The following is a 56,608-nucleotide window of genomic DNA, read 5'->3' on the forward strand; positions in this document are numbered from 1 at the left end:
GGTCCCATTCCGAACCCGGAAGCTAAGCCCTCCAGCGCCGATGGTACTGCACTCGCTAGGGTGTGGGAGAGTAGGACACCGCCGGACTTTACTTCGCAAGAGGCCCCCCGGACCCCCGGGGGGCCTCTTGGCGTGCCCGAGTGTTCAAATAGATGCATAGTGACGTGCCCCAGCCCAGGAGGAACAGTGTCGGACCGCAACCGCGACGAGTCTGAGAGCGGTGGCGCGCGCAACCGAGACCGCGACTCCAACCGCCGCGACCAGGGTGGCGCTCACCGCGACCGGGGCGGCTACCGCCCCACCCGCGACCGCGACAGCCGTGGTGGCTACCAGGGGCAGGACCAGTCCCGCCAGTCCTACCGCAAACGCGACGACGACCGGGCTGGCGGCGGGTACCGACAGGACCGCGGCTCCTACGGCGGCCGTCCCCGCAGCGACGACAAGGACTCCCGCGGCCAACGAGGCGACCGCACTGGTGACCGCGGCAACGACCGGGGCAGCTACCGCGGCGGCGACCGCGACCGCCCGGCCCGCTTCGAGGGTTCGAACCGCAGCTCGGACCGCGATCGAGGCGGTTCCCGCCCAAACCGCGACGACCGAGGCGGCTTCCGCACCTCTCGCGACGACCGCCCCTACCGGTCAGGCTCGCGTGACGACCGCCGGGACTCCGGAAGCCGCGACTCAGGCGGCGGCTACCCCCGCCGCGACCGCGACGACCGTCCTCGCACCGGCTACCAGGGCAGCGGCGGCTACCAGGGCAACCGCGGCCAAAGCTCCGGCGGCCAGAGCTCCGACCGCTCCGACCGCTCCAGCCGACCCAACCGCTTCTCGACCGACCGACCCAGCCGCAACTTCCGCGACCGCGACGACCGCCCTAGCCGCGACGACCGCCCCACCGGCGACCGCGGCTTCCGTAACGACCGCTCCCGAGACGACCGCGGCCAGCGCGGCGACCGTGACTTCCGCAGCGACCGCCCCTCCCGCGACGACCGTCCACGCTCAGACCGTCCCCGCGACGACCGAAGCTCCCGGACCGATCGCGGCACCCGCGACGACCGCAACTACCGCGGGGCCCGCGATGCCGACTCCCGCGGCTCTCGCGACTTCGGTGACGACCGTGGCTCCCGAGACGACCGTGGCTCCGGACCTGACCGTGGCTCCCGTGATGTACGTGGCTTGCGCGATGACCGTGGCTCCCGCGACGACAGGAACTCCCGCGACGACCGGGGCCAGGAGCGCACTGGCTTCCGCCCGAACCGCTTCCGCGACGGCGACAGTGGCACCGCCCGAGAAGACCGCTCCAGCGGCGGTTACCAGGGCGACCGTGAGAGCCGTTCAGGCGGTGGCTACCGAGGCGACCGGGAGAACCGTACGAGTGGCGGTTACCAGGGCAGCAGGGACAACCGCTCCAGCAGTGGCTACCAGGGCAATCGAGACAGCCGCTCCACCGGTGGCTACCAGGGCAACCGCGAGAACCGTTCAACTGGTGGTTACCAAGGCGACCGGGAGAACCGCACGAGCGGTGGTTACCAGGGCAACCGGGACAGCCGGTCCGGCGGTGGCTACCAGGGCAATCGCGACGACCGTCCGCGTGGCAGCTTCGGCAACCGCGAGGACACTCGAGGCGGCAGCGGCTTCCGTCCCAACCGCGACGACACTCGCTCCGGTGGGAACCGTCGGGACCGGGACGACCGTCCCGCTCGGGACCGCGACGAGCGTGCCGGTGGTTATCGGGGCAACGACCGTCAGGGGCGTTTCCAGGACCGTGACCGGTCGGCCCGATCGGGCAACGTTTCGCCTTCCCAGGACCGGGAGGCACCCGAGACCGAGGAAACGACCCAGGAGCCGACCAGCGGCTTCGCCCGTCGCAACCACTACCGCAACACCACCGGCGGCGAAGGCCGCTCGAACGGCTACCGCTCGCGTGAGACCTCCGACAACGCCCCCGTCTACGACGTCGAGCCACCTGAATACGAGGACGTGACCGCAGTCGGGGACCCGAACGGCGGTAGCACCCTCGAGGAACCCGAGAACCATTCAATCGAGCCAACCGGCGACGTCCCGGTCTCCACGCCGCACCACACCGTCACCGACGAGCCGGCGGCGTCGGAAGCACCGACCGAAGCCGACTCCGCCGAGGAACCTGCCGGCGACGCCACCGCGCACGCCGAGCCGGCGACTTCGACAACTGCGGGTTCAGCACCGTCGGCGACCTCGACAACGCAGGGGACTTCGGCAGCATCGGCAACGCCGGGGACTTCGGCAACGTCAGCAGCGTCGGCGACCTCGGGGACTTCAGCTGAATCCGACACGACCGACGTTGGTGTGGAGTCAGCCGAGGCCAAGGACACTGCCGAGCGGGCCTCAGGCGACCAGCTCGAAGCCGGCGAGCCGGCAGACGGTTCTGACCCAGTCAGCCCGGCGGCCGGCCTGACTGGGTCCGGTCCGGGCGACGTGCCTGGGACAGCCGTCCACGAGACCTCCGCCACCGCGACTGCCCCGAACGAGACGGGCCCGGCCGACACGCCGGACGCCGCCCTCAACGGAAGCGGCCCGGTCGCGGACGCCGAGGTGCTCCAGGTGGTTCGCCAGACCACCTCCGGTGCGTTTACGGAGCCTGCCTCGGTCGAGGACTCCCAGGCGACTGAGCGGGTCGGCGACGCGACCACCGCCGCCCCGCCCCAGCCTGTTCGGAACGACACCGGTTCGAGTGACTCGGCCGACAGGCCTTCCATCGACCAGAACGTGAGCGGTCCGGTCGACGAGCCCCAGACGCGCGAGCCGAGTCGCGAGGCCGCGGCCGGCGACTCGACCGAGCCGGCCTTGGCCGACGGCGTTCGGCCGAGTGGTGCGGCCGTCGAAGCCGTCGCGGCGGCCGACGCCGGCGACGAGCCAGTCACCGGCACAGCTGCCGCCGACGCCGGTTCCGCCGACGCCGGTTCCGCCGACGCCGACGTCGACTCCACCGCCGATGCGGATGCCGAGGCCCGTGCGGATGACGCCGATGCGGCACAGGGCCACGTCGCCGACGCCCCCACTCACGTCGAGTTCCGTCGTGACGGTGAGCCTGAGATTCCCGAGGACATCTCCTTCTCCGACCTCGACCCCGACGCCCGGCGTGAGCTGAAGAGCCTCTCCAAGTCCGTCGCCGAGCTTGTCGGGCGGCACCTGGTCGCGGCGGGTGTGCTCATCGACGAGGATCCGGAGCTCGCCCTCGCCCACGCGCGGTTCGCTCGTACCCGTGCCTCACGGGTGGCCGTCGTGCGGGAGGCGGCCGGGATCGCCGCCTACCACGCCGGTGAGTGGGCCGAGGCGCTCGGCGAGTTCCGTGCCGTCCGGCGGATGACCGGCTCGCAGACCCTCCTCCCCGTGATGGTCGACTGCGAGCGGGCTCTCGGCCGCCCGGAACGCGCACTCGAGCTGGCCGCCGAGGCCAGGGACCTCACGCCGGACGTCCAGGTCGAGCTGCGGATCGTCGCGGCGGGTGCGCGTCGTGACCTCGGTCAGCTCGACGCGGCCGTCGTCGCTCTCCAGGGGCCCGATCTCGACGCCAAGCGTCGTGACCCGTGGAGTGCGCGGCTCTTCTACGCCTACGCCGACAACCTCGCGGCCGCCGGCCGTACGGACGACGCCATTCGCTGGTTCCTCAACGCCGCCGAGGCCGATTTCGACGAGGAGACCGACGCCGCCGAACGTGCTACCGCCCTGAGCACGTCATGACCCTCCTCGACGACTACGACGCGCTCCTTTTCGACCTCGACGGGACCATCTATCGAGGCGAGGAGGTCGTGCCGGGGGCCGACCGGGCGGTCGAGGCGGCCCGCGCCCAGCAGGTGAAGGTCCGCTTCGTCACCAACAACGCCTCCCGGGGGCCGGACGAGGTCGCCGAGCACCTGACGCGCATCGGGATCCGGTCGACGCCCGAGGAGGTCAGTACCAGCTCCCAGGCCGCCGCAGCGGTCCTCGCCGAGAAGCTTCAGCCCGGTGCGACCGTCCTGGTGGTCGGTTCGGACGCGCTCGTGCACGAGGTGGAGCTGAAGAACCTCGCCACCACCCGCCTCCACGACGACTCCGTCCAGGCGGTCGTCCAGGGCCTCAGCAAGGACGTCGGCTGGCGCGACCTCGCCGAGGCGACGGTCGCGATCCGGGGTGGGGCGTTGTGGGTCGCCTGCAACGTCGACCCGACCCTGCCGACCGAGCGTGGTCCGCTGCCCGGCAACGGTTCGCTCGTCGCCGCGCTCCGGACGGCCACCGGCAGCGAGCCGGTCGTCGCGGGCAAGCCGGCGACGCCGCTGATGGACGAGGCGCAGCGGTCTGCCGACGCCGAGCGGCCGCTTGTCGTCGGTGACCGGATGGACACCGACATCGCGGGTGCGGTCAACGCCGGGCTCGACTCGCTGTTGGTGTTCTCGGGGGTTTCCACTCCGCAGGAGCTGCTCGACGCGACCGAGGACCTGCGGCCCACCTACGTCGGTCTCGACGTGGCGGCTGTCACCCGGGAGGGTGTGCGGATCGACACCAACAGGGCATGGGCGGACGCGGTGCGTGAGGCGCTTGGCCGCCTCGGTCTCGAGCATGAAGTAGCGTGACGGTGTGCAGTTCGACACCGACCAGGCCGCTGAGGTCGACACCAGCGACATCGACGAGGCGATCGCAGGCACCCGCAACCTCGACGCCGTCCCGCTGACCGAGCACGTCGGCCGGTTCGACGCGGTGCACGTGGCGCTGAACGAGGCGCTCACCAGCATCGACACGGACTGACCCGGTGACGAGGAGGGCCAGGCTCGACGCCGAGCTGGTGCGGCGTGGTCTCGCTCGTTCCCGTGAGCACGCGTCGCAGCTCATCGCGGACGGCCGGGTGACCGTGCGGGGCACGGTGGCCGGCAAGCCGGCCACGGCTGTCGAGACCGACGCGCCCGTGGTGGTGCGTGACCTCGACGACGACCAGGACTGGGCGTCGCGTGGCGCGCACAAGCTCATTGGCGCGCTCGACCGGTTCCCGGTGAAGACCGACGGACGTCGCTGCCTCGACGCGGGTGCGTCGACCGGCGGTTTCACCGACGTGCTGCTGCGTCGCGGGGCGGAGCGCGTGGTCGCGGCGGACGTGGGTCGCGGTCTGCTGGTGTGGCGGCTGCGGACCGACGAACGGGTCACGGTGCTCGACAGGACGAACGTGCGCGCGCTCACGCCGGAGCAGGTCGGGGGACCGGTCGACCTCGTGGTCGCAGACCTCTCGTTCATCTCGCTGCGGCTCGTTCTCCCGACGCTTCTGGCGTGCACGACCGACGACGCCGACCTGTTGCCGATGGTCAAACCGCAGTTCGAGGTCGGTAAGGAGCGGCTCGGTTCCGGCGGGGTGGTGCGTGACCCGGCGTTGCGTGTCGACGCCGTGCGGTCCGTGCTGGCCTCGGCGGCCGAGCTGGGGCTGCGGGCGCACGGTGTCGTCGCGAGCCCGCTTCCCGGTCCGTCGGGGAATGTCGAATACTTCGTGTGGCTGCGTCGTGGGAACCCTCTCGATGACACAGCCGTGTTAGACCTCGTGGAGATCGCCGTTCGAGAGGGGCCGCAATGACCGCGCGTGAGGTGCTCCTCGTCGTGCACACCGGCCGCACCGACACCCGTCATGCCGCTGAGAAGGTCGCCGGCTGGTTCGCCGACGCCGGTATCGCGTTGCGGGTGCTGGAACGTGAGGCACCCGACCTTGGCCAGTCCTGCTACCAGCGGGTCGTGCCGTTCGGGTCCCAGGCCGCCGAGGGCACGGAGCTGGTGTTCGTGCTCGGCGGGGACGGGACGTTACTGCGGGCCGCGGAGCTGGCGCGGCCTGCCGGGGTGCCTGTGCTGGCCGTCAACATGGGTCGTGTCGGTTTCCTGGCGGAGGCCGATGCCAACGTGTTGGACGAGGCCGTCGCGCAGGTCATCGACGGGCACTACGAGGTCGTCGACCGGATGACCGTGGACGTGCGGGCGACGCTGGGGAACCGGCAGCTCGCGCGGACGTGGGCGCTCAACGAGGCCAGTGTCGAGAAGAGCAGCCGCGAGCGGATCCTGGACGTGCGGATCGAGGTCGACGACCGGCCTGTGTCGTCGTTCGGCTGCGACGGTGTGTTGTGTGCGACGCCGACGGGGTCGACCGCGTACGCGTTCTCCGCGGGTGGGCCGGTGGTGTGGCCGGACGTGCAGGCGCTGCTGGTGGTGCCGAGCAACGCGCACGCGATGTTCGCGAGGCCGCTGGTGGTGTCGCCGGACTCGAGGATCGCGGTGGAGGTGGATCCGTCCGGGCATCCCGCGGTGTTGTGTTGCGACGGTCGCCGCACGTTCGTGCTGCCGCCCGGGGCGCGGGTCGAGGTGGCGGGCGGGGAGATCCCGGCGCGGCTCGTGAAGTTGCGTCAGGGGCCGTTCACCGACCGGCTCGTGGAGAAGTTCGAGCTGCCCGTGCAGGGTTGGCGCAGCCCACGGCCCTGAATCGAACACACTAGCGGGTCGTGCGAGCTTTTGTCGGTGGGAACCGATAAAGTGCGCGCTGTGTTGGCCGAGATGCGCATCGAGGGCCTCGGCGTGATCGACGAGGCCACTCTCGAGCTCGACCCGGGACTCACCGTCGTGACTGGTGAGACGGGTGCGGGCAAGACCATGGTGGTCACCGGGCTGCATCTGCTGTCCGGTGGCCGTGCCGAGGTGTCCAAGATCCGCAGCGGTGCGGGGAAGGCGTCGGTGGAGGGCCGTTTCTCGGCGCCACCGGGTAGCGCCGCGGCCAAGGTCGCGAGCGACGCGGGCGCCGAGCCGGACGACGAGGGTACCCTGATCGCCCTACGCAGCCTCAACGCCGACGGGCGGTCCAGGGCGCACCTGGGTGGCCGGTCGGTGCCGGTCGGGGTGTTGTCGGACCTGTCCGAACAGCTGATCGCGGTGCACGGGCAGAACGACCAGCTGAAGCTCATGCGGCCCGCGGAGCAGCGGTCCGTGCTCGACCGGTTCGCCGGTGAGGGGCTGGCAGGTGCGCTCGCCGAGTACCGCAAGGTGCGTGACGAGTGGGTGCGGGTCAGCACGGAGCTGACGGAGCGGGCCGCGCGTTCGCGTGAGATGGCGCGTGAGGCGGACCTGCTCAAGCACGGTCTCGCGGAGATCGAGGCGGTGGCCCCGACCCCGGGCGAGGACGACGAGCTGCAGGAGAAGGCGAAGCGTCTCGCGGATGCCGACCAGCTGCGTGAGGCGTCGACGGGTGCGGTGTACGCGGTGTCGGGTGCACCGGACGGTGACCCGGACGTGCCCGGCGCGTTGGGGTTGATCGCCGACGCGCGGCACCGGCTGTCGTCGTCGGACGACCCGCGTCTGCGTGAGCTGGAGCCGAGGCTGGCGGAGGCGGAGGCGCTGCTGGTCGATGTCGGCACCGAGCTGAGCAGCTATGTGGAGTCGCTCGACGCGGACCCGGCGGTGCTGGAGAAGGTGCTGGCGCGGCAGGCGGAGCTGAAGGCGTTGACCCGCAAGTACGCCGCGGACGTGGACGGGGTGCTGGCGTGGGCGGCGGACGCGTCGGAGCGTCTCGCCGGTCTGGACACGTCGGAGGGTGCGCTGGCGGAGCTGGCGAAGCGGCGTGACGAGCTGGCCGTGTCGTTGGCGGAGCTGGCCAAGCAGGTGACCGTGCTGCGGGTGGAGGCGGCGGACAAGCTCGCGCAGGCGGTGACGGTCGAGCTGGCGGGCCTGGCGATGGGTCAGGCGGCGATCGAGGTGATCGTCAGCACGCGGTGGGCGGAGCCGAACGAGCCGTACTCGTTGCGGGTCGCGGGTGGTGAGGGCCGGGAGGCGCTCGCGCACGCGGGACCGGAGGGTGTGGACGAGGTCGAGATCCGGCTGCGTGCGCATGACGGTGCGGTGGCGTTGCCGGTCCACAAGGCGGCGTCGGGTGGTGAGCTGTCCCGGGTGATGCTGGCGATCGAGGTGGTGTTGGCGCACACGGATCCCGTGCCGACGTTGGTGTTCGACGAGGTCGACGCCGGTGTGGGGGGGCGTGCGGCGGTCGAGATCGGGCGCAGGTTGGCCCGGTTGGCGTCGAGCCATCAGGTGATCGTGGTCACGCACCTGCCGCAGGTAGCGGCCTTCGCCGACCGGCACCTGGTGGTCGACAAGCAGGCCGCGGGCGGGATCACCCGCAGTGACGTGCGGCGGGTGGACGAGCAGGACCGGGTGATCGAGCTGGCCCGGATGCTCGCCGGTATGGACTCGACCGAGACGGGTCGGGCGCACGCCGAGGAGCTGCTCGCGGTCGCCGACGCGGACAAGAAGGCGACGCGCGGCAAGGGACGGAAGCGGAAGTAGGGCTGAGGAACCCGGGGACGTGGCCCCGGGTTCGCCTAGCTCGTCGTCAGCAGGCCCAGTCCGAGGGTCACCACGCCCACGCCGAGTGACAGGGCGCCGAGCCAGAGCAGCCAGATCAGCTTGTTGGGCCGGTTCACCTCGCCCCTGCCCATGGACGAGAAGAAGAAGCCGGCCGACATGAGGGCCGCCGCTGCCGGGGTACCGATCCTGGCCAGCCAGCCCAGGGCGCCGTCCATGGCTGTCGCGTCCGCCAGTAGCAGCGTGACCAGGCTCAACGTCACCAGCACGCCCGCGTGGGCGTGGCCTGCTCTGGCGAACGACTTCTGGAACGCCGTCATCGCCACCTTGCCCCGGACTATCCGGGTCATGAACCAGCCGCCGAACTCGATGCCCACGATCGTGAGGAGTACCGCGCCGGCGATGTGGCGGGACGCGTCGCTCATTGTCAGGGTCTGCACCTTGCCTCCTTTGGTAACGTCGTTACGAAACACCGTTACGGTAGAGTTGTCAAGATGGGTAGGCCAAAGCTGCACGACGACGCGCTCCGGGACCGGCTCATCGGCAAGGCCGCCGCCTTCGTCTTCGAGGACGGGGTCGACGCCCTGAGCCTTCGGCGGCTCGCGACCGCCGCCGGGACCTCGACCACCGCCGTCTATTCGCTGTTCGGGAACAAGGCGGGACTGCTCGAGAGCCTTTACCGTGAGGCCGCTCGGCGGTTCGGGGCGCGGCTCGCCCTGGTCGGAGTCACGGATGATCCTGTGGGTGACATCGTCCGGCTCGGGCTCGCCTACCGTGAATACGCGCGGGACGAACCGCACCTTTACGGAATTCTCTTCGCCAGGACCGAGGAGCCGGATCCGGAAGCCGGGGCCGAGGCCGCCAGGACGATCCGGCCGCTTCTCGACGCCGTGCGGCGCGGCCAGGAGGCCGGACGGCTCGTGGACGCGCCCGCCGACCGGATTGCCTTGTCCTGTTGGGGAATCGCGCACGGGCTCGTCTCGCTCGAGCTCGCGGGGACCGTGCCGGAGGGCCTCGACATCGCCGCCGGTTACGAGGACGCGCTGAACGCCATGGTCGCGGGATGGTCGACAAACCGTCCGTCGTGAACTGTCCGCGATGATCGTCCCAATGGGACAGACAACCCGATCGAGTGAATTTCTCGGCGTGGCGACCGGAATCACATCTGTGTGTTTGTCACCATCAGTCTCATGAAGCTCACCGGTCTTCTCGCACGATCGAACCAGGCAAAACCTGGGATCACCGGTATCGCGCGGGTCGACCGGCGCACGGGTGACCTTCTGCGGCGGATCGGGCCGGGCGACATCGTCATCCTCGACCAGGTCGACCTCGACCGCGCCACCGCCGACGCCCTCGTCGACGCCGACGTCAGCGGCGTGGTCAACGCCTCCCCGTCCATCTCCGGGCGGTTTCCCAACCTCGGGCCGGAGATCGTCGTCGGCGCCGGGATCGCGCTCGTCGACGGCACCGGGCCCCAGCTGCTCCGCAACGTCAGGGAAGGCAGCAGGGTCCGCATCGCCGACGGCGTGGTCCTCGTCGGCGACAGGGTGGCCGGCCGAGGCACGATGCAGACCGTCGAGTCCATCGCCGACCTCATGATCGCGGCCAAGGCGGGGCTCTCCGCGCAGCTCGAGGCGTTCTCCGCGAACACGATCGAGTTCCTCCGCCGCGAGAGAACCCTGATCCTCGACGGTGTCGGCGTGCCGGAGCTGTGTGCGCCGATCTACCGCAACCAGGTGCTCGTGGTCGCGCCGGGGCGTGACCACGAGGAGGACCTCAGGCACCTCAAGCGGTACATCAGGGAGCACCGGCCCGTACTGATCGGTGTGGACGGTGGCGCGGACACCCTGCACCACCTCGGATATCGCCCGAACGTGATCGTCGGCGACCCGGACCGGTTGTCCACCGACACACTGCGTAGCGGCGCCGAAGTCGTGGTGCCCGCCCACATGGACGGCCACGCGCCGGGGCTGGAGCGTGTGCAGGACCTCGGCGTCGGCGCGGTCACCTTCCCCGCCTCCGGCAATCCCGAGGACCTCGCGTTGCTGCTCGCCGACACCCACGGCGCCGACCTCGTCGTCACGGTGGGGTTCCAGGCCACGCTGCACGAGTTCCTCGACCGAGGCCGTTCCGGCTCCAACCCGTCGACGTTCCTGACCAGGCTCAAGCTCGGCAGCAGGGTCGTGGACGGCAAGGCGGTCGCGACACTGCACCGCAGCCGCGTGTCCATCGGCGCGGTCGTGCTGCTCGTGCTCGCCGCGTTCGTCGCCGTCGCGGCGGGCATCGCGGTCTCGGGCGTCGGCGGCGCCTACGCCGAATGGTTCGTCAACACCTGGCACGCCTTCACGAACTGGACCGGGGAACTCCTCTCATGATCTCGTTGCGGTACCACATCATCTCCATCGCGGCCCTCTTCCTCGCGCTCGCCGTCGGCGTCGTGCTCGGCTCGACGACGCTGTCCCGGTCCATGCTGTCCGGCCTCAGCAGCGACAACGACGACCTCGTGCGGCAGGTCCACGAGCTGCAGAGCGAGAAGAACGGCCAGGCGGCGCGGCTCGCCGACGCCGACCGCTTCGCCACGTCCGTCGGCCCGCTCGCCGTACAGGGCCAGCTCTCGCAGCGCACGGTCGTCCTCGTCACCACCTCCGACACCCGGCCCGCCGACCGCGACGCGCTCAGGACGCTGGTCGAGGGCGCGGGCGGCACCGTCACCGGCGAGCTGCAGCTGACCGAGCAGTTCGCCGACCCCCGCAAAGCCGACCAGCTCCGCGACATCGTCGTGCGGCTGCTGCCCGCCGGGGTCCAGCTGCCCACCGCGTCCGACCCCGGCACGCTCGCAGGCGGGCTCGTCGGACCGCTCCTGCTGATCAACAAGGCGAACAACGCGCCGCAGGCGTCGCCGGAGGAGACCGCGGCCGCGCTCGCCGGGCTCACCGAGGGCGGATTCGTCAAGGCCAGCCAGGGAATCCGGCCCGCGCAGCTCGCCATCGTGCTCACCGGCGGCGCCGAGGCAGGCGACGGCGCGGGCGACCGGGCCGCGACCATCGCACGGTTCGCCACCCAGGTCGACCGGTCCGGCGCGGGCACCGTCCTCGCGGGAACCTCGGGCTCGGCGGACGGCACCGGCGCGGTCGGCGTCGTGCGTGCGGACACGGCCGCGACCAGCATCCTGTCCACGGTGGACAACGCGCAGACCGCCGCGGGTCGCGTGGTGACCGTGCTCGCGCTGCGTGAGCAGCTCGAGGGCCGCACGGGCCGCTACGGCGACGCGGGCAACGCCGAACGGCCCTCGCCTGGCGCTCAGCAAGAGTAGTGTCACCCTCGGTGACGTTATGCCACGTCGGAGTGTCGGGTTCCGATCCCGAGAGCAGGTGATACGGTGAAACCCCGTGGAGAGTCAGGCGGGAAGCCCCGCTGCGAACGGTATCGCCAGTAACGGTTTTGGACCCAAGGCTCGGCCACGGGGGGCGTCCCTGGTGCAACACTCGCGTACGACCAAGTATGTGTTCGTGACCGGTGGAGTCGCTTCCTCGTTGGGCAAGGGCCTCACGGCGTCGAGCCTCGGTCAGCTGCTCACGGCACGCGGCCTGTGGGTCACCATGCAGAAGCTCGATCCCTACCTCAACGTCGACCCCGGCACGATGAACCCGTTCCAGCACGGCGAGGTGTTCGTGACCGAGGACGGCGCCGAGACGGACCTCGACGTCGGGCACTACGAGCGCTTCCTCGACCGGGACCTCGCCGGTGCCGCGAACGTGACCACCGGACAGGTGTACTCGCAGGTCATCGCCAAGGAGCGGCGCGGGGAGTACCTCGGTGACACCGTGCAGGTCATCCCGCACATCACCGACGAGATCAAGGCCCGCATCCGCAACATGGCCGAGCCGGACGAGGACGGTCACGCCCCCGACGTGATCATCACCGAGGTCGGCGGCACGGTCGGCGACATCGAGTCGCTGCCGTTCCTGGAGGCCGCACGGCAGGTCCGTCACGACGTGGGCCGCGACAACTGCTTCTTCCTGCACGTCTCGCTCGTGCCCTACCTCGCGCCGTCCGGTGAGCTGAAGACCAAACCGACGCAGCACTCGGTCGCCGCGCTGCGCAACATCGGCATCCAGCCCGACGCGGTCGTGTGCCGGGCGGACCGCGAGATCCCCAGCGGCCTCAAACGCAAGATCGCGCTCATGTGCGACGTGGACATCGACGCGGTCGTCGCCGCGCCCGACGCCCCGTCCATCTACGACATCCCGAAGGTCCTGCACACCGAGGGCCTCGACGCCTACGTCGTGCGCAGGCTGGGACTGCCGTTCCGTGACGTGGACTGGACGGTGTGGGGTGACCTGCTGACCCGCGTGCACGATCCGAAGGAGACCGTGCGGATCGCGATCGTCGGCAAGTACGTCGACCTGCCCGACGCGTACCTGTCGGTCACCGAGGCCCTGCGTGCCGGCGGGTTCGCCCACCGCGCGAAGGTCGACATCACGTGGGTCGCCTCCGACACCTGCGAGACCCCGGCCGGTGCCGCCGCCGCACTGTCCAACCTGGACGGTGTGCTCATCCCCGGCGGCTTCGGCGTCCGCGGCATCGAGGGGAAGATCGGCGCGATCCACTACGCGCGGGTGAACAAGATCCCGGTGCTCGGTCTGTGCCTCGGCCTGCAGTGCATGGTGATCGAGACCGCCAGGAACCTCGCGGGGATCTCCGACGCCAACTCGTCGGAGTTCGACGAGACCACGACGCACCCGGTGATCTCCACGATGGCCGACCAGGAGGACGTCGTGGCGGGGGAGCGCGACATGGGCGGCACCATGCGCCTCGGCGCGTACCCGGCGAAGCTGACCGCCGGCTCGGTGGTCGCACACGCCTACGGCACCAAGGACGTGTCCGAGCGGCACCGGCACCGCTACGAGGTCAACAATGCCTACCGCGACAAGCTGTCGAAGGCAGGCCTGAAGTTCTCGGGGCTGTCGCCGGACGGTCACCTGGTCGAGTACGTCGAGCTGGCGACCGACACGCACCCGTTCTTCGTCGGCACGCAGGCACACCCCGAGCTGAAGAGCCGCCCCACACGGCCGCACCCGCTGTTCGCGGGCTTCGTACGGGCCGCGCTGGCCCGCAAGGCGGCGGAGCGGTTGCCGGTGGAGCTGCCGGAGCCGTCCGGGGCGGGGGCTCGTTCGTGAGCGGGCCCGGCAGCCACGACTTCAGGGTCGTGTCGTCCAAGGACGTCTACGTGGGACGGATCCTCGCGCTGCGGGCCGACGAGGTCGCGATGCCCGGTGGCGGCACCGCCACCCGTGAGGTGGTGGAACACCTCGGCGCCGTCGCGGTCGTCGCGTTGGACGACGACGACCGCGTGACCCTCATCCACCAGTACCGCCACCCGGTGGGCAGGCGGCTGTGGGAGCTGCCCGCCGGTCTGATCGACCACCTCGGCGAGGACCCGGTCGAGACGGCCGGGCGCGAGCTGGTCGAGGAGGTCGGGCTCGCGGCAGAGCACTGGTCGGTGCTGCTGGACGTGGCCGCGTCGCCGGGCTTCACCGACGAGGCAGTCCGGGTGTACCTGGCGACGGGCATCTCGGCCGTGGACCGGGACCTGCTCGGTGACGAGGAGGCGGACCTGGTGGCCCGCACGTTCCCCCTGGCCGACGCGGTCCGGATGGTCCTCGCGGGTGAGATCGTCAACGCCGCCTCGGTGGGTGGCATCCTCGCCACGCACGTGATCCGGTCGTCCGGCGCGAGCCCACGGCCGACCGACGCGCCGTGGGTGGACCTGCCGACCCGCTTCGCGGCCCGCGAACAGGGCTGAGGCCCGTACCCCGCTCGCCGGTCTCCCCGGCGGGCGGGTTTGGCCTCCGGCCCCCGGTTCGACGCTACCGGGAGGCACCGACAGTTCCTGGTCGCCGACGGTTTCGCGGCTATCCGGGCGGCACCGACCTTCGCGGTCAGGCCAGGAGCGGGGCCAGGCGGTCGGCGATCTTGCGGTGGCCCTGGTCGTTCGGGTGCACGTTGTCCACGGTGTCGGTGGACTCGGTGATCCAGCCCTCGGTGTTGACGAAGCGGGTCCGCGAGTCGCCGAAGGCGGTGACCGCCGCCTGCGTCTCGGTGACGAACCGCTTGCGGAAGGTCTCCAGCGCGAGGATGTTCGCGTTCGGGTACTTCGCGCGGACGTTGCGCAGCAGTGTCAGGTAGGCGCTCTGGAACTGCGCGCCGGTGACGCTGTGGCCGACGTCGTTGGTGCCGAGGTTGATCACGACCGCGCTCGCCTGGTACCGCGAGAAGTTCCAGTCGGGCGCGTCCGCGGCGAGGCCGGTCTTGAGGAACCGCACGCTCATCCCGATGCACCCGTCGGCCGCCGGGTACAGGCACGCGCCACCCACCGCGATCTGCGTGTGCCCGGCGCCGAGCCGTTCCCCGACCAGCCAGCCGTACGCGGTCAACGCCTGCTTCGACGACAGCTGCCCGACCGTGATCGAGTCGCCCACGAACTCGATGATCCGCGACGGCGTCGGCGGCACCACCGTGCGGGCACCCGAGTCCAGGATGACGCCCTGGAACACCGCGTCCCCGTGGTAGGAGCCCGCCACCGGCCGGTACGACACCCGCAGCCGGTGCGTGCCGTTCGCCAGCGGTGTCGGCGTCAGGTTGACCGTGCCGCTCACGTTCTTGTACGACACGTCGGCGCCGCCGTCGATGCTCGCGAACAGGTCGATCGCGCCTCGCTGCCGGAGCTTCACCGTGGTGCCGGTGAAGCCGACCAGCACGTAGGCGCCTGCCCACTCCGACACGTACGCGGTCGACGAGCTGGTGTTCCAGCGGCCGTAGTACCTGATGTTCGAGTCCGTCGGGGTGCCGTCGCCGGTGGCGGCGACCGCGGGGGTGGCCACCACCAGAGAGGCGAGGCAGGCCACCGCGACAAAGAACGCACGCATCTCTACAGTCCAATCGCCGGGCGGATGATCGGCGCCAGCCGGTCGGCTACCTTGACGTGTCCCGCCTCGTTCGGGTGACCGTCGGTGTCCTCGTAGTCGGTCCCGACCGTCAACCAGCCCTCGGTGCTGATGTAGCGAACGTTTGCGTCGTTCACCGCACGGACCGCGGCCTGCGTCTCGGGCACGTAGCGTTTCTTGAAGGTCTCCATCGCGAAGATCACCGCGTTCGGGTACTTCGCCCGGATGGCCCGCAGGAAGTCGGTGTACTGGGCCTGGAACGTCGCGGCCGTGACGCTGTGGCCGATGTCGTTGGTGCCCAGGTTGATCACGACCGCGCTCGCCTGGTAGCGCGAGAAGTCCCAGGCCGTCGTGCCGGTGCTGGCCGTCTGGAAGAACTGCGTGCGCTGCCCGACGCAACCCGACTGGGCGACCAGGCAGTAGCCGGACCGGGCGATCTGCGTGTGCTGCACGCCGAGCCGCTCGCCGAGCACCCAGCCGTAGGCGTTCACCGCGAGGTTGTCCGTCAACGCGCCCGCGGTGATCGAGTCGCCGACGAACTCGACGACCTTTGTGGACAGTGACGGGCGGGCGGTGGTCGCGCCGGAGTCCAGTACCAGGCCGAGGAAGACGGTGTCGCCGGACCGGTAGGACACCCGCAGCGAGTGCGTGCCGGCGGCCAGTGGTGTCGGCGTCAGGTTCACCGTGCCGCGCACGCCCGCGTAGAACACGTCCGCGCGGCCGTCGATGCTGGCGTAGAAGTTCACCGCATCCCTGGCCTTCACCCTGACCGTGGTCCCGGTGAACCGGGTGGAGAAGTAGGCGCCCGTCCAGTTCGGCACGGCCGTCGTGGTGGTGTTGGACCAGCGGCCGACGTAGACGATGTTGGGATCGGAGACGTCGCCTGCCGCGGCGGACGCCGGGGGAGCGACGGTCAGGCCCGTCAACGCGACCACGAAGGCCGCCACAATGGACACGGCACGGAACATCGTCAGCACCCACCTCTCTGGGAGCGCTCCCAAATGTTCACTGATTGTGACCCATTGGTCACGAAGATGTCAACAGGTCAGGGAGCCTGCAGAACCGAGGCCATGAGCTGGGTGTCGGAGTACTCGGTCAGCTCACGCACCAGGCCGTCGGCCAGGCGGAAGACCCAGCAGTACTCGTTGTGGTAGCGCACCCCGTCGACGGTCGAGTTCCGTCCGCGCCCCTCGACGACCACGAGGTCGCCCTCGGCGACGAACCGGTGCGCGGAGATGATCGTGCGGCCACGCAGCTGCCGCGACATCGGCCGCAACAGGTCGTCGAGCACCGCCTGCTTGCCCGCGTAGGTCCCCGACCAGGCCGTCGTCCCGATGATCGTCCACCGGACGTCCTCGGCGAGCAGGTCCACGAACGGCCGCGAGTCACCCTTCGCGACCTGGTCGAACGCGTACCGCAGCGACTCCTTGTCCTCGGCGGCACCCATGGTCCGATCTAACTCCCTGGAGTGCGCTCCAGGTCAAGAGCCGTCGCGACCGGTTCCGCATTTTTTCTGGATTCTGCTGACCTGTGGCGGTATTCCGACCCCGTCACATCTGCGCGAACGAGATCAGCCGCCTGACGCCGCCGGGGGTGACGTACAGGACCCGCATCGGCGCCTTGGAATCCCGGACGGCTGTGGCGCCGGCGCACCGTGTGACCTCGACGCAGCTGATGTTGCCGCTGAAACTGCTCTTTCGCCAGATCGGCTCGGCGGTCATGGTGGATCCTCCCCAGATATACCGGAACGTCAATTCCGAACGGCAATTATCGCCAATATCCGGGCGGCTCAGAATCCGCTGCTCGGGTGTACGCGCGTCGGCGCTCCACCGAGCCACTCACGGTGTCGTGCCACCCGTGTGAGCTACCCCCCGAACTGGTGGCTCTCGACGAGGGCGGGCGAGTGCCTACATCGGACTCAAGCATGCTACCTTGGCGAATGCCTGGTGGATGTGGATCAGGCAGGCAAACTGCCAGGTGGCTATCAGCCATATGGTGGTCACTGGATAGAGTGATCTCACTCGGTGGACCACGAGTCTGAAAAGGAGAGACCTCGACATGCCTCGTCAGCGGGACCCTCGGTTCGCGAAACGGCTGGTCGGACGGCGTCTACGCGCGCTTCGAGACGGCCTCGGCCGCACGCAGCAGGACGTGGCGGACAGCATGGACTGGTCGGTCTCGAAGCTGATCAGGATCGAGAACAGCTCCGTCGGCGTCTCCACGTCCGACCTCAAGGCACTCATGCTCGAGTACGGGGTCGCCGAGGACGAGGCCGCCACGCTGATCGCCGTCGCGAAGGACAGCCGTCGCGACCCCTGGTACGCCCGATACGGCGACGCGGTGGACGGGGCCCTCAGGAAGCTGCTCGCTTACGAGGGTTCGGCCGTCGCGGCACACCAGTTCCAGCTCGAAGTCGTGCCAGGGCTCCTGCAGACCGAGGAGTACGCGAGGGCACTGCTGACGCTGTTCCTGCCGGCGGACCTCGTCGAGTCCGCGGTCGCGGCCCGGATGGAAAGGCAACGGCACTTCTTCGACGACGACGCGCCCGACCTGACCGTGGTCCTCTGGGAGGCGGTGCTTGCACCTGCCGTCGGTGGCGCACCGGTCATGGCGGGGCAGCTCGAACACCTGCTCACGATGATGAACGGCCCGAAGGTGTCGATCGAGGTGGTCCCCTTCTCGGTCGGCGCACATGTGGGCCTCGAGGGTTCCTTCACGCTGCTGGACCTGGACGTCGACGCCGATGCCGACACGGTCCTGTACGTGGAAGGGCGCGAGGACTACCTGACGAACCGGGACGACGAGCTGGTGGCGCCGTACTGGACCCGGTTCGACGCCCTGCGGAAGGTCGCCGAGACCAGTGCGGCCGCGACGGCGATGCTGGAACGGCATCTTTCTGCTCACCAACAACACCGATGAACCGGCACGGCCGGATGACGACAAGCAGGAGCATCAATGTGCGGCGGAGAGACTCCGCGGAGCGACAAGCTCGGGCAGTGTTTCGAGTTCTTCAAGGACACGACGGGCCCAAACGCAACAGGGCTGCAGAAGGTGCTGGTTTCGGTGGTTATCGGGTTCTCGCTGGTAGCGGCGATGGCCGTGATTGGGTCAGTTGTCTGGGGGATGAACTTGCTCAGGACCTTGCCTTACGCGGCCGGCGTGGTGACAGTGCTGGGCGGTGCCGGTTGGACGGTCGTCAAGAGGCGACGTGCTCCGGCCGCCGCGACGGGAGGAGAGACGGGCGCCGGTGAGATCGGAGAAGGTGAGCCGAAATAGTTCGCCCGTGGGGGACGCCGGCCAGGTCGACGTCCCCCACGACCGGCGTCAGATCACGTCGAGGTCCCGCTCGATCGCGGCCAGCTCCTCGGCGCTGCCCTGCACCTTCGGACCCGTGAACCACTTCCGTGCCGACACCAGCCACCAGATCCCGGCGAACCCGAGCACCACCAGCACGGCGATCGGGGTGTAGTTGAACGTCTTCACCGTGACCGGGTAGGCCTGCGGCAGCATGAACAGGATCGTGATCACCACGACCCAGCCGACCGCGACGATGCCGATCGGGCGGCTCCACCGACCCAGGTGCCACGGCCCCCGCTCGAACGCCTCACCCCGGCGCAACCGCAGGAACGTCGGCAACACATACGCGATGTACAGCCCGATCACCGCGATCGACGTGACCGCCGCGTACGCCGTGTTGTTCCACAGGTACGGCAGCCCCAACACGAACGCGCCACCCGCCGCCAGCCAGATGGCGTTCGTGGGCGTCCTGGTGCGCTTGTTCACCCGGTGCCAGAACGACGACCCCGGCAGCGCGCCGTCCCGGGAGAAGGCGTAGATCATCCGCGAGTTCGCCGTCACCGACGACATGCCGCAGAAGAACTGCGCCCCGATGACGATCAACAGCAGCAGCTTGCCGCCCGTCAGCCCGATCGCGTCGATGAAGATCTGCGCAGGCGGCGTCGCCGACGCCACCTCCTTGTCGTAGTCCTGGATCGCGAACGTCAACCCGATCAGCAGCACCCAGCCCGCCGCCAGCGACACCACGATCGACATCACGATGCCGCGCGGGCCGCTGCGGGCCGCGTCGTGCGTCTCCTCGGTCATGTGCGCGCTCGCGTCGTAGCCGGTCAGCGTGTACTGGGCCAGCAGCAGCCCCAGCAGCGCCACGTAGAACCCCGACGCCCAGCCCGTGTTGTTCACGAACTCGCCGAACACGAACCCCGCCGACTGGTGGTTGTCCGGCAGGAACACCAGCGCGCCCACGATCACCAGCACGCCGATCACGTGCCACCACACGCTGATGTCGTTGAGCAGCGACACGAGCTTCACGCCGAACGTGTTCAGCAGCCCGTGCAGCAGCAGGATGATCCCGAACAGCAGGATCGTGTGCCCCGGCGTCGCGGCGAACCCGAACTGCAGGTCGAGGAACGCGTTGAGGAAGAACGCCGCGCCGAAGTCGATGCCCGCGGTGACCGCGACCTGGCCCAGGAAGTTGAACCAGCCCGTGAACCACGACCACGCCGCCGCGTTGCGGGGCGCGAGCTTGGCCGACCAGTAGTAGAGGCCGCCAGCCGTCGGGAAGCTCGAACAGACCTCCGCCATCGCCAGCCCGACCATGAGCGTGAAGGCGCCGACGATCGGCCAACCCCAGACGATCATCACCGGGCCGCCGGTGTTCATGCCGAACTGGTACAGGGTGAGACAGCCGGACAGGATCGAGATGATCGTGAACGAGACCGCGAAGTTCGAGAACCCGGACATCCGCCGGGACAGCTCCTGTGCGTAGCCGAGCTCGTGGAGCCGCTTCTCGTCCTCGGTGGCTGACGCCGGCTTCCTGGATGTACGTTTTGGGCTGTCGGTGGTCACGAGGTGCCTCCCTAATGGGTCAGCATCAGTCCTTTGGGTGTTGAGATCGAGTCGGACGCGACTACAGTGGCCGTTGACAGGTCAGAGTGCACCGGTGTCAAGAAGGCGTCAATGGGTCAGCCCTGATCCTTTGGAGAGTGTTATGGGCCAGCGCGGCGGCATGCTCACCCTCGACCGGTTGCGGGCGCTGGTCGACGACGGGACGATCGACACCGTGCTCGTCGCGATCACCGACATGCAGGGCCGCCTGCAGGGCAAGCGCTGCGCGGCCGAGTACTTCCTCAACGAGGTCGTGCCCCACGCCACCGAGGCGTGCAACTACCTGCTCGCCGTCGACGTCGAGATGAACACCGTCGACGGCTACGCGATGTCCTCATGGGAGCGCGGCTACGGCGACTTCGTGCTGCGCCCCGACTTCGACACCCTGCGCCTCATCCCCTGGCAGGACGGCACCGCACTCGTCCTCGCCGACATCGAGTGGGTCGAGGGCGGCCCCGTGCCCGCCTCCCCACGGCAGGTGCTGCGCCGCCAGCTCGACCGGCTCGCCGAACGCGACCTCGCCGCCCACGTCGGCACCGAGCTCGAGTTCATCGTCTTCGGCGACACCTACGAGCAGGCCTGGCAGCGCGGCTACCGCGACCTGACGCCGGGCAACCAGTACAACGTGGACTACTCGATGCTCGGCACCGGCCGCGTCGAACCCCTGCTCCGCGCGATCCGCAACGGCATGACCGGCGCGGGCATGTACGTCGAGTCCGCCAAGGGGGAGTGCAACCCCGGCCAGCACGAGATCGCGTTCCGGTACGACACCGCGCTGTCCACCTGCGACAACCACAGCATCTACAAGACCGGCGCCAAGGAGATCGCGGCACAGCAGGGCAAGAGCCTCACGTTCATGGCCAAGTACAACGAGCGCGAGGGCAACTCCTGCCACATCCACATCAGCCTGCGCGGCACCGACGGCAGCGCGGTCCTCGCCGGTGACGGCGAGCACGGGTTCTCCACGCTGATGGAGCACTTCCTCGCCGGCCAGCAGGCCGCCCTGCGGGAGCTGACCTACTTCTTCGCCCCGAACATCAACTCCTACAAGCGTTACGCCGACGGCAGCTTCGCACCGACCACCGTGGCGTGGGGGATCGACAACCGCACGTGCGCGCTGCGCGTCGTCGGCCACGGCGAGTCGCTCCGCGTGGAGAACCGCGTGCCCGGCGGCGACGTCAACCCCTACCTCGCCGTCGCCGCGCTCATCGCCGCGGGCCTGCACGGCATCGAGAACGAGCTGCCGCTCGAACCCGAGCTGGTCGGCAACGCCTACGGCACCGACCGGCCCCGCGTCCCGGCCACCATGCGGGACGCGGCGCAACTGCTCGGCGAGAGCACGCTCGCCCGCGAGGCGTTCGGCGACGACGTCGTCGAGCACTACCTCAACAACGCGCGGGTCGAGCTGGCCGCCTACGACGCCGCCGTCACCGACTGGGAGAGGATCCGTGGCTTCGAACGCCTCTAGCCCACCGGTCATCGGCATCACGACCTACCTGGAGCAGACCAGGTTCGGGGTGTGGGACGTGCCGGCGGCGGTACTGCAGCGCGGCTACCTCGACGGCGTCGTCGCCGCGGGCGGAGTACCCGTGCTGCTGCCACCGGTCGACGGCATGAACGCCAACGTACTGTCGCGTGTGGACGGTCTGCTCGTCGCGGGCGGCGCCGACATCGACCCCGTGCACTACGGCGCGGCACGCAACCCGGCGACCGGCCCCGCCAGACCCGACCGCGACATCGCCGAACACACCCTCATCGAGGCGGCACTCGCCAACGGCGTACCCGTGCTCGGCGTGTGCCGGGGGATGCAGCTGCTCAACGTCGTACTCGGCGGCACACTGCACCAGCACATCCCCGACACCTTCGGCGGCACCGAACACCTGCCCAAGCCGGGCACGTTCGGACGCGTACCGGTGAAAACCGCGCCAGGCAGCCGGTTGGCGGCGATCGTCGGATCCGAAGTGGACGTGCACTGCCACCACCACCAGTCGATCGACCTGCTCGCCGCCGGACTGGTGCCCGTCGCGTGGGCCGGTGACGGCGTGGTCGAGGCCATCGAACTGGCCGGACCGGACTTCGTGCTGGCCGTCCAATGGCACCCGGAGGGAGACGGGATGAGCGCCGGGAACAGGCCCGCGAACGCCGAGCGGGAGCGAGGCCATGTCATGGACCACAGGCTGTTCCAGGCGTTGGTGGAGGCGTCGACCAGATGAGCGTCACCCAGGTGATCAACCCGGCCACCGAGGCCGTCGTCGCCGAGGTTCCCCGGCACACGGCCGAGGAGACCGACACGGCCATCACGCGAGCACACCGTGCCCAGCCGGCATGGAAAGCGCTTGCGCCCGCCGACCGGGCACGGCTGCTGCGCCGGTTCGCCGAAGCCGTCGACTCCGACGTGGACACTCTCGCCGACCTCGAGGTCCGCAACTCCGGCCACACCATCGGCAACGCGCGGTGGGAGGCAGGCAACGTCCGCGACGTCCTGCAGTACTACTCCGCCGCGCCGGAACGCCTGTTCGGCAGGCAGATCCCGGTGGCGGGCGGCGTCGACATCACCTTCGCCGAACCACTCGGCGTCGTCGGCGTGATCGTGCCGTGGAACTTCCCGATGCCCATCGCCGGCTGGGGCTTCGCGCCCGCGCTCGCCGCGGGAAACACCGTCGTGCTCAAACCCGCCGAGCTCACCCCACTGACCGCCATCCGGCTCGGCGAACTCGCCCGAGAGGCAGGCATCCCCGAGGACGTGTTCCAGGTGCTGCCCGGCGCCGGGTCCGTCGTCGGGCAGCGGTTCGTGGACCACCCGCTGGTGCGCAAGGTCGTCTTCACCGGCTCCACCGAGGTCGGCAGGCAGATCATGGCCGGCTGCGCCGCGCAGGTGAAGCGGGTGACCCTCGAGCTGGGCGGCAAGAACGCCAACCTGGTGTTCGCCGACGCGGACCTGGAGAAGGCCGCGGCCACCGCGCCCTACGGCGTCTTCGACAACGCGGGCCAGGACTGCTGCGCCCGCTCCCGCATCCTCGTGCAGCGCAGCGTGTTCGACCGGTTCATGGAACTGCTCGAACCGGCCGTGCAGGGCGTGGTCGTCGGCGACCCCGGCGACACGAAGACCGAGATGGGACCACTGATCTCGAAAGCACACCTCGCGAACGTGTCGTCCTACGTGGACGACAAGACCCCGGTGGCCTTCCGCGGCAGCGCACCACAGGGACCGGGGTTCTGGTTCCCGCCGACGGTCGTCACCCCGCACGCGGCCACCGACCGGGTGGTCACGGACGAGGTGTTCGGCCCCGTCGTCACGGTGCAGACCTTCGAGGACGAGGCAGACGCGATCAGGATGGCCAACGACACCGAGTACGGCCTGTCCGGCTCGATCTGGACCGAGAACCTCGGCCGCGCCATGCGGGTCGCCCGAGGTGTCGAGGCAGGCAACCTGTCGGTCAACTCGCACTCGTCGGTGCGGTACTCGACGCCCTTCGGCGGCGTCAAGCAGTCCGGACTCGGGCGAGAGCTGGGGCCCGACGCCCTGGCCGCGTTCACCGAGACCAAGAACGTCTTCATCGCGACAGAGGGGGAGTAAATGAGCGGAGCTGACGAACCAGGAACACCCAGGATGACAGCCCACCTGCGACTGGACGCACGAGTGGGACTTTCGCACGGGTTCGGTACGCGCCGAGGGAGCAAGATGCACAGCTCGCTCGTTGCCATGTGGACAGCGTCGGGCAAGGGGGCATCATGAAGCGATTGCAGGACCGGGTAGCTGTGATCTCCGGCGCGGCCAGTGGGATCGGCCTCGCCTCGGCCAGGCGATTCGCCGACGAGGGCGCCGTGGTCGTCGGCGTAGACCTCGACACCGACGCCATCGAGGCCCTCGCCAAGGACACCGGCGGCGCCGCGATCACCTGCGACGTCTCCGACGAACACGCGGTCGAAACCATGTTCGCGCAGGTCGTCGCCGACCACGGCCGCCTCGACATCGCCTTCAACAACGCGGGCATCTCCCCGCCGGAGGACGACTCCATCCTGACGACCGGCATCGAGGCGTGGGAACGGGTGCAGAGGATCAACCTCACCTCGGTGTACTACTGCTGCAAGTACGCGATCCCGCACATGCGCGAACAGGGCAAGGGATCGATCATCAACACCGCCTCGTTCGTCGCCGTCATGGGCGCCGCGACCTCGCAGATCTCCTACACCGCCTCGAAGGGCGGCGTACTGGCGATGACCCGCGAGCTGGGAGTGCAGTTCGCCCGCGAAGGCATCCGGGTCAACGCCCTGTGCCCCGGCCCGGTCAACACCCCACTGCTGCAGGAGCTGTTCGCCAAGGACGAGGAGAGGGCGCAGCGGCGGCTCGTGCACCTGCCCATGGGCCGCTTCGCCGAGGCGTCGGAGATCGCGGCCGCCGCGGCGTTCCTCGCGAGCGACGACTCGTCCTACATGACCGCGTCGACGTTCCTGGTGGACGGCGGGCTCTCGGGTGCGTACGTCACCCCGCTGTGATCGTGTCCATGCACGAAGGAGTGACCGCCGCGTTGTTCCGCCCCGTGCGGACACGCAACGCCTTCGAGGAGACGGTGGAACGGCTGCTCCAGGCCGTCCGGCTCGGCGTCGCCGCCCCGGGTGAGCGGCTGCCCGCCGAACGCGACCTCGCCGCGCGATTAGGGGTCAGCCGGGTGACGCTGCGCGAGGCCATCCGCGCGCTCGCCGACGCCGGCTACGTCAAGTCCCGGCGCGGCCGCTACGGCGGCACGTTCGTCGCCGAGTCCTTACCGGCCGCCGCGCCCCGCGAGGCACCGGCCGCCGACCTCGAGGACGTCCTGACCCTGCGCCACGTCCTGGAGAGCGGCGCCGCCGAGGCGGCCGCGGCCCGTGCGCTCACCCCGGCCGACCGACAGACCCTCACCGCCGCACTGCTCGAAGCGTCCTGTGTGGACACCGACGAGCTCGAGTACCGCCGCCGCGACTCCCGCCTGCACCTCGCCATCGCCGAGGCGGCGGGCGCGCCGTCGCTGACCACCGCGGTCGCCGACGTCCGGACCCGCGTCAACGAGCTGCTCGACGCGATCCCGCTGCTGTCCGCCAACATCGAGCACTCCAACGCCCAGCACCGGGCCGTCGTCGACGCGATACTGGCCGGGGACGCGCCCGCCGCCCGTCGCGCGATGGCCGAGCACCTCGACGGCACGGCCGCGCTCCTGCGGGGGTTCCTCTCACATGCGTAGCGGGCGGCCCTCGGCGTCCGTGCCGCCGCTCGCCAGCATGATGATCCCGTCGATGATGCTCCAGATGATCCCGACGCCGACGAGGCTCGTCACCAGCTGGGCGATCGCGATGCCGTTGTGGCCCGTGTAGAACCGGCCGATGCCGAACGGCAGCATGATCTGCAGGACTCCGGCCGCGACCCGGTACCGGTCCGACTGACCGGGCAGCGCGGGCGGCTGCGCGTGAGGCGTGTACATCGGCGGCCCGGACGGCGGCGGCAGCGCGGGCACGTTCATGAACGGCGGATACGGCGGCGGCAGGTCCGTGAACAGCGGTTTCAGGTCGGCGCGGGTCCTGGCCTCCAGCACGACGGCCATCCGCTCCTCGTACTCCTCGAGCGACAGCCGCCCTTCGGACATGTGCTCGGAGAGGAGCTTGACCGCGGACTCGCGCTCCGCGGTCCCGATGCGGAGCTGATCGGCGTCGGACACATCCCCAACTCTACGGCAGGCGCGTCACACCGTCCGGTAACCCCACCGGCACTAGGCTCCTGCCCTGCACAGGGAGGGAGGTGTCGACCGATGCTCGCCGACGCGATCGCCACCTACCTCGACCACCTCGCGGTCGAGCGTGGCACCGCGCGCAACACCCTCGACGGCTACACCCGTGACCTGCGCAGATACGAGCGGCACCTCGCCGGCCTCGGCGTGCCGACCCTGGAGGCGGTGACCGAGGCACACGTGTCGGCCTTCCTCGCGGTGTTGCGCACCGGATCCGACGACCACCCGCCGCTCGCCGCGTCGTCGGCCGCGCGGGCGCTCGTCGCGGTGCGCGGCCTGCACAGGTTCGCGGTGCGCGAGGGGCTCGTGGCGGTCGACCCCGCGCGTGAGGTGAAACCGCCCGCCGCGCCGCGCCGGTTGCCGAAGGCCCTGCCGGTCGACGACGTGCTGCGGCTGCTGGAGACGCCGTCCGCGCTGCGTGACCGGGCGCTGCTCGAGGTGTTGTACTCGACCGGCGCGCGGATCTCCGAGGCGGTCGGGCTCGACCTCGACGATGTCGACGCCGTGGAGCGGACCGTGCTGCTCGACGGCAAGGGCGGCAAACAGCGGCTCGTGCCGATCGGCCGACCCGCGCTCGACGCGCTGGACGCCTACCTGGTGCGGGCGCGGCCGGGGCTCGCGGCCGGCGGGCGGGGCAGTCCCGCCGTGTTCCTGAACGTGCGGGGCGGACGGCTGTCGCGGCAGACCGCGTGGCAGACGCTCAAGGTGGCGGCCGAGCGAGCGGGCATCACCGCGACCGTGTCACCGCACACCCTGCGCCACTCGTTCGCGACCCACCTCATCGACGGCGGTGCGGACGTCCGGGTCGTGCAGGAGCTGCTCGGCCACGCTTCCGTGACCACCACCCAGATCTACACGCTCGTCACGGTCAACACGCTGCGCGAGGTGTATGCGACGGCGCATCCGAGAGCACATGGGTAAGCCCTTGCCCCATTGACGTCACCCCGGTACGGCTCTAACGTCGTTTAGGCAAGCGCTTTCCCCACTGATATCTCTGGAGGCAACGATGCCCCCATCGCTTCGCCCTGCCTTTCTCGCGGCGATATTGATCGCGCTCCCATTAGTGGTCGTGGCCCGCTCGCAGGCCGAGCCCGCCGACGGGCCGATCGGGTTCGCGAGCGTCAACGCCCTCGGCCAGAACGGCACCACCGGCGGCGCCGCCGGTCCGACGGTCACCGTGACCACCGCGAGCGACCTCGAACGCTACGCGGGCATGAACACGCCGTACACCATCCAGGTGGCGGGCCGGCTCACCGTCGACGACATGATCACGGTGGTGGCCAACAAGACCATCGCCGGCGTCGGCACGAACGCGGAGATCTCCGGCGGCGGACTGCAGCTGGGCTCCACGACCCGCCCCGGCAACAACGTGATCGTGCGGAACCTGACGTTCACCGGCGCCTCCGACGACTCGGTCAGCGTCACGAACTCCGCGCACCACGTGTGGATCGACCACAACGACTTCTCCGGCGGTTTCGACGGCCTGCTCGACATCAAGCGGGCATCGGACTTCGTGACGGTGTCGTGGAACCGTTTCCACGACCACAGCAAGACCTCACTCGTCGGCCATTCCGACACGTTCACCCAGGACGTCGGCCACCTGCGGGTGACCTACCACCACAACTTCTTCGACGGCACCGACCAGCGGCATCCGCGTGTCCGCTTCGGCGACCCGGTGCACGTGTTCAACAACTACTACCGGAACAACGCACTGTACGGGATCGCGTCCACGATGAACGCCGGCGTGCTCGTCGAGGGCAACTACTTCGAGAACGTCGCGCACCCCAGCCACGTCGGCTACGACAAGAGCGACCCGGCCGGCTGGTGGCCCGCAACAACGTCTTCGTGAACTCGGGTGCCCCGGAAACCGCCGGCACGGTCACCGAACCGCGCACCTACTACCAGTACACAGTGGACAACCCGGCGGACGTGCCTGCGATCGTGCGTGCCGGTGCCGGTGTCGGCAGGGTCGCGACCACGATGGTCGCCAACACGGTCGACGGCTTCGCCGGCGTGAACGCGTTGGGGCAGAACGGCACCACCGGCGGAGTCGGCGGCCGGACGGTCACCGCGACCACCACCGACCAACTCCTGGACTACATCGACACCGTCGGCCCGCTGGTCATCCAGGTGTCCGGCCGCATCGCGATCACCAGCAAACAGGGCGTACGGCCCAACAAGACCATCATCGGGCTCGGCACGACTGCCGAGATCACCGGCGGCGGCCTGGACTTCTACCGCTCCTACAACGTGATCGTCCGCAACATCAGGTTCACCAACGCCGAGGACGACGCGGTGAACGTCGGCCAGAACTCCCACCACATCTGGATCGACCACAACGAGTTCTCCGGTGCGGTCGACGGCTCGGTCGACATCGTCCGAGGCGCCGAGTACGTGACGGTGTCGTGGAACTGGTTCCGCGGCACGGACAAGACCATGCTGATCGGCCACTCCGACGCCAACGCGTCGGAGGACACCGGCCACCTCAAGGTCACCATCCACCACAACTACTTCGACGGCTCGACGCAACGTCACCCACGCGTGCGCTTCGGTGACCCGGTCCACGTCTACAACAACTACTTCCGCGCGACCAGCGCGTACGGTGTCGCGTCGACCATGAACGCGGGTGTGCTGGTCGAGGGCAACTACTTCGAGAACGTCCCGTTCCCGTGCTACTCCGCGAGCGGCTACGCGGAGTCCGGACCAGGCAGGCTGGTGGCCCGCGACAACGTGTTCACCGGCTCCGGGCCGTGCGAGGTCGCGGGCACCGTGACCGAACCGCGCACGTACTATTCGTACACAGTGGACAGTCCGGCCGGTGTGCCCGCGACCGTGCGGGCAGGCGTGGGCCTCGGGAAGGTCTAGCGCCCGAAGCCGTGCAGCAGCCCGCTGTACGGCTTCGGCGGCGGGGCGGCGTACTCACCGCGGTCGCCGGTGCGCAACCCCATCGTCAGCAGCGACTGGACGGCGAGCGTCGCGGCCTGCACGCCGTCCACTACCGGGGCGCCGACCTCCACCGCGAGGTCGGCGACCAGGTGTGTCATCCCGGCACAGCCGAGCACGATCGCGTCGGACTCGTCGCGTTCCAGGGCGTGCCTGCACGCGGCCGTGATCGTCTTGCGTGCGTCCGGGTCCTGGTCGAGGTCCAGCACCCGGATGCCGCAGGCGTGCACACCCCGGCAGAACCGGCCCACGCCGTACCGTTCGGCGAGGTCCCACGTCCTGCCGCGGCTCCGGTCGAGCGTGGTCACGACGCTGAAGCCGCGCCCGAGGTAGCTCGCCGCACGCATGGCCGCCTCGGCCATCCCGACCACGGGCCCCCGCGCGACCTCGCGGGCCGCGTCGAGGCCGGGGTCGCCGAAGCACGCGATCACGTACCCGTCGGCGTCCCTGGTCTCCGCGAGCACGCCGGGCACCGCGAGTGCCTCGTCGTAGTGGCTTTCGATCGACGCCGGTCCCATCGGCGCGGTCACCGCCAGGATCTCGGTGCCTGCGGCGGCGACCGCGTGTGCGGACCGCCCGATCATCTCGGTCATCGGCCTGCTGGTGTTCGGGTTGACGACCTTGATCAGCACGACGTCAGGCCCTCCGCCGCGACAGCAGCGTGTGCAGTACGAACCCGACCGCCATGCCGATGAACCACGTGTACTGGGCCGTGGTCACCATCCCGGGCCCACCCGACCACAGCACGGGCACCAGCGCGAGCACGGCGCCGACCGCGGTCGCGATGATCGCCTTCGGGTTGTACCCGCCTCGGTAGAAGTACTTGCCGTTCTCCGACATGGTGAACATCGCGTGCACGTCGACCTGCTGCCTGCTCACCACGTAGTAGTGGGCGATCAGGACCCCGAACAGCGGGCCGATGAACGCGCCGAGCACCTCGAGGGTGTAGTGGATGACCTCGGGGTTGTTGTAGAGGTTCCACGGCGTGATCAGCACCGAGCCGACCGCCGCGATCATGCCGCCCGCGCGCCAGCTGATCCGCTGCGGACTCACGTTGGAGAAGTCGAAGGCGGGGGAGATGAAGTTGGCCACGATGTTGATGCCGATCGTGGCGACCGTGAACGTCAACGCCCCCAACACGATCGCGAACGTGCTGTCGATCCTGGCGACCGTCGTCACGGGGTCGGTGATCAGCTCGCCGAACACCGGCACCGTCAGCGACGCCGTCACCACGACGAGGATCGAGAACATCAGGAAGTTCAGCGGCAGCCCGAGCAGGTTCCCGCGCCGGACCGCGGCGAAGCTCCTGCCGTAGCGGGAGAAGTCGCCGAAGTTCAGCATCGGTCCGGAGAAGTACGACACCACGAGCGCGATCGCGCCCAGCATCACGGGCAGCGCGTCGAACCCGCTGTACCGGACCTCACCGAGGTCCAGGTCGATCGCGCCCCAACCCGCCTGGTAGATCAGGTAACCGCACAGCAGGAACATGACCACGTACACGGCCGGGCCGCAGAAGTCGATGAACCGCCGGATCGACTCCATGCCGGTCCAGAACACGGCCGCCTGCGCCACCCACAGCACCGCGTAGGACACCCAGCCGAGCAGCGGCAGGCCGAGGAACCCGTACTGGTTCACGTCCGCGTACGGGGCGAGGCCGGAGAACAGCTTGATCAGCACCACGTTCAGCGCGACCGACGCGAGGTAGGTCTGGATCCCGTACCAGGCCACGGCGATCAGCCCTCGGATGATCGCCGGGATGTTGGCGCCGAGCACGCCGAAGACCGTGCGGCAGATGACCGGGTAGGGCACCCCGGTGGCCTGGCTCGGCTTCGCGACGAGGTTGCAGAAGACGTAGACGATCGAGATCCCGACCACCAGCGAGATCAGCACCTGCCAGCTCGACAGTCCGAGCACGAACAGGCTGCCCGCGGTGACGTACCCGCCGACACTGTGCACATCGGACATCCAGAACGCGAAGATGTTGTAGGAGCCCCAGGTCTGCGCGGGCAGTGGGGCCAGGTCCTCGTTCGTCAGCCGCGGGTCGTGGTCCGGCGCCGCTGGTTCTCGCGACATGGTGTCGGTCATGCCTACCGACGCTAGGAGCGCGTTGTTACGTGGCCATGTCGCGAATCGTATATTTCACCGGAAGTCGGGAACCGTGGCGATCGCGGACTCCAGCCTGCGGTGGTGCTCGCCCGCGACCCGCAGCAGCGTGGCCGCGTCGCGTGTCTCGAACGCGGTGAGCATCTCGCCGTGGTCGCGGTGCAGCGTGGCCCGGCCCGCCGCGGGCAGGTGGGCCATCGGCTGCACGGGTTCGGTGACGTTCCACGCCGACTCGAACATCGCGAGCAGCCGGTGCATCCCGCACGGCCGCACGAGCGCGAAGTGGAAGCGCCTGCTCTCCCGGTGGTAGCCCCGCGTGTCGGCCGCCGCGATCGCCGCCTCCAGCGCCTGGTGCGCGTCGCGGGCGTACGCGTGGTCGCGCGGGGTCGCCGCCCCGACGGCCGTCTTGAGCGCCGCGGTCTCCAGCACCTCGCGGACCAGGTACATCTCCGACAGCTCCGCCGCGGTGAGCGTCGCGACCGTGTAGCCGGCGTTGGGCCGGTGCTCGACCAGACCCTCGCCGATCAGCGTCTTGAGCGCCTCGCGCACCGGGATGCGGCTCACCCCGAACACCGCCGCGACCTCGTCCGGCGGGATCGGCGTGCCCGGCGGCACCCCGCCGTCGAGCAGACACCGCCGCAGCTCGGCGAGGATGGCCGCCTGCGACGTGGCCGCAGGCTCACACATGAGCTGCGCGATCAGCGCCGACCGGCGTCGTGGCCCTGGCATCCCCCGAGGCTATGCCGGGTTTCGCCCTCGTTGGTTGACCGCGTGTGAACCAATCGATCCGGCACACCGCCACACTGGGCCTCGGAAGGTCGTTTTGGCATGCCGAACACGCAGGTCAGCGACTTCATGGCAAGCAATGTAAGGTGCCACGGCGAGCCTCTTTGCCGGGCTGCGTCACCCATCTCTAAGCTTCCCCGCACAGCGCGGACGACAAGGAGCTAGGTCGTTATGTCGACAATGCACCCCTCGGACAAGGAGCTCAGTCTCGCACCGAGGGCGGCCTCCGACGAGGAGGAGGTACTCGACGAGAGCACGAACGGCACCGGGCCCCTGAACCGCGTCAAGCGGAACATCCCGGAACCGCCGCTGCTCAGCTCCCACGGCCCCGCCAAGGTCATCGCGCTCTGCAACCAGAAGGGCGGGGTTGGTAAGACCACCTCGACCATCAACCTCGGTGCCGCGCTGACCGAGTACGGCAGGCGGGTCCTGATCGTCGACTTCGACCCGCAGGGCGCGCTCTCCGTCGGGCTCGGCATGCCCGCTCACCTGCTCGAGAAGACGATCTACAACGTCATCATCGAGCGGTCCATCACCATCAACGACGCGATCATGCGCACGAGCGTCGAGAACATGGACCTGCTGCCGAGCAACATCGACCTGTCCGCGGCGGAGGTGCAGCTGGTCGCGGAGGTCGGCCGCGAACACACGCTGGTCAGGGCGTTACGGCCGGTCATCGACGTGTACGACTACATCCTGATCGACTGCCAGCCCTCGCTCGGCCTGCTGACCGTGAACGCGCTCGCGGCCGCGGACGGCGTGCTGATCCCGCTGGAGTGCGAGTACTTCTCGATGCGGGGTGTCGCGCTGCTGACCGACACCATCGAGAAGGTGCGTGAGCGCCTCAACCCGAAGCTGGAGATCACCGGCATCGTCCCGACCATGTACGACCCGCGCACCGTGCACTCGCGTGAGGTCATGGCCCGTGTGGTCGAACGCTTCGGTGACGTCGTGTTCGACGCCGTGATCAACCGGACCGTGCGGTTCCCGGAAACCACCGTCGCGGGTGCCCCGATCACGGTGTGGGCGCCGAGGTCCGCCGGTGCGAAGGCCTACCGTCTCCTGGCCCGCGAAGTGATCGCCAGGGAAGTGGTGGCAGCCAGGTGACGCGCCGGCCTTCGTTGCCGGGAGCGGATGAGCTGTTCAGACCGACGGGCCCCGCCGACGGTGTGACCCCCGGATGGCTGACGGGTGCGCCCGAGCCCGCCCGGCGGGGCTCGCCCCGGCAGAAACACACGTCGAAGATCACCGTGTACGTGTCGGACGAGGAGCTGCTCGCCATCGAGCACGCCCGGCTCGCACTGCGCGGCACGCACGGCCTGGCCGTCGACCGAGGCAGGATAGTCCGCGAGGCGATCGCGGTCGTACTGGCCGACTTCGACGAACACGGCGAGGAGTCGGTGCTCGTGCGGCGCCTGCGTCATGACGAGTGACGAGCCCGTACGCTTCACGGTGAAGCTGTCGAACTTCGAGGGCCCGTTCGACCTGCTGCTGCAGCTCATCTCGCAGCACGAGCTGGACGTCACCGAGGTCGCGTTGCACACGGTGACGGATGACTTCATCGCGTACCTGCGCCAGGCGGGCGACGACTGGAACCTGGACGAGACCACGGAGTTCCTGGTGGTCGCGGCAACCTTGCTGGACCTGAAGGCGGCCAGGCTGGTCCCGACGGGCGACGTCGAGGACGAGGAGGACCTGGCGCTGCTGGAGGCGCGGGACCTGTTGTTCGCCCGGCTGCTGCAGTACCGGGCCTACAAGCAGGTGGCGGCCCTGTTCGCGGAGCTGGAGGCGGGTGCGCTGCGGCGCTACCCCAGGTCGGTGTCGCTGGAGGACCGATTCCAGTCGTTGCTGCCGGAGGTCATGCTGGGGCTGAGCCCGACCCGGTTCGCGGTGCTCGCGGCGACGGTGTTCCGTCCGAAACCGGCGCCGACGGTGTCCATCGAGCACCTCCACATGGGCAAGGTGTCGGTCCGTGAGCACGTGGCGCTACTGAGGGTGAGGTTGGCGGAGGCGGGGCGGGCGAGCTTTGCCGAGCTGGTCGCTGACTGTGAGCACAGCATCGAGGTGGTGGCCCGGTTCCTCGGGCTGCTGGACCTCTACAAGGAGAACGTCATCCTGTTCCATCAGGAGGAGGCGCTGGCGGAACTACACGTCGAGTGGACCGGCGGAACCGTGGCGGACGTGACCGCCGCCGCACAGACCCCACCGGCCGCCGATGAGGAGGAGTACGGGTGAGCGACCAGCACCCCACCGACACACCGGACGCCGACGGTGCCACCCAGGTGCCGGCCGCGGGCGAAGCCGGCCACTCGGCCGCCGAGCCCGCCCCGGGGACCACTGCGGGGGCGTCGCCCGAACGCGGGATCACGCCCGAGGCCGCGCCCACCCCTGAGGCGGACTCCGCGACCGGAGTCGAGTCCGGGGTTGAACCCTCGGCCGGGGTCGAGTCCGGGACCGGGGTTGAGCCTGCGCCTGACGCCGAGCTTGCGGCCGGAGCCGAGGTCGAGCCTGCGCCTGGGGGCGCGTCTGCGCCGGAGGCAGAGTCGGCGCCTGACGCACGGCCCGAGGCTGAGTCCGCACCCACGATCGGGGGCGAACCTGAAGCTGCACCGGAACCGGTGGCCGCTTTGACGGGCGAGTCCATCCCCGCGCCCGAGACAGAGGTAGGGACCCGGCCGGAGCCGGAGGCCGCCGCCAGGGTCGACGGTGTGCCTGGGGTCGAGTCCGCGAGTGCGCCCGAGTCGGCGGGCGGAAGCGAGCCCGCGCTGGAGCAGGCGGCCGCCTTGAGGGGCGAGTCCATGCCTGCGGTCGGTGTTGGGCGTGAGGCTGAGTCCGGGTCGGCTGGCGGGGTCGACCTGGCGGGTGGGCGTGGGATCGAGCCGGAGGCAGCGGCTGCGTTGGAGGGGGCGGCCGCCTCCGAGGGCGAGTCCGCTCCTGCGGTCGAGTCCGTGCTCGATGTCGAGCCTGGGGCTCAGCCCGGATCGGCTGGTGGGGTCGACCTCGCGGGTGCGCCTGGGATCGAGCCGCAGGCGGAGCCCGAGCGCGAGGCGGCCGCGCCCAGTAGCGAATCCATGCCTGTGCCCGGCGTCGAGCGGCAGGCAGCGGCCGAGCCGGCGCCTGGGGTAGAGGCAGGCCCAGCGTCCCTGCCAGAGGCCGATGCCGACGAAGGTGGCCTTCCCCCGCTGAGCGACGCCGATCTCGAGGCCGCGCTCGAAGCGCTTCTCCTGGTCGTCGACTCGCCCGTCGAGGAAGAGGCTCTCGCCACCGCGCTCGACACGACCCCCGTCCGGGTGGCCGAACACCTACGCCTCCTGTCCAACAAGTACACCGACCACGACCGTGGCATCGACCTTCGACGGGCAGGCGGCGGCTGGCGCTTCTACACCCGCGACCGCTACGCCCCCTACGTCGAGAAGCTCCTCCTCGACGGCCAGCGCGCCAAGCTCACCAGGGCCGCGCTCGAAACGCTGGCCGTCATCGCCTACCGGCAGCCCGTGACCCGCGCCAGGGTCGCCGCCGTCCGCGGGGTCAACTGCGACGGCGTCATCCGCACGCTGCTCGCCCGCGGCCTGGTCGAGGAGACCGGCACCGACGTCGAGACCGGCGGTTTCCTCTACCGCACCACAGAGCTTTTCCTCGAGCGACTCGGCCTGTCCTCCCTGGATGACCTGCCGCCCATCGCACCGCTCCTCCCGGAGGTGGACTCCATTGACGAACTCTGAGCCAGACGGCATACGTCTGCAGAAGGTGCTCTCCCGCGCGGGCGTCGCCTCCCGCCGCGCCGCCGAGGACCTCATCGCGCAGGGGCGGGTGAAGGTCGACGGCTCGGTGGTCACCGAGTTCGGGCGTCGTGTCGACCCCGACACGGCCGTGATCCACGTCGACGACGTGCGTGTGGTGGTCCGCGAGGACATGGTGTACCTCGCGTTCAACAAGCCCCGCGGTGTCCACACGACCATGTCCGACGACCGCGGCCGCCCCTGTGTCGGCGACTACATCCGCAACCGCGACGAGCGGCTGTTCCACGTCGGCCGCCTCGACGCCGACACCGAGGGACTGCTGCTCCTCACCAACGACGGCGACCTCGCCCATCGCCTGATGCACCCCTCGTTCACGGTCGACAAGACCTATCTCGCCGAGGTGCCCGGCCCGGTGCCACGCACGATCGGCCGCCAGCTCCGCGAGGGCATCGAACTCGACGACGGGCCCGTCCACGTCGACAACTTCCGGGTCGTCGACACGAGTGGCGGCCGTGCGATGGTCGAGGTGGTGCTGCACGAGGGCCGCAACCACATCGTCCGCAGGCTGCTCGCGGCCGTGGACCTCCCCGTCCGCACGCTCATCCGCACCCAGATCGGCGACGTCCACCTCGGCAACCAGCGGTCGGGCTCGCTGCGAGCCCTGAGCCGCCCGGAGATCGGCTCCCTGTTCGCCGTGGTAGACCTCTGACATGACCTGGGTGCGGCCCATCACCCGAGGCTGGGTGGTCCGCGACGAGGTACCCGGCCCGGACGTCGACGAGTTCGCCGAGCCGGACCGGGTCGCCGCCGCGCTGGCCAGAAGCGGCTCGGCCAGGACACTGCTGGCGGTCCAGCACCCGCACCGCACCCCGGAAGCGTTGAAGGCAGGCAGAAGCCTGCTCGACTCCCTGCCCGCCGCCAGGAACACGTTGTCGGCACTGCTGCGCACAGCCTACCGCGAAGTGTCCACAGTGGTCGCTTTGTACGAGGTGGACGGCCCGGACGGTGCCGCGTGCGGCGTCCTGTGTCTGGTGGACCCCACCGCGGTGGGCGCGGGACACGTGCAGCACAGCGAAGAGATCTACCCGGACGTGGTCCGGGAACGCGCTGCGGTGCTGGCCGGTCTCGGCTACGCGACGAGCGCGGCGTTGCTGGTCCCCGTCGGTGAGCGGGACGAGCTGACCGAGGAAGTCCGCGCACGCACGGGAGACCAGCGTCCCACGGTGTCCACAGTGGACTCCGGCGGCAGGCGTCACCGGCTGTGGCTGACGAGGGACACCTCGCTGCTGACGACGATCGAGGCGCACACGCTGATGGTGGCCGACGGCAACCACCGGGTCGCCGCGGCAGCCGCCGCGAACGTCACCATGCTGGCCCTCGTCACGGCGGGTCCCGGCCTACGCATCGGCGCGATCCACCGCGTGCTGACGAACACCGGCCTGACGGCGACGAACCTGGCGGAGGCGTGGCGGGCCGTCGGCCTGTCGGTGCGGGAGACCCCGGACGCGTTACCGCCTGCGGAGCCGGGCAGGGTGGTGGTCCGCTGCGCGACGACCACACTCGACGTGGCGCTGCCACCCGGTCTCGACCACGCCGTGGTGGAGGAGGTCCTGATCGCCCAGGCACTCGGCCTCGACCCGGCAGGCCCGCACGTCCACCCGCTCCCGGGAGGCCGCACCGCGCCGCCGGACACCGACGCGGTCATCGAACTGGCGCCGGTCCCGCTGGCCGCGGTACTGGCCGAACACGCCGCGGGCCGCCGCATGCCCCGCAAGAGCACCTACTTCACCCCGAAACCCCGCAGCGGCCTGCTACTGGCCGACCTGCACTGAAGGACGCCTTCGTAACGCTGGGCGTCAGGAAGGCGTCCTTCAGTGCAGTCCCGGCCGGAGACGTGCTCGCACCAGGCGTGCCACCGGCTCCACGAAACGGGCGGCCAACGGCCCCAGGATCGCCATGATCAGCACGTAGGCCGTGGCCAGCGCGGCGAGACTGTCGTCCACCGCGCCCGCCGACACCGCCAGGCCCGCGATGACGATCGAGAACTCGCCTCTGGCCACCAACGCCGCACCCGCCCGTGCCCGGCCCATCGACGCGATGCCCTGCCGTTTCGCCGCCCACCACCCCGTCGCCAGCTTCGTGACCGCCGTGACCACCGCCAACCCCAACGCGATGGCCAGCACCGGCGGGATGGTCGACGGGTTCGTGTTCAGGCCGAAGACCACGAAGAACATGGCCGCGAACAGGTCACGCAAAGGCTCCAGCATGCGGGTCGCGTTCTCGGCCGTCGAACCGGAGATCGCGATGCCCAGCAGGAACGCGCCCACCGCCGCCGACACCTGGAGCTGCGACGCCACGCCCGCCACCAGCAGCGCGGCACCCAGCACCCGCAGCAGGAACACCTCGGGATCCGGACTGTCCACAATGGCCGAGACGTACCGGCCAAACCTCAGCGCCAGCAGCAGCACCAGCGTCACGACGAGCAGCGAGATCCCGATCGCCGACAGCCCGCCCAGCAGTGTCGCGCCGGCCAGGACCGCCGTCAGGATCGGCAGGTACACGGCCATCGCCAGGTCCTCGAACACCAGGATCGACAGGACCACCGGTGTCTCACGGTTGCCGAGCCTGCCGAGGTCGCCGAGCACCTTCGCCACGATGCCCGACGACGAGATGTAGGTCACGCCCGCCATCGCCAGCGCGCCCACCGGCCCCCAGCCCAGCACCAACGCCACCGCCACGCCCGGCGTCGCGTTCAGCACGATGTCCACCACGCCCGCGAGCCACGAGCGCCGCAGCCCCGTCACCAGCTCCGCGGCCGAGTACTCCAGCCCGAGCAGGAGCAGCAGCAGGATCACACCGATCTCGCTGCCGATCGAGGCGAAACCCGTGATGCCCTCCAGCGGCACCAGGCCGCCGCTGCCGAACGCGAGGCCGCCGAGCAGGTAGAACGGGATGGGGGAGATGCCGATCTTCCACGCGAGCCTGCCGAGGATGCCCAGGCCGAAGAAGATCGCGCCGAGCTCGATCAGCGCGACGGTCGAGTCGTGCACGTGGCCTACCCGCGTTCGAGCACGTCAGCGGCCTTCGAGAGTCCTTCCGACGTGCCGACGGTGATCAGCGCGTCGCCACCGCCGAGGGTGAAGTCCGGGCGTGGCGACGGGTGGACGGTGCCCGCGCGGACGACCGCCACCACGGACACGGCGGTACGGGTGCGTAACTGGGTGTCACCCAACGTGCGACCGTCGTACGGGGAGCCGTGCATCAGGGGAAGCTGCCTGGTGTGGACGCCGGACAAGCCGTCGTTCTCCTCGCGGAGCTGGGCGACGAGCTGCGGCGCGCCGAGCAGGTTCGCGAGCGCGCCCGCCTCCTCGACGGTCAGCGGTATCGACGCCGTGCACGCGTCCGGGTCGTCCTCCCGCGAGACGATCAGCTCCTGGCGACCGTCCCGGTAGGTGATCACGCCGATCCGCCGCCCCGCGCGGGACACGAAGTCATGGCGCGTACCGATCCCCGGCAGCGGCGTAACGTCGACATTCACCACGCAAGGTTAACCTTCACGACCCCGTCTTTCTTCCCGGGCCGCTTGGCCATAGGTTGGGGCCGACCGTGTTCTCCGACGTCCGGGAGGCATCGCATGGCGGGCCGCACCAAGTTCATCCTCGACGAGGCCGACATGCCGACGGCCTGGTACAACGTCGTGCCGGACCTGCCGGAGCCGCCTCCGCCGCCGCTGCACCCCGGCACGGGCGAGCCGGTCGGCCCGGACGACCTCGCGCCGCTGTTCCCGCAGGCGCTCATCGCGCAGGAAGTGAGCACGGAGCGTTACATCCCGATCCCGGACGAGGTACAGGAGGTGTACCGGTTGTGGCGTCCGTCGCCGCTGTTCCGGGCACACCGGCTGGAGAAGGCGCTCGGGACGCCCGCGCGGATCTACTACAAGTACGAGGGCGTGAGCCCGGTCGGCTCGCACAAGCCGAACACCGCGGTGCCGCAGGCCTTCTACAACGCGCAGGAGGGGGTCAGGCTGCTGACCACCGAGACCGGCGCGGGGCAGTGGGGGAGCGCGATCGCGTTCGCGTGTGCCCAGTTCGGGCTGGAGTGCGAGGTGTGGCAGGTCCGCGCGTCGTACGACCAGAAGCCGTACCGCAAGATCATGATGGAGACGTTCGGGGCGACCGTGCACCCGAGCCCGTCGGACCTGACGGAGGCGGGCCGGGCCATCCTGGCCGCGCACCCGGACTCGACGGGCAGCCTCGGGATCGCGATCAGCGAGGCCGTGGAGAAGGCGGCGGCCAACCCGGACGCCCGGTACGCGCTGGGCAGCGTGCTCAACCACGTGCTGCTGCACCAGACGGTCATCGGCGAGGAGGCCATCAAGCAGTTCGAGATGGCCGGCGACAGCCCGGACGTGATCGTCGGCTGCACCGGCGGCGGCTCGAACTTCGGCGGGTTGGTGTTCCCGTTCCTGCGGGAGAAGCTCGCGGGCAGGATCTCGCCGACGATCCGGGCGGTGGAGCCCGCCGCGTGCCCGTCGCTGACGCGGGGCAAGTACGCCTACGACTTCGGCGACACCGCCGGGTTGACGCCGCTGCTGAAGATGCACACGCTGGGCCACGACTTCATCCCGGACCCGATCCACGCCGGTGGCCTGCGCTACCACGGGATGTCGCCGCTGCTGTCCCACATCGTCGAACTGGGCCTCGTGGACGCGGTCGCGATCGGCCAGAACGAGTGCTTCGCGGCGGGTGTGCGGTTCGCGAGGTCCGAGGGCATCATCCCGGCTCCCGAGCCGACGCACGCGCTGGCGGAGTGTGTGCGGGAGGCGTTGCGCTGCAAGGAGACCGGCGAGGAGAAGGTGATCCTGACCGCGCTGTGCGGGCACGCCCACCTCGACCTGCCCGCCTATGCGAGCTACCTGGCAGGCGACATGGTCGACCGCGAACTGACCGACGAGGACCTGGTCGCCGCCTTCGACACCATCCCGACCCGGTAACCCCCGACCCACCGCACTGAAGGACGCCTTCGTAACACTCGGCCGTACTGAAGGGCGCCTTCGTAACGTCCGGTGTACTGAAGGACGCCTTCGTAACGCTCGGCCGTACTGAAGGGCGCCTTCGTAACGTCCGGTGTTCTGATGGGCGCCTTCGTAACGTCCGGTGTTCTGATGGGCGCCTTCGTAACGTCCGGTGTTCTGATGGGCGCCTTCGTAACGTCCGGCGCACTGATGGGCGCCTTCGTATCGCTGACCGTACTGAAGGAGTCCTTCGTGGCGTTGGGCCCTCAGCGGTAGAGGTAGCGGGCGATGATCTCGCGCTGGATCTCGCTCGCTCCCTCGTAGATCCGGGGCGCACGCACCTCCCGGTACAGGTGTTCGAGCAGGTGGCCCTGCTCCAGGGCACGGGCACCGTGCACCTGGACGGCCACGTCCACCGCCTGCTGGGCGGCCTCCGTCGCGAACAGCTTCGCCATCGCCGAGAGGTGGCCGGTGCGTTCGGCACCAGAGTCGTACGCGGCCGCAGCGTCGTGGATCAGCAGCCGGGCCGCCTGCAGCCGGGTGGCCACGTCCGCCAGCTGGTGCGACACCGCCTGGAACTTGCTCAGCGGTCGCCCGAACGCCAGGCGGTTCGACGTGTGGGCCACCGCGGCATCCAGCGCCGCCTGACCCATACCCAGCGCGAACGCCCCGACACTCGGCCGGAACATGTCCAGCGTGCGCATCGCCACGCGCCAGCCGCCGTCCACCTCACCGAGCACCGCCTCGGCGGGCACCAGCACGTCGTCGAACGTCAGGGTGCCGATCGGGTGCGGGGAGACCAGCCGCTGTGGCGTTCCCGACAGACCGGTCGCCCGGCCGGGGACGACGAACGCCGTGATGCCCCGGACGCCGTTGTCGCTGGTGCGGGCGAACACCGAGTACACGTCCGCGTTCGGGGCGTTCGAGATGAACACCTTCTCGCCGTTCAACCGGAACCCGTCGCCGTCCCTGGTCGCCGACAGCGCGAGCGACGCGGCGTCCGAGCCGGCCGACGGCTCGGTCAGCGCGAACCCGACCGCCGCCTTTCCCGCCGTGATACGGGGAAGCCACTCGTCCACTGTGGACTTACGGCCGGCCATCAGGATCGGGTACGTGCCAAGACCCTGCAGTGCGAACGCGGTCTCCGCCTCCGTGCAGTGACGCGCGAGTGCCTCACGGACCAGGCACAGGTCCATCGCCGAGGTCTCCGGGAACAACCGTCCCAGAAGGCCGTGTTCGGCCAACGCGCTCAGCAGCGGACGGTTGATCGCACCGGGCGTGCCACGCTCGGCGATCGGCGGCAACGTCGCCGCCACCTTCTCCGTGTGGTCGCGTAACTCCCGCTGCTCCGGGGTCAGATGGGTGTAGGTCATGTGGGGATCATCGCCGTGCCGAGAAGTTCCACCTTCGCGGCCTCGTCGAACAGTTCCGCGACGCCCAGCAGCGCGACCGCCGGGTAGTGGCGGCCGAAGTGCTTGCGCCACACCGGTCCCAGCTCACGCAGCGACTCGCGGTACTCGGCTACGGCCGTCGTGTAGATGATCAGTGACACCAGGTGCGACGGGTTCGCACCCGCCGCGTCGAGCGCCGCGACCACGTTACCTGCCGCCACGTCGAACTGCTCGACGAGCGAGGTGCCCACGATGGCGCCGTCCGCACCCTGGGCCGTCTGACCACCCAGGTGAACCGTGCGACCCGGGGCGGCCACCACGGCGTGCGCGAAACCCACCGGCGCGGCGAGGCCCGGGGCGGTGACGATCTCGTGCGGGGTCATCGTCCCGTCCACTCCGGACGCCGCCCGGCCGACCACGCCGCGTAGAACTCCGCGTGGTCGTCGCTTTTCATGAGCAGTGCCTGCGTCATCGCTTCCAGCTCGATGCTGCTGCCCAGGTCCATGTCCAGCTCCCGGGTCAGCAACACCTTCGTCGTCGAGTAAGCCAGCGCGGGCCCGCTCGCCAGCCGGGCCGCGAGCGCACCCGCCTTCGACGCCAGTTCCGCGTCCGGGGCGACCTCCGTGGCCAGGCCGATCGCCTCCGCGCGCTTCGCGTCCAGCCTGTCACCCAGGATCAGCAACTCCGTGGCCCGGCCCAGACCCACCAGGCGCGGCAACAGGTACGCAGAGCCCATGTCCGCGCCTGCCAGTCCTACCTTGGTGAACAGGAACGCGAACGTGGCCGACTCGGCCAGCAGCCGGAAGTCGCTCGCCAGCGCGATCACCGAGCCCGCACCTGCCGCGACACCGTTCACGGCGGCGATCACCGGCAGCGGGCACTCGCGGAGCGCCTTCACCACCGCACCGGTCATGCGCGTGAACTCCAGCAGCTCGGCGGGGCGCATCTTCCGCAGCTCGCCGATGATCTCCTCGACGTCGCCGCCGGAGCAGAAACCCCGGCCCTCGCCGGTGATGACGACTACCCGGGCGTCGCCCCGGTGAGGCAGCTCGGCCAGCAGGTCCCGCAGGTCCGCGTAGACGTCGAAGGTCAACGCGTTCAGCTTGTCCGGGCGGTTCAGGGTGACGGTCGCGACCCCGTCGGTGACCGTCAGGTCGAAGTGTCGCCAGTCCTCGGTGAGACGGGCCGACGCGCGGAACGGACTCATGCCTGTACTCCTCCTCCGTCCAGCACTATCGTCTGGCCGTTGACGGCCGCGGCCTCCCGCGCGGCGAGGAACACCACCGCGAACGCTACCTCGTCCGGTTCCAGGAGCCTGCCCAGCGGGGACATGCGTGCTATCACGCGTTCACTGTCCTCAGTGGATCGGCCGGTGGTCTCGGCGACGCGGTTGATCGTCGCCGTGGTCATGTCGGTGCGGACGAACGTCGGGCACACCGCGTTCGCGGTCACGCCGGTGCCGGTGACCTCCGCCGCGACCGCCCGCGTGAGGCCGACCGCCGCGTGTTTCGACGCCGAGTAGGCCGCCGTGTAACGCTGACCGGTCCGGCCCGCGGTCGAGGCCACCGTCACGATCCTGCCGTGGTCGCGGGCCAGCATGCCGGGCAGCACCGCCCGCGTGCACAGGAACGCGCCGGTGGCGTTGACGTCGAACTGGGTGTGCCAGTCGGCCAGCGAGGTCTTCGCCAGTGGGGCGCTCGACGAGACACCCGCGTTGTTGACCAGCACGTCGACCTCGCCCAGCCTGTCGAACACCTCGGCGACCGCGGCCTCGTCGGTGATGTCGCAGTCGGCGCGGCCCAACACCACGACCCGGTCGCCGAGGTCGGTGAAACGTCTGGCCACCGCGGCCCCGATGCCACGCGTGCCGCCGGTGACCACGACCAGCCTCATGTGAGCGCCTTCAACGCGCGGCGGTCCAGCTTGCCGTTCGTGGTGCGGGGCAACGAGGTGACGAACCGGATCTCCTTCGGGGTCTTGTGCCCGGCCAACCGCGCGCGGACGAAGTCCCGCAGGGCGGTCGCCAGTTCGGGGGAGCCCTCGACCCCGTCACGCAGGATCACGTACGCGCTCAGGCGGACCAGGCCGTCGACCTCGGAACCCGCGACCCCGCACTCCACGACGTCCTCGTGGCCGATGAGGCAGTGCTCGATCTCGCTCGGCGCCACCCAGATGCCGCCGGACTTCAGCAGGTCGTCGGCTCTGCCGTGGTAGAAGAAGAAACCGTCGGCGTCACGGCTGAACAGGTCTCCCGTGTGGACGGTGTCGCCCCGGTAGGTCGCCGCCGACTTCTCCTTGTCACCGAAGTACTCCAGCGCCACCGTGCCGCCCGTCACCTCGAGCACGCCGACCTCGCCGGCCGGGACCTCGGTGCCGTCCTCACCCACCACCCGCGCCGAGTACCCCGGCACCACCTGCCCGCAGCTGCCCTGACGGGCCGAGCCAGGCCGGTTCGAGATGTAGATGTGGTAGGCCTCCGAGGAGCCGATGCCGTCGACCACCTCGACGCCGAACAGCTCGTCCCACCTGCGGTGCAGCTCCGCGGGCAGCGCCTCGCCCGCGGACGTGCACAGGCGCAACGAGCTGAGGTCCTGTGTGGACGCCGAAGGATGGGCGACCATCGCGCTCATCAGTGTCGGCACGTTCACCAGGATCGTCGGCCGGAAGCGGGCGATCAGCTCGAAGATCCGGTCGGCGGTCGTGCGCTCCGGGAACGCGATGCCCGCACCGCCGACACCGAACGGGTACAGCGCGGCCAGATCCCTCGCGTAGCCGAAGAACAGCTTCGGCACCGGCAGGACGATGTCGTCCTCACGGATGCCCAGCACGCCGACCCCGTAGCTCTCGTGGCTGAGGATCGGGCTCGCACCCGTGTGCACACAGGCCTTCGGCGCGCCGGTGCTGCCCGTGGTGAACTTCCAGATCGCGATGTCGTCGCGGGTCGTCGGCGCGGTCGCGAGCGTGTCCGGCGCCTGCGCGACCATGGCGGCGAAGTCGTGTTCGTTGTCACGCAGCTCGATGCCGCCGACCACGAGCACACGCCGGTCCGCGATACCCGCCTCACGCAGCAGGTCGAGCGTGACCGAGTCGGCGATCACCACGGAAGCGCCGGTGTAGTCGAGGAAGTAGCGGTAGTCCTTGGGCTGCAGGAACGTGTACACCTCGGCCGTTACCGCGCCGATCTTCTGCGCCGCGTACCAGGTCGCCACGAACTCGACACCGTCGGACAATGCCAGCAGCACGCGCTCACCGCGCCGGGCGCCCAGTTCGAGGAGCACGTTGCCGACGCGGTTGACCAGCGCAGCCAGCTCTGCGTACGTCGTGGCACCCTCGTTGGTGTACAACGCGACCCGGTCGCCGCGGCCCAGCTCCAGGTTGCGGTCGACGAAGTGGTCGGCGACGTTGAACATCTAGCGTGCCACCTCTCGGATCGCCTCGACGAGCAGCTCTGTGAGAACGTCGAAGGTGGACTGACCTTCCTCGGCCGTAGCCGCGGCCGGGGCGCCGCAGTAGGCGCGGTCCATGCCCATGGCCGCGAAGTCGGCCTTGCCGTCGCTCATGGCGGCCGGCATGTCCACCGGCACGGGCGGCAACGCGGCCATGGTCGCGGTGTCGACCAGGGCAGGATGGTCGGCGAGCACCAGCGACGTCTCGTACTGCCCGGCATGGCACGCTCCGGACCGGAACTCCTCCGTCAGCCGGGCCGCGTGCCTGCGACGCACCAGGTCCAGGTAGGCGACGCCTGCCTCGGCCGTGGCCTTGCGCAGCGTCGCGACGTGCGCGGGCTCGAAGTGGTTGTTCACCAACACGATCCGCGACAACCCCTGCGCGGTCAGCGAACCACACACGTCGACGACCAGTGCGTGCAGCGTGGCCTCGCTGATGGAGACCGCGCCGGGGAACGCCGCACTGAACCGGGTGACGCCGTAGCTCAGGGTCGGCAGCGTCAGTACCCGCACGTCGGGATCGTCCGCGAGGCGCTGTGCGGCGCGGGTGCACATGCCTGCCGAGATGATCTCGTCGGTGGCCAGCGGCGCGTGCGGGCCGTGCGGCTCGACCGCGCCGACCGGCAGCAGCAGCACCGGCTTCCTCGGCCCGGCGAGGAGTTCCGCCACCTGCGGTGAGGTGAGGTCGGTGAACGTGGTCACGCGCCCACCTCCTCGAGCGGCGTCGGCGGCGGTTCGAACAGGCACAGGTCCGCGCGGCCCGCGGCGACGACGGTGTTCACCTCGTCGGGTGTGGTCAGGTAGCCGCCGACGAGCGTCGCCACCCCGGCCTCGTTGCGCACGCGGTCGGACAGCGTGGTCAGGTAGCCGCGCCGGTACTCCGGCCGCGAGGTCGCCGTCGTGTGCCCGGCCCGCACGTGAACCAGGTCCACGCCGTGCTCGGCCAGCGCGCGGGCGTTGGCGACGCCCTGCTCGACGGTCAGCCCGCCGCGTGCCCAGTCCGTGACCGTCACCCGCGCCATCAGCAGGCCCGGCCACTCGGCCCGCACGGCGTCCACAACGGACAGTGGAAAACGCAGTGGTTCCGTGCCGTACACGTCGTCGCGGCGGTTGGTCAGGGGAGACAGGAAGCTCGCCAACAGGTAGCCGTCCGCAAGCTCCAGCTCGAGCGCGTCGAAGCCTGCCTCGCGTGCGCGGCCGACCGCGGCGACGAAGTCGTCCCGGACCCGCGCCATGCCAGCCTCCGACAGTGCGGCAGGCACCGCGCTGTACGGCGTGTACGGCAAGGGGGACGCGGACACCAGTGGCCACCCGTCCCGCAGCGGCACGTCCACGCCGCCGGTGGGCCGCGTCGCACCTCGCCGACCGGCATGCCCGAGCCGCACGCCGACGAGCGCGCCGGTGTCGTGGACCTCCTTGACCACCGGCGCCCACGAGTCGTCCAACACCGGACAGGCCGGCGTCGTCCGCCCGTCCTCGGCGATCGCCACGAACCCCGTCAGCACCAGGCCGGCGCCTGCCCGCCCCGCTTCGACCACTTCGGGCACAGCGCGCACGACCCGGTTGCGCAGTGTCACGCCGCCGACCCGCAGTGGCGCGAACATCGGCGGCGCCGCGACCGCGCCGGCCACGAGCGGTGTGCCGGTGGCGGACGAGGCGAACCACGCGTCCAGCACCCGCACGAGCTTCGGGTCGCGCTGCATGAGGTTCGCGTGGCTGATCCGGCCGCTGCGCGTCAGCAGGTTCGCCGCGAACTGGATCGGCGCCAGGCCGAGGTAGTTCGCCACCCGGCCGAAGTACGCCGCGCTGTCGCCCGCGGCCTGCTGGAACCGCTCCACGACCGGCTGCCGCTCCAGCTCGTAGTCGACCAGCGCCGATTCCAGAGTGGACGGATACCGCTCCAGCGCGTTGGCCAGCGCGATCGCGTCCTCCATCGCGAGCTTCGTGCCAGACCCGATCGAGAAGTGCGCGGTGTGGGCGGCATCGCCGATCAGCACGACGTTGCCGTGGTGCCAGTGCTGGTTGCGGACCAGCGGGAAGTCCAGCCAGATCGACTTGTTCGACCTCAGCCGGTGGTCACCCAGCTCGGCGGCGAACAGCGACTGGCAGAACGCCATGCTGTCCTCTTCGGACATCGTGTCGAGCCCGGCGCGCCGCCACGTGGCCTCGGTCGTCTCCACGATCCACGTGCTCGTGTGCTCGTCGAACGGGTAGGCGTGCACCTGGAACAACCCGTGCTCGGTCTCCCGGAACACGAACGTGAAGGCGTCGAGCACGAGATCGGTGCCGAACCACACGTACTTGCAGCCCTGCGGCGACGACGAGCTGCCGAACTCGGCTGTGAAACGTTTGCGCAGCCCGCTGTTGGCGCCGTCCGCGGCCACCACGAGATCACCGTCCACATCGGACGCCTCCTGGTGGAACGTCAGCGACGCGCCGAGCGACCGGGCGCGCCGCTGCAGGATGTCGAGCAGGTGTGTGCGCCGGATCGCCGAGAACGTGTGCCCCGACGACCGCAGCACGCGGTCGCGGTAGTGGATGTCGATCGACGTCCAGCGCGCGAACGAGTCCGTGATCTCCAGGTAGGTCGGGTAGTCCGCGTCCCTCAGCGCGCCGAGGGTCTCCTCCGAGAACACGACACCCCACCCGAACGTCGCGTCCGGCGCGTTGCGTTCCACCACCGACACGTCATGGCCTGCCTTGCGCAGCAGGATCGCAAGGTACAGCCCGGAGGGCCCGGCGCCGACGATCGAGACCCGCATCAGGCCACCGCCTCCGCCAACCGGTCCAGGTCGTCGAGCGAGCCGACGGTCGGGTAGAGGATCAGCTCGTCACAGCCCTCTGCCTCGTAGCCTCGCACGAAGTCCCGCACCGCGCGGGCCGACGTCAGGTTCCCGGCCGCGATCTTCTCCGCGAACGGACCGGTGAACGCGTAGTAGTCGAGCAGGTAGGCGCTGCCGCGGTCCGGGTCGCCGAACGCGACGTAGCCCTGGCCCCACAGCTTCGGCTCACCCGGCCGCTCCAGGTCCCGCCACGCCGCGCGGGCCCGGTTGGCGGCCGAGCCGAACGCCTTCGGCGGACCGCCGCCGTGCGCGTAGCCGTCGGCGTAGCGGGCCATGCGCGTCAGCGCCGCGCCGCTCGACCCGCCGACCAGCAGTTCGACTGGTGAACCGGCCGGTCCGACGCCGGACTCCTCCAGCTGTCCACGCAGGTAGGCGAGCTGTGACGACAGCGTCGCGCCCCGCCTGCCGTGGTCGGCACCCGCCGCCGCGTAGTCGTCGCGTCGGGCACCGACCCCCAGGCCGAGGGCGAACCGGCCCCCGGAGAGCGCGTCGACCGACAGCGCCTGCTTGGCGAGCATGGCGGGGGAGCGCAGCGGCCCGATGGCGATGTTCGTGGCGAGCCTGATGCGGGAGGTCACGGCCGCCGCCGCGGCAAGGGCGGCGAACGGCTCGATGCTGTCGTACACGAGCCGGTCGAGCACGCCGAGCGTGCTGAACGGGCCCGCGTCGGCCCTGCGCGCCCACTCGACGAGCACCTCGCCCGAGATGCCCGGAATGGTGTTCGGAAGTCCGACGCCGACCTTCACCCCCAACACATTACGGTTGACCCCGCTGATGCGTCAACTATGCTCGGAACCATGGCTGACCAGCTCGGCGGATTCGATCCCGCCCCGCAGGACCTCGTGTTGACGCTGCTCGGCGCGCACGACGTGCCCCGCGACGGCGGGGCGGTGTGGTCCGGCGGGCTCGTGCGCCTGCTCGGGGAGTTCGGCTTCAGCGAGGGTGCCGCCCGCGTCGCGTTGAACCGGCTCGTCGCCAAGGACCTCCTCACACGCAGCAGGACCGGCCGGCAGGTGCACTACGTCCTCACCCCGCGCACCCGGACCGTGCTCGAGGAGGGCGACCGGCGGATCTTCACCCTCGGCGAGCGACCACGCCGCGAGACCACGTGGACCGTGCTGTGGCACGCCATCCCCGAGGACCGGCGCCTCGCCCGCACGAGGCTCACCACCCGCCTGCGGTTCCTCGGCTTCGGCTCGGTCCAGGACGGCACCTGGCTCGCCCCGCACGACCGCGAACAGGAGCTGGCCGCGCTGCTCAAGGAACTCGACGTCGCCGAGTACACGGGTGTCATGCTGGGCAGACCCGCGACCGCCGTGGACTTCGGCGCGTTCGTCGCACGGGTCTGGGACCTCGGCGACCTCGCCCGGCGGTACCACGCCTTCGTCGAGCACTTCCGCGGCCGCGAGGTCGGCAGCGATGGCGAGGCGTTGCTGTTGCGCACCAGGCTGGTCCACACGTTCCGCGAGTTCCCGGCGCTGGACCCCGAGCTGCCGGAGGACCTGGTGCCCGCGCCGCCGTGTCGCACCGATGCCCTGCGGCTGTTCCACTTTCTCTATCCGGCGCTGGCAGACGCTGCCCAGCGGCACTTCGACAAGGTGACGAAACCATGACCGAATCCGTCCCGGGTGGCCCGTCCGCCGCGCTGACCTACACGTCGTACCTCGCGCTCGACGAGGTCCTCACCGCGCAGCGACCGAGGTCCGACGAGCACGACGAGATGCTGTTCATCGTGATCCACCAGGTGTACGAGCTGTGGTTCAAGCAGATCCTGCACGAGCTGGGGCTCCTGCAGCGATGTCTCGAGAAGGGCGACGCCCCGCACTCCGTGCGCACGCTCCGCCGCGTGCTCACCATCCTCAAGGTGGTGGTCGCCCAGATCGACGTGCTGGAGACCATGACCCCACGCCAGTTCACCAGCTTCCGCACCAGGCTCGACGCGTCCAGCGGCTTCCAGTCCGGCCAGTTCCGCGAGCTGGAGGCGATGCTCGGCAGGCGCGACAGGCGGATGCTCGCCCCGTACGCCAGGGACTCCGAGTCCTACGAGCGGATCACCGCCGCCATGTCCCGCCCCACGGTGTTCGACTCGTTCCTGCGCTACCTCGCCGACGCGGGCTACGACATCCCCTCGCGCCACCTGGAGCGCGATGTCAGGACACAGTGGACGGGGGACGAGGACGTGCAGCGGGTCCTCGTGCAGGTCTACGGCGACGACTCCGGCCCGTCCACGGTGGCCGACCTGCTCGTCGACCTCGACGAGGGCCTGCAGGAGTGGCGGTACCGCCACGTGAAGATGGTCGAACGCACGATCGGCACCAAGTCCGGCACCGGCGGCTCGGCAGGCGCCGCGTACCTGCGCACCACGCTGTTCCACGCCATCTTCCCCGACCTCTGGGCAGTACGGAGCCGGCTGTGACGTCACTGGAGTCGCTGCGCGACAGCCCGAACTCGCTGTCGGTCCACTATGGACGTTTTGGGGTCGCGCACCGCCTGCTGCTGACCGGCCACTCCCACCAGGCGTGGCCGGACGTCGCGCTGGACGGCCAGATCGAGGCGTTCACCGACGCGTCCTCGGCCGTGGACGACAAGTGGGGCCCGGCGTTCGCCAAGGCCGAGCAGCTGCGGCAGTACTACCGCGACCTCGTCGACGACCCGGGTGGCGACATCGCGCTCGGCGCCAACACCCACGAGCTGGTCGTGCGCTTCCTGTCCAGTGTGGACCTCCGGAACCGGCCGCGGCTCGTCACCACCGACGGCGAGTTCCACACCCTGCGCCGCCAGCTGGCCCGCCTGGCCGAGGAGGGCGTCGAGGTCGTGCGTGTCCGTGCGGACCCGGTCGACACCCTCGCCGAACGGGTCGCGGCCGAGGTCGACGACAGAACGGCCGCGGTCCTGGTCTCGCAGGTGCTGTTCGAGACCTCACGCGTAGTGCCGGGCCTCGACACGGTCGCCGAGGCCTGCGGCCACCGAGGGGTCGAGCTGCTCGTCGACGCCTACCACGCGCTCGGCGTCGTCCCGTTCTCCCTGGCGCGACAGGGTCTGACCGAGGCGTGGGTCACCGGCGGCGGCTACAAGTACCTGCAGCTGGGTGAGGGCAACTGTTTCCTGCGGATCCCCCCGCACGCCGCGGACGCGCGGCCGGTCATCACCGGCTGGTTCGCCGAGTTCGAGGACCTGACGGCGAAGGCGTCGGGAAAGGTCGGCTACGCACCGGGCGGCGACCGCTTCGCAGGCGCCACCTACGACCCGACGAGCCACTACCGCGCCGTGGCGGTCCGCGACTTCTTCGTCGAGCAGGGCCTGACCCCGGCGTTCCTGCGTGAGGTCTCCCTGCACCAGAACGAGTTGCTGGCCACCAGTTTCGACGCCCTCGACGCGCCACCGGAAGTGATCACCCGGGACCGGTCGGCGCCACGCGAGGCGTTCGGCGGCTTCCTGGCCCTGACCGCCCCGAACGCCGACGAGCTGAAGAAGGGACTCGCCGAGCGCGGCGTCCTGACCGACAGCAGGGGCGACAAGCTCCGGTTCGGCCCGGCGCCGTACCTGTCGGACACGCAGCTCGTGGCCGCGGTCGCCGCACTCGGCGAGGTACTGGCTTAGCCGATCACCACGGTGTTCGTGGCCGTCGGCGCGAACCCGTTGGCGTAGATGCTCTGCACGCGGTTGCGTTCGGACGCGTTCGGGTTCACGTTCGTGCAGGACACGCCGCCCGTGCTGCCCGACATCAGGCTCGAGCACGGGCCGGGCTTGATGTCCGGCAGGCCGAGGATGTGGCCGAACTCGTGCGACGCGATCCTGACCAGGTTGTAGCCGTCGGCGACGGCCTCACGGCCGTACCAGACGGTGCCGCTGCCGCCGGGACGCACCGGCCCGAGCGTGGCACGCGGCCAGCCGGGATCGGCGATGACCTGGACGTCGGCACGCTGCCCCGATGCCGCCTTCTGGATGCGAACGCTCGTGACGTTCGCGTTCCAGACCGCCACGCCCTGTGCCACGGCGTCCTTGAACTCGCCGGCACGCGCGTCGCTGTAGGTGATGGTGACGACCGCCGCACCGACATCCGCCGTCGCCTGCGGGGCGACGGTGGCTGCCGTGCCCACGACGAGCGTCGCGGTCATGGCGGTGGTGGCAAGCAACCCGATAAGTGTTCTCCTGTACAAGGTTACCTCCAGTTATTGCAGGGTAACTGGATGTTAAGGCAGTCTTGCCTGGCTGGGATCCCAATGCCGGGCGTCACCAGTTACCGGTCTGTCACCTGGCAGAATGGCGGCAGTGACCGACCCTTTGAGGAGGCAGGCGCGGTGCAACTGGGCGAACTGCGTGGTGTGATCGCGCTGGACGGCCCGTCGGGGACCGGTAAGTCGACGGTTGCCCGTCGGTTGGCCGTCAGTCTCGGGGCCGGTTATCTGGACACCGGTGCCATGTACAGGGCGGTGACGCTCGCGGTGCTGCGTGCGGGCGTGGCCACCGACGACGAGCACGAGGTGCTGACCGTCGCCGAGCACGTCGACCTGCGGGTCAGCACGGACGCCGAGCACCAGGAGATCCTGCTCGGCGGCGAGAACGTCGGCAGCGAGATCCGCGGCCAGGCCGTGACGCTCGCGGTGTCGGCCGTGTCCGCGGTCGCGCCGGTGCGTGCGCTGCTGGTCGCCCGCCAGATGCGGATCATCGACGAGGTGTGCGAGCAGCGCGGCGGGATCGTCGTCGAGGGCCGTGACATCGGCACCGTGGTCGCCCCGGACGCCGGGCTGAAGGTGTACCTGACGGCGTCGTCCGACGCACGGGCACGACGCCGGTCGCTGCAGGACAGCGCCTCCGGCCGCGAGGCGTCGTTCGACGAGGTCAAGCAGGACGTGGACCGCCGCGACAGGCTGGACTCGGGACGCGCGGCGTCGCCCCTGCAGCCCGCGGACGACGCCGTGTGGCTCGACACCACGCACCTGGACCTGCAGGGCGTGCTGGACGAGATCACGGCGTTGGTGGACGAGCGCGACCTGCGCGGCGTAGCCGCGGGCTGGTGAGCACTCTCCCCTCGGGGGCCGTGCCGTGGGTGCACGACCTCGCGCGCTGGATCGCGAGCTGGGTCCACCGACCGTTCTACCGAATCCGCGTCCGCGAGCGTCTGCGTGTCCCCGCCGAGGGCCCGGTGGTGATGGTGGCGAACCACAGCTCGTTCATCGAGCCACAGCTGCTGTTCGGCCTGACGGGACGCCGTGCGGTGTTCCTGGTCAAGTCGGAGCTGTCGAGAGGCCCCGCCGGACACGCGTTCCGCTGGATCGGCCAGATCATGGTGCGCAGAGGCGTAGCCGACCGCGAACCGCTGATGAAGGCGGTGTCGGTCCTGAAAGCAGGCGGCCTCATCGGCGTTTTCCCTGAGGGGACAAGGGGTGCGGGCGACGTGTCGCACGCGGAGCAGGGCGCGGCGTGGCTCGTGCGCATGACCGGCGCGGTCGTGCTGCCGGTCGCGACGAGGGGCACGCGTGAGCGCCGGGGCTTCCGGCCTAAGCTGGACATTCTGGTCGGGGAGCCGATCGGGTTGAATGTCCAACCCGGACGAACGGGCCTTGCCGCCGCGACCGAGGAGATTCGCAAGCACCTGGCGGCCCTGGTGCGAGAACTGGATGAGCTGCGGAAATGACTGAGTTGGATGGCACCTGGGCGTCCGAGTCCGAGTGGACGGCGATCGACGAGGAGTTCGGTCACCCCGACGACCAGGACGGGGAGCCCCCACAGCCCGTTCTGGCCGTGGTAGGCAGGCCGAACGTAGGCAAGTCGACGCTGGTGAACCGTATCCTGGGCCGGCGCGAAGCCGTAGTACAGGACAAACCGGGCGTAACCCGCGACAGGGTGGCCTACGACGCACTGTGGAACGGCCGCCGCTTCACGGTAGTGGACACCGGCGGCTGGGACCCGAAAGCGGACGGCCTGCAGGCGTCGGTGACAGCACAGGCCGAGCTGGCGATGCAGACAGCGGACGCGGTCCTGCTGGTGGTGGACGCGTCGGTGGGCGCGACGTCAACGGACGAGGCAGCGGCAAGGGTGTTGCGCCGCTCGTCCAAACCAGTGCTACTGGCCGCGAACAAGGTGGACGACGACCGCCTGATGGCGGATGTGGCGTCCCTGTGGTCCCTGGGTCTCGGCGAGCCGTACCCGGTGAGCGCACTGCACGGCCGCAGCTCAGGCGACCTGCTGGACGCGGTACTGCACGCGTTGCCGGCAACCCCACGCGAGTCGTTCGGAGTGGAGCGGGGCCCCCGCAGAGTGGCGCTGGTGGGCAAACCGAACGTGGGCAAGTCGAGCCTGCTGAACCGCCTGGTAGGCGCCGAGCGGGCCGTGGTGGACGCCGTAGCGGGCACGACGGTGGACCCGGTGGACTCACTGGTGTCGCTGGACGACGAGCTGTGGCAGTTCGTCGACACCGCTGGCCTGCGCAAACGGGTGAAAACCGCGTCGGGCATGGAGTACTACGCGTCACTGAGAACGAGAGCGGCCATCGAAGCGGCAGAAGTGGCCATCGTGCTGCTGGACGCCTCCGAGCCGATCTCTGAACAGGACCTACGGGTACTGACGATGGTCGTGGACGCTGGTAGGGCGTGCGTGCTGGCCCTGAACAAGTGGGACCTGGTGGATGAGGACCGTCGGCACCAGCTGACCCGGGAGCTGGAACGAGGCCTGGTTCGTGTCCCGTGGGCAGAGCGGGTCAACGTGTCGGCGCTGACCGGCCGGTCGGTCCGCAAGCTGGCGCCGGCACTACGGACGGCGCTGACGTCGTGGGACCAGCGGGTGTCGACGGGTCAGCTGAACTCGTGGCTGACGGGCCTGATCGCGGCGACCCCGCCGCCCGTGCGTGGGGGCAAGCAGCCGAAGGTCCTGTTCGCGACGCAGGCACAGACGAGGCCGCCGACGTTGGTGCTGTTCACGTCGGGTTTCCTGGAGGCCGGGTACCGCCGCTTCCTGGAGCGACGCTTCCGCGAGGAGTTCGGCTTCGTGGGGACGCCTGTGCGGCTGTCAGTCCGGGTGCGGGAGAAGCGGCCCCGAAAGAGCTGAGGCTGAGGGCTAGGCTAAGCTGATCGCGCACCTCCCCGGGGGGAGGAGCGGCCGGGCTGTGGCGCAGTTTGGTAGCGCACTTGACTGGGGGTCAAGGGGTCGCAGGTTCAAATCCTGTCAGCCCGACGGTCGTGAAGGGCCCGCTGGTTCTGGATGTTTGTCCAGGTCGGCGGGCCTTTTTGCTGTCAGTTTGTCGATCTTGCCGGACTGTCCACTGTGGTCCACATGAAGATCGACAAGGGGGTGAAGGAGAAAATAAGGAGACGATCATGGTCAGGCTTTGACCAACGGCCAAGTGGGGTCGCCGTTGTTGCTCTCCTTCGGCATCCGCTCTCAACGGGCGCGAACCAGGCTTTCTGCCGGTGGGTGTGCACCGGTTGGTGCCGGGTGATGGGGGTTGCGGCCGGCTGGCGGCGGCGTGGGCTGGTTAGCGCCCGGTTAGGGCCGTGGGGGTTCGATGCGGCTGGTTGGAGACGGCAGGTGGGCTGTGAAAGATATGGGGTTGGGGGTGATCGGGGGATACGAATGGCCGCCGCCTCTGGGGAGGCGACGGCCGTGTTGTGGGGGAGGGGTAGGCGGTTAGGTCGGTGGGTGGTGCGGTCGCGGCGGGGAGCGTGAGGCGGGTGATGCGGGTGGCTCCGTGGGCGGGAGTATTCGAGGGTGTTTGGTGGGTGAGGGTGTGGAGTGCGGTGGTCCAGCGGTGTTGGAGGGCGTTGATGAGGCGGGTTTCGATTTCGGGGGCGACGTGGCTGTAGATGTGTTCGATCTTGTCGGGGATGCGGTGGCCGAGTCGGCGGGCTTGGGCGACGTCGGGGATGCCGTCGGCGATGAGCCAGGTTTTGTGGCTGTGGCGGAACCCGTGGAAGACGAGTCCGGGGGCGATGGGGTGGACGCGGACACGAGGCCGGACGCGGTGGTGGTTGCCGTCGGCGGCGGGTCGCATGGCGCGGCGGGCGAAGTTCGACCGGCGGAGTAGCTCGCCTTCGCTGGTGACGAACACGTGCGAGTGGTCGTGGCTGGCGAGGTGGGTGCGGAGGAGGTGGATGAGGAATGGGGGGAGAGTGATGGTGCGGCCGGATTCGGCGGTTTTGGGTGGTCCGAGTTCGAGTCGTCCGTTGACTTCGTGTAGCGCTGCGGTGTGGGGGTCGATGACGATGATGCCGTCGTCGAGGTGGGTGTTGCGTCGTTGGAGGCCGGTGAGTTCGCCCCAGCGTGCGCCGGTCCAGGCGGCGGTGATCATCAGCACTGCGGCCCAGTCCCCGACCAGTACGGCTGCTTGCGCGGCGACGCCCAGGACTTGCTCGGGCGTGGCCCAGACCCGTTCGATGCGGATCTCATGCCGACGCTTGCCCC

55 protein-coding genes, 1 tRNA gene and 1 rRNA gene (1 of these 57 cut by a window edge) are annotated in these 56,608 nt (G+C 69.9%); 35 read left to right on the top strand and 22 right to left on the bottom strand.

The features are described 5' to 3' along the window. From rrf to recN, 7 genes are all read left to right on the top strand, one after another. Positions 1–87: ribosomal RNA gene (gene rrf / locus CLV71_RS45275) — 5S ribosomal RNA — on the top strand; the annotation flags it as partial. Between the two features lie 45 nt (positions 88–132). Then, a complete protein-coding gene (locus CLV71_RS49960; protein WP_243867470.1) occupies positions 133–3,720 on the top strand; it encodes a hypothetical protein in 3,588 nt (1,195 codons plus the stop codon). Further along, complete coding sequence (locus CLV71_RS45285) at positions 3,717–4,589, top strand: HAD-IIA family hydrolase (RefSeq protein WP_133909164.1); 873 nt, start codon at positions 3,717–3,719, stop codon at positions 4,587–4,589. Before CLV71_RS49960 ends, CLV71_RS45285 begins: the two co-directional genes overlap by 4 nt. A gap of 4 nt (positions 4,590–4,593) precedes the next feature. Beyond that, positions 4,594–4,761, top strand: a complete 168-nt coding sequence (locus CLV71_RS48250) for a hypothetical protein (protein ID WP_166664523.1) — start codon at positions 4,594–4,596, stop codon at positions 4,759–4,761. A gap of 4 nt (positions 4,762–4,765) precedes the next feature. Continuing rightward, the gene (locus CLV71_RS45290) at positions 4,766–5,572 is read left to right on the top strand and encodes a TlyA family RNA methyltransferase (RefSeq protein WP_133909165.1); all 807 of its coding nucleotides are present in this window, start codon (positions 4,766–4,768) and stop codon (positions 5,570–5,572) included. Continuing rightward, a complete protein-coding gene (locus CLV71_RS45295; RefSeq protein ID WP_133909166.1) occupies positions 5,569–6,462 on the top strand; it encodes an NAD kinase in 894 nt (297 codons plus the stop codon). The genes CLV71_RS45290 and CLV71_RS45295 overlap by 4 nt, the downstream gene beginning before the upstream one ends. Before the next feature lie 51 nt (positions 6,463–6,513). Further along, positions 6,514–8,313 carry a DNA repair protein RecN gene (gene recN / locus CLV71_RS45300; RefSeq protein WP_133909167.1) on the top strand — a complete coding sequence of 600 codons (1,800 nt, stop codon included), beginning with the start codon at positions 6,514–6,516 and terminating at the stop codon, positions 8,311–8,313. 35 nt (positions 8,314–8,348) lie between these two features. Here the strand turns inward: recN and CLV71_RS45305 are convergent, their stop codons facing one another. Continuing rightward, on the bottom strand, positions 8,349–8,771 hold the full coding sequence (locus tag CLV71_RS45305) for a hypothetical protein (RefSeq protein WP_208298053.1): 423 nt from the start codon (positions 8,769–8,771) through the stop codon (positions 8,349–8,351). 54 nt (positions 8,772–8,825) lie between these two features. Here CLV71_RS45305 and CLV71_RS45310 point away from each other — a divergent pair, with 54 nt between their 5' ends. The 5 genes from CLV71_RS45310 (at position 8,826) to CLV71_RS45330 (ending at position 14,137) form a co-directional block, all read left to right on the top strand. Then, on the top strand, positions 8,826–9,419 hold the full coding sequence (locus CLV71_RS45310) for a TetR/AcrR family transcriptional regulator (protein WP_133909168.1): 594 nt from the start codon (positions 8,826–8,828) through the stop codon (positions 9,417–9,419). A gap of 102 nt (positions 9,420–9,521) precedes the next feature. Beyond that, on the top strand, positions 9,522–10,706 hold the full coding sequence (gene steA / locus CLV71_RS45315; RefSeq protein WP_133909169.1) for a putative cytokinetic ring protein SteA: 1,185 nt from the start codon (positions 9,522–9,524) through the stop codon (positions 10,704–10,706). Beyond that, complete coding sequence (locus CLV71_RS45320) at positions 10,703–11,644, top strand: copper transporter (protein WP_133909170.1); 942 nt, start codon at positions 10,703–10,705, stop codon at positions 11,642–11,644. Before steA ends, CLV71_RS45320 begins: the two co-directional genes overlap by 4 nt. Before the next feature lie 163 nt (positions 11,645–11,807). Further along, positions 11,808–13,511 (top strand): CTP synthase, encoded by a 1,704-nt coding sequence (locus CLV71_RS45325; RefSeq protein WP_133909171.1) that lies wholly within the window; start codon positions 11,808–11,810, stop codon positions 13,509–13,511. Beyond that, entirely contained in the window at positions 13,508–14,137 is a 630-nt protein-coding gene (locus CLV71_RS45330) for an NUDIX domain-containing protein (protein WP_133909172.1), read from the top strand. The genes CLV71_RS45325 and CLV71_RS45330 overlap by 4 nt, the downstream gene beginning before the upstream one ends. Positions 14,138–14,273: 136 nt before the next feature. Here CLV71_RS45330 and CLV71_RS45335 read toward each other — a convergent pair whose 3' ends face one another. From CLV71_RS45335 to CLV71_RS45350, 4 genes are all read right to left on the bottom strand, one after another. After that, positions 14,274–15,260 (bottom strand): SGNH/GDSL hydrolase family protein, encoded by a 987-nt coding sequence (locus CLV71_RS45335; RefSeq protein ID WP_133909173.1) that lies wholly within the window; start codon positions 15,258–15,260, stop codon positions 14,274–14,276. A 2-nt stretch (positions 15,261–15,262) separates the two neighbouring features. Then, entirely contained in the window at positions 15,263–16,246 is a 984-nt protein-coding gene (locus tag CLV71_RS45340) for an SGNH/GDSL hydrolase family protein (RefSeq protein WP_133909222.1), read from the bottom strand. Positions 16,247–16,323: 77 nt separating this feature from the next. Further along, entirely contained in the window at positions 16,324–16,725 is a 402-nt protein-coding gene (locus tag CLV71_RS45345) for a nuclear transport factor 2 family protein (RefSeq protein WP_133909174.1), read from the bottom strand. A 103-nt stretch (positions 16,726–16,828) separates the two neighbouring features. Continuing rightward, complete coding sequence (locus CLV71_RS45350) at positions 16,829–16,999, bottom strand: DUF397 domain-containing protein (protein WP_133909175.1); 171 nt, start codon at positions 16,997–16,999, stop codon at positions 16,829–16,831. 337 nt (positions 17,000–17,336) lie between these two features. Between CLV71_RS45350 and CLV71_RS45355 the strand changes: the two genes are divergently transcribed. Continuing rightward, positions 17,337–18,197 carry a helix-turn-helix domain-containing protein gene (locus CLV71_RS45355; RefSeq protein ID WP_133909176.1) on the top strand — a complete coding sequence of 287 codons (861 nt, stop codon included), beginning with the start codon at positions 17,337–17,339 and terminating at the stop codon, positions 18,195–18,197. Positions 18,198–18,602: 405 nt separating this feature from the next. On the opposite strand, the gene CLV71_RS45360 is transcribed toward CLV71_RS45355, so the two are convergent. Continuing rightward, positions 18,603–20,039, bottom strand: a complete 1,437-nt coding sequence (locus tag CLV71_RS45360) for an amino acid permease (RefSeq protein ID WP_133909223.1) — start codon at positions 20,037–20,039, stop codon at positions 18,603–18,605. A 247-nt stretch (positions 20,040–20,286) separates the two neighbouring features. Here CLV71_RS45360 and CLV71_RS45365 point away from each other — a divergent pair, with 247 nt between their 5' ends. The 5 genes from CLV71_RS45365 (at position 20,287) to CLV71_RS45385 (ending at position 25,402) form a co-directional block, all read left to right on the top strand. Continuing rightward, positions 20,287–21,651 (top strand): glutamine synthetase family protein, encoded by a 1,365-nt coding sequence (locus CLV71_RS45365; protein WP_208298054.1) that lies wholly within the window; start codon positions 20,287–20,289, stop codon positions 21,649–21,651. Then, positions 21,632–22,396, top strand: a complete 765-nt coding sequence (locus CLV71_RS45370) for a gamma-glutamyl-gamma-aminobutyrate hydrolase family protein (RefSeq protein WP_133909177.1) — start codon at positions 21,632–21,634, stop codon at positions 22,394–22,396. Before CLV71_RS45365 ends, CLV71_RS45370 begins: the two co-directional genes overlap by 20 nt. Beyond that, entirely contained in the window at positions 22,393–23,760 is a 1,368-nt protein-coding gene (locus tag CLV71_RS45375) for an aldehyde dehydrogenase family protein (RefSeq protein WP_133909178.1), read from the top strand. The genes CLV71_RS45370 and CLV71_RS45375 overlap by 4 nt, the downstream gene beginning before the upstream one ends. 152 nt (positions 23,761–23,912) lie before the next feature. Further along, on the top strand, positions 23,913–24,680 hold the full coding sequence (locus CLV71_RS45380; RefSeq protein WP_243867486.1) for a 3-oxoacyl-ACP reductase: 768 nt from the start codon (positions 23,913–23,915) through the stop codon (positions 24,678–24,680). Between the two features lie 8 nt (positions 24,681–24,688). Then, a complete protein-coding gene (locus tag CLV71_RS45385; RefSeq protein WP_133909180.1) occupies positions 24,689–25,402 on the top strand; it encodes a FadR/GntR family transcriptional regulator in 714 nt (237 codons plus the stop codon). Here CLV71_RS45385 and CLV71_RS45390 read toward each other — a convergent pair. Next, positions 25,391–25,873 (bottom strand): DUF1707 domain-containing protein, encoded by a 483-nt coding sequence (locus CLV71_RS45390; RefSeq protein WP_243867474.1) that lies wholly within the window; start codon positions 25,871–25,873, stop codon positions 25,391–25,393. The two genes, CLV71_RS45385 and CLV71_RS45390, sit on opposite strands and share 12 nt — an antisense overlap. Before the next feature lie 90 nt (positions 25,874–25,963). On the opposite strand from CLV71_RS45390, the gene xerD reads away from it, so the two are divergent. The 3 genes from xerD (at position 25,964) to CLV71_RS45405 (ending at position 28,807) form a co-directional block, all read left to right on the top strand. Beyond that, positions 25,964–26,863: a site-specific tyrosine recombinase XerD gene (xerD, locus tag CLV71_RS45395; RefSeq protein WP_133909181.1), complete on the top strand. Its 900-nt coding sequence runs from the start codon at positions 25,964–25,966 to the stop codon at positions 26,861–26,863. A gap of 148 nt (positions 26,864–27,011) precedes the next feature. After that, on the top strand, positions 27,012–27,791 hold the full coding sequence (locus CLV71_RS45400; protein WP_208298055.1) for a pectate lyase family protein: 780 nt from the start codon (positions 27,012–27,014) through the stop codon (positions 27,789–27,791). Then, positions 27,788–28,807 carry a pectate lyase family protein gene (locus tag CLV71_RS45405; RefSeq protein ID WP_243867476.1) on the top strand — a complete coding sequence of 340 codons (1,020 nt, stop codon included), beginning with the start codon at positions 27,788–27,790 and terminating at the stop codon, positions 28,805–28,807. Before CLV71_RS45400 ends, CLV71_RS45405 begins: the two co-directional genes overlap by 4 nt. Here the strand turns inward: CLV71_RS45405 and CLV71_RS45410 are convergent. The 3 genes from CLV71_RS45410 to CLV71_RS45420 are packed head-to-tail and all read right to left on the bottom strand — an operon-like array spanning position 28,804 to position 31,717. Next, positions 28,804–29,517, bottom strand: coding sequence for an aspartate/glutamate racemase family protein (locus CLV71_RS45410; protein WP_133909182.1), 714 nt, complete (start codon positions 29,515–29,517; stop codon positions 28,804–28,806). The genes CLV71_RS45405 and CLV71_RS45410 overlap by 4 nt on opposite strands. A 4-nt stretch (positions 29,518–29,521) precedes the next feature. Beyond that, entirely contained in the window at positions 29,522–30,970 is a 1,449-nt protein-coding gene (locus tag CLV71_RS45415; RefSeq protein ID WP_133909183.1) for an NCS1 family nucleobase:cation symporter-1, read from the bottom strand. A 54-nt stretch (positions 30,971–31,024) separates the two neighbouring features. After that, the gene (locus tag CLV71_RS45420; protein WP_133909184.1) at positions 31,025–31,717 is read right to left on the bottom strand and encodes a GntR family transcriptional regulator; all 693 of its coding nucleotides are present in this window, start codon (positions 31,715–31,717) and stop codon (positions 31,025–31,027) included. A 228-nt stretch (positions 31,718–31,945) separates the two neighbouring features. Here CLV71_RS45420 and CLV71_RS45425 point away from each other — a divergent pair, with 228 nt between their 5' ends. The 6 genes from CLV71_RS45425 (at position 31,946) to CLV71_RS45450 (ending at position 37,346) form a co-directional block, all read left to right on the top strand. Then, entirely contained in the window at positions 31,946–32,881 is a 936-nt protein-coding gene (locus CLV71_RS45425) for a ParA family protein (RefSeq protein WP_133909185.1), read from the top strand. Next, the gene (locus tag CLV71_RS45430) at positions 32,878–33,207 is read left to right on the top strand and encodes a hypothetical protein (protein ID WP_133909186.1); all 330 of its coding nucleotides are present in this window, start codon (positions 32,878–32,880) and stop codon (positions 33,205–33,207) included. The genes CLV71_RS45425 and CLV71_RS45430 overlap by 4 nt, the downstream gene beginning before the upstream one ends. Beyond that, a complete protein-coding gene (locus CLV71_RS45435) occupies positions 33,197–34,009 on the top strand; it encodes a segregation and condensation protein A (RefSeq protein WP_133909187.1) in 813 nt (270 codons plus the stop codon). The genes CLV71_RS45430 and CLV71_RS45435 overlap by 11 nt, the downstream gene beginning before the upstream one ends. Before the next feature lie 563 nt (positions 34,010–34,572). Beyond that, positions 34,573–35,496, top strand: a complete 924-nt coding sequence (gene scpB / locus CLV71_RS45440) for an SMC-Scp complex subunit ScpB (RefSeq protein WP_133909226.1) — start codon at positions 34,573–34,575, stop codon at positions 35,494–35,496. Between the two features lie 10 nt (positions 35,497–35,506). Continuing rightward, a complete protein-coding gene (locus CLV71_RS45445; protein ID WP_424923965.1) occupies positions 35,507–36,223 on the top strand; it encodes a pseudouridine synthase in 717 nt (238 codons plus the stop codon). A gap of 1 nt (position 36,224) precedes the next feature. Next, positions 36,225–37,346, top strand: a complete 1,122-nt coding sequence (locus tag CLV71_RS45450; RefSeq protein ID WP_133909189.1) for a DUF1015 family protein — start codon at positions 36,225–36,227, stop codon at positions 37,344–37,346. A gap of 39 nt (positions 37,347–37,385) precedes the next feature. Here the strand turns inward: CLV71_RS45450 and CLV71_RS45455 are convergent, their stop codons facing one another. Both CLV71_RS45455 and CLV71_RS45460 read right to left on the bottom strand, forming a co-directional pair. Continuing rightward, the gene (locus CLV71_RS45455) at positions 37,386–38,564 is read right to left on the bottom strand and encodes a cation:proton antiporter (RefSeq protein ID WP_133909190.1); all 1,179 of its coding nucleotides are present in this window, start codon (positions 38,562–38,564) and stop codon (positions 37,386–37,388) included. 5 nt (positions 38,565–38,569) lie between these two features. After that, complete coding sequence (locus CLV71_RS45460; protein ID WP_133909191.1) at positions 38,570–39,052, bottom strand: cation:proton antiporter regulatory subunit; 483 nt, start codon at positions 39,050–39,052, stop codon at positions 38,570–38,572. A 96-nt stretch (positions 39,053–39,148) separates the two neighbouring features. Here CLV71_RS45460 and CLV71_RS45465 point away from each other — a divergent pair, with 96 nt between their 5' ends. Continuing rightward, entirely contained in the window at positions 39,149–40,507 is a 1,359-nt protein-coding gene (locus tag CLV71_RS45465) for a TrpB-like pyridoxal phosphate-dependent enzyme (RefSeq protein ID WP_133909192.1), read from the top strand. Positions 40,508–40,794: 287 nt separating this feature from the next. Here CLV71_RS45465 and CLV71_RS45470 read toward each other — a convergent pair whose 3' ends face one another. The 8 genes from CLV71_RS45470 to CLV71_RS45505 are packed head-to-tail and all read right to left on the bottom strand — an operon-like array spanning position 40,795 to position 48,954. Next, positions 40,795–41,901, bottom strand: a complete 1,107-nt coding sequence (locus CLV71_RS45470; protein ID WP_133909193.1) for an acyl-CoA dehydrogenase family protein — start codon at positions 41,899–41,901, stop codon at positions 40,795–40,797. Beyond that, the gene (locus CLV71_RS45475; RefSeq protein WP_133909194.1) at positions 41,898–42,302 is read right to left on the bottom strand and encodes a RidA family protein; all 405 of its coding nucleotides are present in this window, start codon (positions 42,300–42,302) and stop codon (positions 41,898–41,900) included. The genes CLV71_RS45470 and CLV71_RS45475 overlap by 4 nt, the downstream gene beginning before the upstream one ends. Then, a complete protein-coding gene (locus CLV71_RS45480) occupies positions 42,299–43,126 on the bottom strand; it encodes an enoyl-CoA hydratase family protein (RefSeq protein ID WP_133909195.1) in 828 nt (275 codons plus the stop codon). The genes CLV71_RS45475 and CLV71_RS45480 overlap by 4 nt, the downstream gene beginning before the upstream one ends. Further along, entirely contained in the window at positions 43,123–43,812 is a 690-nt protein-coding gene (locus CLV71_RS45485) for an SDR family NAD(P)-dependent oxidoreductase (RefSeq protein ID WP_133909196.1), read from the bottom strand. Before CLV71_RS45485 ends, CLV71_RS45480 begins: the two co-directional genes overlap by 4 nt. Beyond that, the gene (locus tag CLV71_RS45490; protein WP_133909197.1) at positions 43,809–45,329 is read right to left on the bottom strand and encodes a benzoate-CoA ligase family protein; all 1,521 of its coding nucleotides are present in this window, start codon (positions 45,327–45,329) and stop codon (positions 43,809–43,811) included. The genes CLV71_RS45485 and CLV71_RS45490 overlap by 4 nt, the downstream gene beginning before the upstream one ends. Continuing rightward, positions 45,330–46,067, bottom strand: coding sequence for a creatininase family protein (locus tag CLV71_RS45495; protein ID WP_133909198.1), 738 nt, complete (start codon positions 46,065–46,067; stop codon positions 45,330–45,332). Continuing rightward, positions 46,064–48,127, bottom strand: coding sequence for an FAD-dependent monooxygenase (locus tag CLV71_RS45500; protein WP_133909199.1), 2,064 nt, complete (start codon positions 48,125–48,127; stop codon positions 46,064–46,066). Before CLV71_RS45500 ends, CLV71_RS45495 begins: the two co-directional genes overlap by 4 nt. Next, the gene (locus CLV71_RS45505) at positions 48,127–48,954 is read right to left on the bottom strand and encodes an LLM class flavin-dependent oxidoreductase (RefSeq protein WP_133909200.1); all 828 of its coding nucleotides are present in this window, start codon (positions 48,952–48,954) and stop codon (positions 48,127–48,129) included. Before CLV71_RS45505 ends, CLV71_RS45500 begins: the two co-directional genes overlap by 1 nt. Positions 48,955–49,005: 51 nt before the next feature. Here CLV71_RS45505 and CLV71_RS45510 point away from each other — a divergent pair, with 51 nt between their 5' ends. Genes CLV71_RS45510 through CLV71_RS45520 form a run of 3 tightly spaced genes read left to right on the top strand, consistent with a single transcriptional unit; the run spans position 49,006 to position 51,808 of the window. Next, positions 49,006–49,821, top strand: a complete 816-nt coding sequence (locus CLV71_RS45510) for a PaaX family transcriptional regulator (RefSeq protein WP_133909201.1) — start codon at positions 49,006–49,008, stop codon at positions 49,819–49,821. Continuing rightward, the gene (locus CLV71_RS45515) at positions 49,818–50,624 is read left to right on the top strand and encodes a tryptophan 2,3-dioxygenase (protein WP_133909202.1); all 807 of its coding nucleotides are present in this window, start codon (positions 49,818–49,820) and stop codon (positions 50,622–50,624) included. The genes CLV71_RS45510 and CLV71_RS45515 overlap by 4 nt, the downstream gene beginning before the upstream one ends. Continuing rightward, complete coding sequence (locus tag CLV71_RS45520; protein ID WP_133909203.1) at positions 50,621–51,808, top strand: kynureninase/PvdN C-terminal domain-containing protein; 1,188 nt, start codon at positions 50,621–50,623, stop codon at positions 51,806–51,808. The genes CLV71_RS45515 and CLV71_RS45520 overlap by 4 nt, the downstream gene beginning before the upstream one ends. Here the strand turns inward: CLV71_RS45520 and CLV71_RS45525 are convergent. Next, the gene (locus CLV71_RS45525; RefSeq protein WP_243867479.1) at positions 51,805–52,344 is read right to left on the bottom strand and encodes a snapalysin family zinc-dependent metalloprotease; all 540 of its coding nucleotides are present in this window, start codon (positions 52,342–52,344) and stop codon (positions 51,805–51,807) included. The two genes, CLV71_RS45520 and CLV71_RS45525, sit on opposite strands and share 4 nt — an antisense overlap. 165 nt (positions 52,345–52,509) lie before the next feature. On the opposite strand from CLV71_RS45525, the gene cmk reads away from it, so the two are divergent. The 4 genes from cmk to CLV71_RS45545 all read left to right on the top strand — a co-directional run bounded on the left by cmk (position 52,510) and on the right by CLV71_RS45545 (position 55,381). Then, positions 52,510–53,229 carry a (d)CMP kinase gene (gene cmk / locus CLV71_RS45530; RefSeq protein ID WP_243867482.1) on the top strand — a complete coding sequence of 240 codons (720 nt, stop codon included), beginning with the start codon at positions 52,510–52,512 and terminating at the stop codon, positions 53,227–53,229. Continuing rightward, entirely contained in the window at positions 53,226–53,846 is a 621-nt protein-coding gene (locus CLV71_RS45535; RefSeq protein WP_133909205.1) for a lysophospholipid acyltransferase family protein, read from the top strand. The genes cmk and CLV71_RS45535 overlap by 4 nt, the downstream gene beginning before the upstream one ends. Beyond that, positions 53,843–55,255: a ribosome biogenesis GTPase Der gene (gene der / locus CLV71_RS45540; RefSeq protein ID WP_133909206.1), complete on the top strand. Its 1,413-nt coding sequence runs from the start codon at positions 53,843–53,845 to the stop codon at positions 55,253–55,255. The genes CLV71_RS45535 and der overlap by 4 nt, the downstream gene beginning before the upstream one ends. A 52-nt stretch (positions 55,256–55,307) precedes the next feature. After that, a tRNA-Pro gene (locus CLV71_RS45545) sits at positions 55,308–55,381 on the top strand. A gap of 301 nt (positions 55,382–55,682) precedes the next feature. Here the strand turns inward: CLV71_RS45545 and CLV71_RS45550 are convergent. Beyond that, on the bottom strand, positions 55,683–56,608 hold the 3' portion of the coding sequence (locus CLV71_RS45550; protein ID WP_243867484.1) for a tyrosine-type recombinase/integrase. The gene runs 427 nt beyond the window's last position; 926 of the gene's 1,353 nt are visible here — the last part of the coding sequence; the start codon falls outside the window, past its right edge — the gene reads right to left on this strand; its stop codon occupies positions 55,683–55,685.

The sequence above is a fragment of the Actinophytocola oryzae genome, from assembly GCF_004364325.1.
In the GTDB taxonomy this organism is placed as follows: Bacteria; Actinomycetota; Actinomycetes; order Mycobacteriales; family Pseudonocardiaceae; genus Actinophytocola; species Actinophytocola oryzae.

Coding starts and splice junctions, on each gene's coding strand:
- CLV71_RS45285 (WP_133909164.1), top strand. CDS start 3,717: ATGACCCTCCTCGACGACTACGACGCGCTCCTTTTCGACCTCGACGGG.
- CLV71_RS45295 (WP_133909166.1), top strand. CDS start 5,569: ATGACCGCGCGTGAGGTGCTCCTCGTCGTGCACACCGGCCGCACCGAC.
- CLV71_RS45310 (WP_133909168.1), top strand. CDS start 8,826: ATGGGTAGGCCAAAGCTGCACGACGACGCGCTCCGGGACCGGCTCATC.
- steA (WP_133909169.1), top strand. CDS start 9,522: ATGAAGCTCACCGGTCTTCTCGCACGATCGAACCAGGCAAAACCTGGG.
- CLV71_RS45320 (WP_133909170.1), top strand. CDS start 10,703: ATGATCTCGTTGCGGTACCACATCATCTCCATCGCGGCCCTCTTCCTC.
- CLV71_RS45335 (WP_133909173.1), bottom strand. CDS start 15,260: ATGCGTGCGTTCTTTGTCGCGGTGGCCTGCCTCGCCTCTCTGGTGGTG.
- CLV71_RS45340 (WP_133909222.1), bottom strand. CDS start 16,246: ATGTTCCGTGCCGTGTCCATTGTGGCGGCCTTCGTGGTCGCGTTGACG.
- CLV71_RS45345 (WP_133909174.1), bottom strand. CDS start 16,725: ATGGGTGCCGCCGAGGACAAGGAGTCGCTGCGGTACGCGTTCGACCAG.
- CLV71_RS45350 (WP_133909175.1), bottom strand. CDS start 16,999: ATGACCGCCGAGCCGATCTGGCGAAAGAGCAGTTTCAGCGGCAACATC.
- CLV71_RS45355 (WP_133909176.1), top strand. CDS start 17,337: ATGCCTCGTCAGCGGGACCCTCGGTTCGCGAAACGGCTGGTCGGACGG.
- CLV71_RS45360 (WP_133909223.1), bottom strand. CDS start 20,039: ATGTCCGGGTTCTCGAACTTCGCGGTCTCGTTCACGATCATCTCGATC.
- CLV71_RS45365 (WP_208298054.1), top strand. CDS start 20,287: ATGGGCCAGCGCGGCGGCATGCTCACCCTCGACCGGTTGCGGGCGCTG.
- CLV71_RS45375 (WP_133909178.1), top strand. CDS start 22,393: ATGAGCGTCACCCAGGTGATCAACCCGGCCACCGAGGCCGTCGTCGCC.
- CLV71_RS45385 (WP_133909180.1), top strand. CDS start 24,689: ATGCACGAAGGAGTGACCGCCGCGTTGTTCCGCCCCGTGCGGACACGC.
- xerD (WP_133909181.1), top strand. CDS start 25,964: ATGCTCGCCGACGCGATCGCCACCTACCTCGACCACCTCGCGGTCGAG.
- CLV71_RS45415 (WP_133909183.1), bottom strand. CDS start 30,970: ATGACCGACACCATGTCGCGAGAACCAGCGGCGCCGGACCACGACCCG.
- CLV71_RS45420 (WP_133909184.1), bottom strand. CDS start 31,717: ATGCCAGGGCCACGACGCCGGTCGGCGCTGATCGCGCAGCTCATGTGT.
- CLV71_RS45425 (WP_133909185.1), top strand. CDS start 31,946: ATGTCGACAATGCACCCCTCGGACAAGGAGCTCAGTCTCGCACCGAGG.
- CLV71_RS45435 (WP_133909187.1), top strand. CDS start 33,197: ATGACGAGTGACGAGCCCGTACGCTTCACGGTGAAGCTGTCGAACTTC.
- scpB (WP_133909226.1), top strand. CDS start 34,573: ATGCCTGCGGTCGGTGTTGGGCGTGAGGCTGAGTCCGGGTCGGCTGGC.
- CLV71_RS45450 (WP_133909189.1), top strand. CDS start 36,225: ATGACCTGGGTGCGGCCCATCACCCGAGGCTGGGTGGTCCGCGACGAG.
- CLV71_RS45465 (WP_133909192.1), top strand. CDS start 39,149: ATGGCGGGCCGCACCAAGTTCATCCTCGACGAGGCCGACATGCCGACG.
- CLV71_RS45470 (WP_133909193.1), bottom strand. CDS start 41,901: ATGACCTACACCCATCTGACCCCGGAGCAGCGGGAGTTACGCGACCAC.
- CLV71_RS45475 (WP_133909194.1), bottom strand. CDS start 42,302: ATGACCCCGCACGAGATCGTCACCGCCCCGGGCCTCGCCGCGCCGGTG.
- CLV71_RS45480 (WP_133909195.1), bottom strand. CDS start 43,126: ATGAGTCCGTTCCGCGCGTCGGCCCGTCTCACCGAGGACTGGCGACAC.
- CLV71_RS45485 (WP_133909196.1), bottom strand. CDS start 43,812: ATGAGGCTGGTCGTGGTCACCGGCGGCACGCGTGGCATCGGGGCCGCG.
- CLV71_RS45490 (WP_133909197.1), bottom strand. CDS start 45,329: ATGTTCAACGTCGCCGACCACTTCGTCGACCGCAACCTGGAGCTGGGC.
- CLV71_RS45500 (WP_133909199.1), bottom strand. CDS start 48,127: ATGCGGGTCTCGATCGTCGGCGCCGGGCCCTCCGGGCTGTACCTTGCG.
- CLV71_RS45510 (WP_133909201.1), top strand. CDS start 49,006: ATGGCTGACCAGCTCGGCGGATTCGATCCCGCCCCGCAGGACCTCGTG.
- CLV71_RS45515 (WP_133909202.1), top strand. CDS start 49,818: ATGACCGAATCCGTCCCGGGTGGCCCGTCCGCCGCGCTGACCTACACG.
- der (WP_133909206.1), top strand. CDS start 53,843: ATGACTGAGTTGGATGGCACCTGGGCGTCCGAGTCCGAGTGGACGGCG.